Source organism: Polyangium jinanense (assembly GCF_028435265.1).
In the GTDB taxonomy this organism is placed as follows: domain Bacteria; phylum Myxococcota_A; class Polyangia; order Polyangiales; family Polyangiaceae; genus Polyangium; species Polyangium jinanense.
The window spans coordinates 57672-115342 of record NZ_JAGTJK010000025.1 but is presented as its reverse complement, the minus strand read 5'-3'; the positions used below and the strand labels follow the sequence as shown (position 1 = coordinate 115342).

Annotated in this window: 42 protein-coding genes and 1 riboswitch (2 of these 43 cut by a window edge); of the genes, 23 read left to right on the top strand and 19 right to left on the bottom strand. The window is 68.6% G+C overall.

Annotated features, from left to right (window positions below; genetic code table 11):
- A protein-coding gene (locus tag KEG38_RS34010) for a TetR/AcrR family transcriptional regulator (RefSeq protein WP_272424352.1) crosses the window boundary here: on the bottom strand, window positions 1-243 show its start. Its footprint begins 429 nt before the window's first position; only the first 243 of its 672 coding nucleotides appear in the window; the start codon lies at window positions 241-243; its stop codon lies beyond the left edge, outside the window.
- A gap of 109 nt (window positions 244-352) precedes the next feature.
- Between KEG38_RS34010 and KEG38_RS34005 the strand changes: the two genes are divergently transcribed.
- On the top strand, window positions 353-1516 hold the full coding sequence (locus KEG38_RS34005; RefSeq protein ID WP_272424350.1) for an FAD-dependent oxidoreductase: 1164 nt from the start codon (window positions 353-355) through the stop codon (window positions 1514-1516).
- Window positions 1517-1856: 340 nt separating this feature from the next.
- Here the strand turns inward: KEG38_RS34005 and tnpB are convergent, their stop codons facing one another.
- Both tnpB and KEG38_RS55740 read right to left on the bottom strand, forming a co-directional pair.
- On the bottom strand, window positions 1857-2234 hold the full coding sequence (tnpB, locus tag KEG38_RS34000; RefSeq protein WP_272424348.1) for an IS66 family insertion sequence element accessory protein TnpB: 378 nt from the start codon (window positions 2232-2234) through the stop codon (window positions 1857-1859).
- Window positions 2231-2512: a helix-turn-helix domain-containing protein gene (locus KEG38_RS55740; protein ID WP_272424346.1), complete on the bottom strand. Its 282-nt coding sequence runs from the start codon at window positions 2510-2512 to the stop codon at window positions 2231-2233. The genes tnpB and KEG38_RS55740 overlap by 4 nt, the downstream gene beginning before the upstream one ends.
- A gap of 276 nt (window positions 2513-2788) precedes the next feature.
- On the opposite strand from KEG38_RS55740, the gene KEG38_RS33990 reads away from it, so the two are divergent.
- Window positions 2789-4675 carry a hypothetical protein gene (locus tag KEG38_RS33990; RefSeq protein ID WP_272424344.1) on the top strand — a complete coding sequence of 629 codons (1887 nt, stop codon included), beginning with the start codon at window positions 2789-2791 and terminating at the stop codon, window positions 4673-4675.
- Between the two features lie 6 nt (window positions 4676-4681).
- On the opposite strand, the gene KEG38_RS33985 is transcribed toward KEG38_RS33990, so the two are convergent.
- The 3 genes from KEG38_RS33985 to KEG38_RS33975 all read right to left on the bottom strand — a co-directional run bounded on the left by KEG38_RS33985 (window position 4682) and on the right by KEG38_RS33975 (window position 8197).
- Complete coding sequence (locus KEG38_RS33985) at window positions 4682-6289, bottom strand: carboxylesterase/lipase family protein (RefSeq protein WP_272424342.1); 1608 nt, start codon at window positions 6287-6289, stop codon at window positions 4682-4684.
- 110 nt (window positions 6290-6399) lie between these two features.
- Window positions 6400-7515 carry a WD40/YVTN/BNR-like repeat-containing protein gene (locus KEG38_RS33980; RefSeq protein WP_272424341.1) on the bottom strand — a complete coding sequence of 372 codons (1116 nt, stop codon included), beginning with the start codon at window positions 7513-7515 and terminating at the stop codon, window positions 6400-6402.
- 52 nt (window positions 7516-7567) lie between these two features.
- Window positions 7568-8197: a hypothetical protein gene (locus tag KEG38_RS33975; protein ID WP_272424339.1), complete on the bottom strand. Its 630-nt coding sequence runs from the start codon at window positions 8195-8197 to the stop codon at window positions 7568-7570.
- A gap of 63 nt (window positions 8198-8260) precedes the next feature.
- Between KEG38_RS33975 and KEG38_RS33970 the strand changes: the two genes are divergently transcribed.
- On the top strand, window positions 8261-8776 hold the full coding sequence (locus KEG38_RS33970; RefSeq protein ID WP_272424338.1) for a GNAT family N-acetyltransferase: 516 nt from the start codon (window positions 8261-8263) through the stop codon (window positions 8774-8776).
- Here the strand turns inward: KEG38_RS33970 and KEG38_RS33965 are convergent.
- Window positions 8752-9627, bottom strand: coding sequence for an AAC(3) family N-acetyltransferase (locus KEG38_RS33965; RefSeq protein ID WP_272424337.1), 876 nt, complete (start codon window positions 9625-9627; stop codon window positions 8752-8754). The two genes, KEG38_RS33970 and KEG38_RS33965, sit on opposite strands and share 25 nt — an antisense overlap.
- A gap of 75 nt (window positions 9628-9702) precedes the next feature.
- On the opposite strand from KEG38_RS33965, the gene KEG38_RS33960 reads away from it, so the two are divergent.
- Both KEG38_RS33960 and KEG38_RS33955 read left to right on the top strand, forming a co-directional pair.
- Window positions 9703-11034 carry a cytochrome P450 gene (locus KEG38_RS33960; RefSeq protein ID WP_272424336.1) on the top strand — a complete coding sequence of 444 codons (1332 nt, stop codon included), beginning with the start codon at window positions 9703-9705 and terminating at the stop codon, window positions 11032-11034.
- Window positions 11031-11633 (top strand): TetR/AcrR family transcriptional regulator, encoded by a 603-nt coding sequence (locus tag KEG38_RS33955; protein ID WP_272424334.1) that lies wholly within the window; start codon window positions 11031-11033, stop codon window positions 11631-11633. Before KEG38_RS33960 ends, KEG38_RS33955 begins: the two co-directional genes overlap by 4 nt.
- On the opposite strand, the gene KEG38_RS33950 is transcribed toward KEG38_RS33955, so the two are convergent.
- Window positions 11612-13183 carry a benzoate-CoA ligase family protein gene (locus KEG38_RS33950; protein ID WP_272424333.1) on the bottom strand — a complete coding sequence of 524 codons (1572 nt, stop codon included), beginning with the start codon at window positions 13181-13183 and terminating at the stop codon, window positions 11612-11614. The genes KEG38_RS33955 and KEG38_RS33950 overlap by 22 nt on opposite strands.
- Before the next feature lie 175 nt (window positions 13184-13358).
- Here KEG38_RS33950 and KEG38_RS33945 point away from each other — a divergent pair, with 175 nt between their 5' ends.
- The gene (locus tag KEG38_RS33945) at window positions 13359-14867 is read left to right on the top strand and encodes a S28 family serine protease (RefSeq protein WP_272424332.1); all 1509 of its coding nucleotides are present in this window, start codon (window positions 13359-13361) and stop codon (window positions 14865-14867) included.
- A gap of 81 nt (window positions 14868-14948) precedes the next feature.
- Window positions 14949-16298 carry a nucleobase:cation symporter-2 family protein gene (locus KEG38_RS33940; protein ID WP_272424331.1) on the top strand — a complete coding sequence of 450 codons (1350 nt, stop codon included), beginning with the start codon at window positions 14949-14951 and terminating at the stop codon, window positions 16296-16298.
- 17 nt (window positions 16299-16315) lie between these two features.
- Here KEG38_RS33940 and KEG38_RS33935 read toward each other — a convergent pair whose 3' ends face one another.
- Window positions 16316-17203, bottom strand: coding sequence for a LysR family transcriptional regulator (locus KEG38_RS33935; RefSeq protein WP_272424329.1), 888 nt, complete (start codon window positions 17201-17203; stop codon window positions 16316-16318).
- A gap of 225 nt (window positions 17204-17428) precedes the next feature.
- On the opposite strand from KEG38_RS33935, the gene KEG38_RS33930 reads away from it, so the two are divergent.
- Window positions 17429-19852 carry a hypothetical protein gene (locus KEG38_RS33930; protein ID WP_272424328.1) on the top strand — a complete coding sequence of 808 codons (2424 nt, stop codon included), beginning with the start codon at window positions 17429-17431 and terminating at the stop codon, window positions 19850-19852.
- A 3-nt stretch (window positions 19853-19855) separates the two neighbouring features.
- Here KEG38_RS33930 and KEG38_RS33925 read toward each other — a convergent pair whose 3' ends face one another.
- The gene (locus tag KEG38_RS33925; protein WP_272424326.1) at window positions 19856-20875 is read right to left on the bottom strand and encodes a site-2 protease family protein; all 1020 of its coding nucleotides are present in this window, start codon (window positions 20873-20875) and stop codon (window positions 19856-19858) included.
- On the bottom strand, window positions 20872-21615 hold the full coding sequence (locus KEG38_RS33920; protein WP_272424325.1) for a hypothetical protein: 744 nt from the start codon (window positions 21613-21615) through the stop codon (window positions 20872-20874). The genes KEG38_RS33925 and KEG38_RS33920 overlap by 4 nt, the downstream gene beginning before the upstream one ends.
- A gap of 104 nt (window positions 21616-21719) precedes the next feature.
- On the opposite strand from KEG38_RS33920, the gene KEG38_RS33915 reads away from it, so the two are divergent.
- Window positions 21720-25163 carry a WD40 repeat domain-containing protein gene (locus KEG38_RS33915; protein WP_272424324.1) on the top strand — a complete coding sequence of 1148 codons (3444 nt, stop codon included), beginning with the start codon at window positions 21720-21722 and terminating at the stop codon, window positions 25161-25163.
- 24 nt (window positions 25164-25187) lie between these two features.
- On the opposite strand, the gene KEG38_RS33910 is transcribed toward KEG38_RS33915, so the two are convergent.
- Window positions 25188-25775: a DUF4274 domain-containing protein gene (locus KEG38_RS33910; RefSeq protein ID WP_272424321.1), complete on the bottom strand. Its 588-nt coding sequence runs from the start codon at window positions 25773-25775 to the stop codon at window positions 25188-25190.
- Window positions 25776-25994: 219 nt separating this feature from the next.
- On the opposite strand from KEG38_RS33910, the gene KEG38_RS33905 reads away from it, so the two are divergent.
- On the top strand, window positions 25995-28211 hold the full coding sequence (locus tag KEG38_RS33905) for a sensor histidine kinase (RefSeq protein ID WP_272424319.1): 2217 nt from the start codon (window positions 25995-25997) through the stop codon (window positions 28209-28211).
- Window positions 28212-28226: 15 nt separating this feature from the next.
- Here KEG38_RS33905 and KEG38_RS33900 read toward each other — a convergent pair whose 3' ends face one another.
- Window positions 28227-29303: an STAS domain-containing protein gene (locus KEG38_RS33900; RefSeq protein WP_272424318.1), complete on the bottom strand. Its 1077-nt coding sequence runs from the start codon at window positions 29301-29303 to the stop codon at window positions 28227-28229.
- Between the two features lie 312 nt (window positions 29304-29615).
- On the opposite strand from KEG38_RS33900, the gene KEG38_RS55735 reads away from it, so the two are divergent.
- From KEG38_RS55735 to KEG38_RS33860, 8 genes are read left to right on the top strand one after another with little or no spacing between them, the layout of a single operon-like run.
- Window positions 29616-32069 carry a type VI secretion system Vgr family protein gene (locus KEG38_RS55735; protein ID WP_272424317.1) on the top strand — a complete coding sequence of 818 codons (2454 nt, stop codon included), beginning with the start codon at window positions 29616-29618 and terminating at the stop codon, window positions 32067-32069.
- A 14-nt stretch (window positions 32070-32083) separates the two neighbouring features.
- Window positions 32084-34534: a type VI secretion system Vgr family protein gene (locus KEG38_RS33890; RefSeq protein ID WP_272424316.1), complete on the top strand. Its 2451-nt coding sequence runs from the start codon at window positions 32084-32086 to the stop codon at window positions 34532-34534.
- Between the two features lie 28 nt (window positions 34535-34562).
- Window positions 34563-37001, top strand: a complete 2439-nt coding sequence (locus tag KEG38_RS33885; protein ID WP_272424315.1) for a type VI secretion system Vgr family protein — start codon at window positions 34563-34565, stop codon at window positions 36999-37001.
- Window positions 37002-37026: 25 nt separating this feature from the next.
- Entirely contained in the window at window positions 37027-39732 is a 2706-nt protein-coding gene (locus KEG38_RS33880) for a DUF2169 family type VI secretion system accessory protein (protein ID WP_272424314.1), read from the top strand.
- Window positions 39725-40774, top strand: a complete 1050-nt coding sequence (locus KEG38_RS33875; RefSeq protein WP_272424312.1) for a pentapeptide repeat-containing protein — start codon at window positions 39725-39727, stop codon at window positions 40772-40774. Before KEG38_RS33880 ends, KEG38_RS33875 begins: the two co-directional genes overlap by 8 nt.
- 22 nt (window positions 40775-40796) lie before the next feature.
- Entirely contained in the window at window positions 40797-41456 is a 660-nt protein-coding gene (locus KEG38_RS33870; protein ID WP_272424311.1) for a DUF3540 domain-containing protein, read from the top strand.
- A 12-nt stretch (window positions 41457-41468) separates the two neighbouring features.
- On the top strand, window positions 41469-41870 hold the full coding sequence (locus KEG38_RS33865; protein WP_272424309.1) for a DUF4150 domain-containing protein: 402 nt from the start codon (window positions 41469-41471) through the stop codon (window positions 41868-41870).
- A 19-nt stretch (window positions 41871-41889) separates the two neighbouring features.
- Window positions 41890-43782, top strand: coding sequence for a DUF2169 family type VI secretion system accessory protein (locus KEG38_RS33860; RefSeq protein ID WP_272424307.1), 1893 nt, complete (start codon window positions 41890-41892; stop codon window positions 43780-43782).
- 6 nt (window positions 43783-43788) lie between these two features.
- Here KEG38_RS33860 and KEG38_RS33855 read toward each other — a convergent pair whose 3' ends face one another.
- Window positions 43789-44763 (bottom strand): NAD(P)-dependent alcohol dehydrogenase, encoded by a 975-nt coding sequence (locus tag KEG38_RS33855; protein WP_272424306.1) that lies wholly within the window; start codon window positions 44761-44763, stop codon window positions 43789-43791.
- A gap of 97 nt (window positions 44764-44860) precedes the next feature.
- On the opposite strand from KEG38_RS33855, the gene KEG38_RS33850 reads away from it, so the two are divergent.
- Window positions 44861-45547, top strand: coding sequence for a TetR/AcrR family transcriptional regulator (locus KEG38_RS33850; protein WP_272424305.1), 687 nt, complete (start codon window positions 44861-44863; stop codon window positions 45545-45547).
- A gap of 22 nt (window positions 45548-45569) precedes the next feature.
- On the opposite strand, the gene sugE is transcribed toward KEG38_RS33850, so the two are convergent.
- From sugE to udk, 3 genes are all read right to left on the bottom strand, one after another.
- The gene (gene sugE, locus KEG38_RS33845; RefSeq protein ID WP_272424304.1) at window positions 45570-45884 is read right to left on the bottom strand and encodes a quaternary ammonium compound efflux SMR transporter SugE; all 315 of its coding nucleotides are present in this window, start codon (window positions 45882-45884) and stop codon (window positions 45570-45572) included.
- Between the two features lie 21 nt (window positions 45885-45905).
- Window positions 45906-45970: riboswitch (guanidine-III (ykkC-III) riboswitch) on the bottom strand.
- Between the two features lie 34 nt (window positions 45971-46004).
- A complete protein-coding gene (locus tag KEG38_RS33840; RefSeq protein WP_272424303.1) occupies window positions 46005-47249 on the bottom strand; it encodes an ATP-grasp domain-containing protein in 1245 nt (414 codons plus the stop codon).
- A 55-nt stretch (window positions 47250-47304) separates the two neighbouring features.
- Complete coding sequence (gene udk / locus KEG38_RS33835; RefSeq protein WP_272424301.1) at window positions 47305-47922, bottom strand: uridine kinase; 618 nt, start codon at window positions 47920-47922, stop codon at window positions 47305-47307.
- 212 nt (window positions 47923-48134) lie between these two features.
- On the opposite strand from udk, the gene KEG38_RS33830 reads away from it, so the two are divergent.
- Entirely contained in the window at window positions 48135-48719 is a 585-nt protein-coding gene (locus KEG38_RS33830; RefSeq protein ID WP_272424300.1) for an HPF/RaiA family ribosome-associated protein, read from the top strand.
- Window positions 48720-48806: 87 nt separating this feature from the next.
- Window positions 48807-53018, top strand: a complete 4212-nt coding sequence (locus tag KEG38_RS33825) for a serine/threonine-protein kinase (RefSeq protein WP_272424298.1) — start codon at window positions 48807-48809, stop codon at window positions 53016-53018.
- Window positions 53019-53022: 4 nt separating this feature from the next.
- Here KEG38_RS33825 and KEG38_RS33820 read toward each other — a convergent pair whose 3' ends face one another.
- Window positions 53023-54399, bottom strand: a complete 1377-nt coding sequence (locus tag KEG38_RS33820) for a cytochrome-c peroxidase (protein ID WP_272424297.1) — start codon at window positions 54397-54399, stop codon at window positions 53023-53025.
- Between the two features lie 256 nt (window positions 54400-54655).
- Here KEG38_RS33820 and KEG38_RS33815 point away from each other — a divergent pair, with 256 nt between their 5' ends.
- Window positions 54656-56221, top strand: a complete 1566-nt coding sequence (locus tag KEG38_RS33815; protein WP_272424295.1) for a sigma 54-interacting transcriptional regulator — start codon at window positions 54656-54658, stop codon at window positions 56219-56221.
- Between the two features lie 55 nt (window positions 56222-56276).
- A complete protein-coding gene (locus KEG38_RS33810) occupies window positions 56277-56909 on the top strand; it encodes a hypothetical protein (protein ID WP_272424294.1) in 633 nt (210 codons plus the stop codon).
- A gap of 18 nt (window positions 56910-56927) precedes the next feature.
- On the opposite strand, the gene KEG38_RS33805 is transcribed toward KEG38_RS33810, so the two are convergent.
- Window positions 56928-57671: the 3' portion of a hypothetical protein gene (locus tag KEG38_RS33805; protein WP_272424292.1), read on the bottom strand. It continues 258 nt past the right edge of the window; 744 of the gene's 1002 nt are visible here — the last part of the coding sequence; the start codon falls outside the window, past its right edge; it ends in the stop codon at window positions 56928-56930.

The following is a 57671-nucleotide window of genomic DNA, read 5'->3' as shown; positions in this document are numbered from 1 at the left end:
GGAGGCGAGGACTTCGCCCATCGCGCGGGCGACGACGGCGTCGCTGGCGGCGAGGAGCAGCTCGCTCTTGTTCGCGATGTGCCAGTAGATCGCGCCGGGTCCCGTCGAAAGCCGCGTGGCGAGCGCGCGGAAGGTCAACCCGTTCTCGCCCTCGTCATCGAGCAGCTCGATGGCCGCGTCGACGATCCGCTCGCGTGAGAGCGCATCCTCACGTCGTTCCGACCCGCGCGTTGCCTTTGCCATGGCCCCATCTTGACAGGTCTGGAACGGCGTTCCACGTTGGGTTCTGGAACGGCGTTCCAGAGGCCGATGGCGGCGTCGCCGAGAGGTCTCCAGGTCGAAAGGAAGCACGATGACTCCCATCACCATCATTGGCGCCGGCCCCGGCGGGCTGACGCTCGCTCGCGTGCTGCACGTCCACGGCATCGCCGCTACCGTCTACGAGGCCGATGCGTCTGCGGATGCGCGCACGCAGGGCGGAATGCTCGACATCCATGACTACAACGGACAACTCGCGCTGAAGGCGGCCGGACTGTTCGACGAATTCCGCCGAATCATCCATGAAGGCGGCGAGGCCACGCGGGTGCTCGACCCGCACGGCACGGTCCTTTTCGACCAGCCCGACGACGGCAGCGGCGGTCGCCCCGAGGTGCATCGTGGCGATCTCCGGCGCATCCTGCTCGACTCGCTCCCTCACGGCACCGTCCAGTGGGGCCGCAAGCTCACGGCCATTCACCCGCTCGGCGACGAGCAGCACGCGCTGACGTTCGCGGACGGGTCGACCGTGACCACGAGCCTTGTGGTCGGTGCGGACGGCGCCTGGTCGAGGATCCGGCCGCTGCTGTCCGACGTGAAGCCCGCCTACGTCGGCACCTCGTTCATCGAGACGTACCTGCTCGACGCCGACGCGCGCCACCCGGCCAGCGCCAAGGTTGTCGGAGGCGGGTCCCTGCTCGCGCTCGCGCCCGGCAAGGGCATCGTCGCCCACCGCGAGACCAACGGCGTCCTGCACATCTACGTCGCGCTCACCAAGCCGCAGGAGTGGATCGCGGGCATCGACTTCGCCGACCCGAAGGCGGCGAAGGCTCGCGTCGCGGCGGAGTTCGACGGCTGGGCGCCGGAGCTCACCGCGCTGATCAGCGACGGCGAGACAGACCCCGTCCCCCGGAGGATCCATGCGCTCCCGGCCGGACATCGGTGGGCGCGCGTGCCCGGCGTGACGCTTCTCGGCGATGCCGCGCATCTGATGCCGCCCGACGGTGAGGGCGCCAATCTCGCGATGTACGACGGCGCCGAGCTCGGCAAGGCCATTGCCGCGCACCGAGGCGACCTCGAAGCCGCGCTCGTCGAGTACGAGGAAACCATGTTCGTCCGGAGCGCGAAGGCCGCCGCCGAGGCCGCGCGGACCTTCGAGCTCTGCTTCGACGACGACAACGCCCCGCACGGGCTGATCGACTTCTTGACCGGCGGCTCGGCACCGACCTCGTCTGCGCTGTCTCGAGCGGAGCAGTCCTGATTCACGAGTGGAGTTGCACCCGGGAATCGAGACGCACCGACCCGCGCACGACCCTTCTAGCTGTGCTCGTGCAAGGCGAAGTCACAGCGGCAGCAGTATTGATCGCTTGCGACGAACCGCAAACACGAAGGGTTCGCCGTCGATGCACTCGAGCGGAGTGCGTGGCGTCTCGTCGGTTGCATCCATCGGTCCTCTCGTCGGCTCGCTCATCTCCGGGATGGGGAGGCCAGGACGACCGTAACGCCTCGCCCTGCCGCGTCTTGACCGGTACCCGCGGACGTGCGGGACTGTATATGTCGTCAGCCCCCTCGAATGTACCGACGGTCCGCGTAAAAAACGCTCATCCCCAGCGCAAGACCCGATTGGCCGGTGTGTACGGCGGCGGCGAGAGCGGCATTCGTCCGATGAGCTCGCTCCCTTCGAGCAGGAGCGCGAGCTCGCTCGTCGTGAGCACGAGCGGACCATCCCCAGGCCGCGCCCACGGCGCTGCGAATCGGCCCTTTGCCAGCCGCTTCGAGAAGAGGCAAAGCCCCGTGCCGTCCCAGAACAACACCTTGCACCGCTGGCGGCTGCGACTCACGAAGAGGAATATCTCACCCGACATCACGTCGCGGCGAAGGCCCTGCGCGACGAGCGCCGTGAGCGTATCGAATGATTTCCGCATGTCGACGGGCTCTCGATACGCGTAGACCCTGACCTGCCGCGTCGAGCCGATCACGAAAGCCTCCGCAACAGTTCGGCGAGCGCGTCGAGGTCGAGTCCCTCGACGCGCAGGCCGGAGCGGTGCTGCACGACGATAGGCCCGCGAACCTCGGCGGCCAGGGCCTCGATGATTTCTACGGGCGAGAAACCAGCCATGGGCAGCTGCGGCGACACGCCGCCCTTGGCCCAGCCGTACAAGGTCCGCCAGTGCAGGCCGATCTCGGGTCCGATCTCCGCAATCGTCGCCCCCTCATCACGCCGCGGCCAGAAGTATTCGATCGCTTGCCGACGCACGCGCTCGGGATACGCCTTCCCCCGTCCTCGCCCCTCGTTCCGCTCGATCTCTGCACGAATCGCCGCCGCTCGCTGATGGTTCCGCATCGGATGCTCCCTTCGGGGCACCAGCGTCGAAGGAGCGAGCCGTCGGTGTCAGGACGGGGGTGGGCGAGGTGGTACGGGACGGCTCGAGGATACCATTGGCAAGGCGCGCGCGGGAGCGCGCCCGACCCGGAAAGGCCACAGGATGCTTGACGCCGCTTTCGTTTTGCAGTCCCGTTTTGGGGTCTGGCCATGCCCCACAGCCCGGGATTCGGTCGCGTCGCGCTCGGTTGCCTGCTCCTCGTCGCCGGCTGCAGCGGCGGCTTGCAGGAGATGCTGCGGGAGCTCGACGGGGAGCCCGCGCCGCGGCCGCGCCCGGCGCTGTCCACGGCCGGCCCCGAGGCGGCCGCATCGAAGCTCCCCGCCTCCCCGGCGACGGAAAAGCCCCCGGCGCCCCCGCCCCTCGAGCCCATCCCCGAGCGGCTCGGCACGCCCGCATCCAGCCGTGCCAAGAAGCCCATCTGGAGCATGGCCAGCGAGAGCTACGCGCCCCAGCCGACGGATCGCCACGCCCTTTTCGTCGCCTCGAGCGGGCCGCTCCAGGGCGAGCAGGTCGGCCTCATCTGCAGGCTTGGCATCAATACGAAGAACCATGGGGATTTCGACGGGGAGGCAGATCTCTCGGTCGACGTCTCGATCACGCAGGGCAAGGAGGTCGTGCGATGCCGCGCCGGCGGCCCCGAGGACACCATGGAGATGTGGTTCTCCGTGCCGCTCGTGACGCTGGAGAAGGGCGCCAAGGTGCGCGTGACCTCGATCGACCGGGATCTGGTGTTCGACGACGGCATCGAGAGAGTCGCGGCCACGTTCAATGGCAGCTATCCCCTCACCGCAAAAGGGCGCGTCAGCCAGCTCGAGTGCCGCCCGCTCGGGCGGGAGCTCGTCGAGCGGCACCTCGAGCAGCCACGCAATGTCGCGGACAAGGCCCTCGCGACCATGGAAGCCGTCCGGCCGGACCTCTCCGAGCGCTATTTCGGCCTCGGTATGGGGGGGGACAGCGGCGCGTGGAGCGCTCGCTCGGCCATCGAGAACCTGGCGGGCCTCGTGGGATGGGACGATCCGCGGGTCGAGCGCCGGGTCGAGCGCCTCGCGGCGCAGGAAAAGCGCATCAAAGACGAGCTCGGCGCGGCGGTGGAAGCGATGCGCGGAAAGCTGGAAGCCCCCGCGGACGGTCCCACGCCAATGGCGGACGGCGGCATCGCCGTGCGCGTGACCTCGTATGCGTGCGGGCCCGACGTGGCCAAGAAGTACCGAAAGCACGTCGCGTTCAAGACGCGCGACGAGTTCAAGGAGCGGCCCTGCGTGCTCGGCTTCGACGTCGTCAATCACACCGGCGCGCCCCTTGAGGTGGACGAGTTCCAGGGCCGAATCGGCCCGCTGAAAAACCTGAAGATGATCTCGTCGGCGGGGGCCCAGTTCGATGTCCAGCTCTTCGGCGAGGTCCGCGAAGGCAAGATCCGCCCCGTCGGCTTCGATCATCGCCCCGTCGTGCCGAATGGAGCGACCATCCGCCTCCTCGCCCAGCCCGTCGGCAAGGCGGATCCCGCGGCCTTCGCGTCCCCTCTCCTGCTGCGAGGATTGCACGGTGGGCGCCGGACGGGCAAACCGCGCGAATGGACGAGCCTCTCTGGGGGCGCGATCGCGCTGCGGGTGACGGATCTGACCTGCACCGAGAAGGGCTGCGTGCTTCGGGCGGCGCTCCGCCGGTCCGGCAGCGCGCGCCTCGCAATCAACTCGTTTTTCCGCCGGATCGAGCCGCCCCTGTGGCTCCGGCTGCTCGACCCTTCGGCCTTCCCGGCGCCGAAGCCCGGAAAGGACAAGGGCGGCTACGTGCGGCCCCTCGAGGACCGCGTCAAAGGGCCGTACTTCGAGCCCTTCGCGACGTTCGAGCGAAACGTCGTTCGACCGTTCGAGAAGGACATCGAGCTCGCCCCCGGACAGACCGTGGAGCTCGCGTTTGCCATGAAAGGCGAGCCGCTGCCCGGCGGCATGGACCTCGACAAGCTGGTCCTCGACACCTCGTTCGACGAGGTGCCCTCGTTCCTCCGCGTCGAGCCCGCCCCGGCGCCCCAGCCTTGAGGCGCCTCAGCGCCGGTCCGGCGCCGTGGGGCTCCGAGGACTCGTCACGGCCGCAGGCGCGCCCTCGAACACCGCCTTCCAGAGATCGAGGCGGTCCTTCAGCGGATCGGGCCCGAAGACCACGCCGTCGTTCGTGAAATTCAGCACGTCGCGTCGTTCGGGGTCGTACGTTCGCCACGCGGGGCACCCTGGGCTGTTCGGATTGCCGGTCTTCGCGAAAGCGACCCAGTAGCTGCTCATCGTCCGCGCCATCGCCCAATCCGCGTAGGTCGTCTGGTCCCCCGTGGCCGCGGAGGGCGCATCGAGCGCAAAGGCAACGTCGGTGGTATGGGTGGCGCCTGGGGCCTGACCCCGGTGCGATTCCGCTACGTAGGAAAACCGGTAGAAATAGGCAGGTTGCCCGGCCCGGACCATCGCTTCCGCCAGGTGACGCGAAGGCTCGACCATCACCCGGTCGGCATGGACGTTTGGGACGAGCGCGGAGAGCTCGGCGTTCCCGTCGGGATCGTACAATGTCCGCGCCCGCGCGGAGAGCGGACCGAAGATGCTGAACAGCTCCTTTTTGGTCCGCGCCGATCCGGTGGCAAGGTCGTGAGCGGTGGCGCCCGAAATCACCGGGATCTTCGCTTGCCGACCGGCGCGTATCGCCGCCTCGGGGGATTCGACGACGAGGCGACCGTCGCGTATCGCGCCCGCGACGCCGGGCACCTGGGGACCTCCCGACAATTCCCAGAGGACCGCATTGCTATCGCTGGCCGCGACCAGCTTTTCGGCAGGGAGCGAGCGGAGCGCCGCGAGCGCCGCCGCATCCGCGCCGACGATGCCCAAGGCCTTTGCGTAATCGACGGCGATCTTTTCCGCCGCCGGGATCTCCCGGAGGGGCATCGCCGCGGCGCGCGCGGTCGGGAGGCCGGCCGAGTGCAGGATGGCCCGGTGGAAAAGGCCACGCGACATCGGCGAGGTCATCTGGACGAGGACGGAGCCGCCGCCGGCGGACTGGCCGAAAATCGTCACCTTGTTCGGATCTCCGCCGAATGCAGCGATGTTCCGCTGCACCCACCGGAGCGCCGCGATCTGATCCATGTAGCCATAGTTGCCACGCGGCTCGTTCGGCGCCTCGCGCGCGAGCGCCGGGTGCGCGAAGAACCCGAGCCGGCCGAGGCGATAATTGAGGGTCACGAGCACGACGCCCTGCCGCGCGAGGCCCGCGCCTGGATAAAGCGAAGCGCCTCCCCGGACGAGGGCGCCGCCGTGAATCCAGACCATGACGGGCAAGGCTTTTTCCGTGCGCGCCGTCGGACGGAAGACATTCAGATAAAGGCAATCCTCCGAGATGTTCGCCACATCGTCGGTCTGCATGCAGTTCGGCCGGAACGCCGAGGCTTCGAGGATGCCTTTCCAGGGTTTCACCGGCTCTGGCGCCCGCCAGCGGAGCGCGCCGACTGGCGGCGCGGCGAAAGGAATGCCTTTCCAGACCTGGACCTCGCCCTCCGTCTTGCCGTGGACGGCTCCACCGTCGATCCGGATCACCATCGGGTCGGCCGCCGCCGTCCGTGGGGCGTGGAAGCCGCAAAAGAGACCGATTGCCGCGATGATGGAAGAAACCCGCCGCATACCAGATCCCCCCGCGCAAGGCCGCCGGAGACGTGTTGCCGAGCGGATTCATGTTTCCGCGGCCTTGCCCCCGCAAGCCCTCGTCCCACGGCCGGCTTTCGCCCCTGGGGTCAGCGTGCCCCGTAATGATACACGCCGCTCGGCGTCGCGAGGTTCGTCGCGGCGACCCACGCATCCTTCGTCGAGAAATCGACCACCAGGGATTGCACCTCGAGCCCCTCGAGCTCGAGATCCTGGAAGGTTCGCCCTGCGTCCTCGGAGCGCCAGATCCCTTCGCCCCAGGTCCCGACCCATACACGCCGGCCATCGTGCGGATCCACTGCGATTACACGAATGTCGCGCATCGGCGGCTTTCGCTCTTCGAGGCGCCCGTCCGCCTCGCTCACGAAGAGCCGCGAGGACATGATCCCGCCTTGCACGAGGTAATAGGAGCCTCCGCCCGCGTACACCGAGGGAGCCTGGAGCCCGGTGGGCCCGCGATCCTTGAAATGCCGTCCGCCGTCCTCGCTCACGAAGACGTTCGAGCCCACCGCGACGACGCGTGATCCATCGGTGGCGACGCCGGTGATCGATGTGCCGTCGAGCACCTTGCTCTGATGGCCGTCACGCGCCACGCGCACGAGCCCGCGGGAGCCAACGACGAAAAACGCGTCGTCGAGCGCGGCGCCCTCGGGCATCCGCGCGGAGGCGTCCCACCCGAGCGGGACTTTTTCGAGGGACGCTCCATCGTAGCCCCACGCGAATTGGCCCTCGACGTCGACGAACCACGCGCGATGCGCCCCCGCGCCGATCACGTGCACGGGGCCCGCGATGTCGGGCACCGGGACGAACCTGCCCTCTTTGCCGAGCGAAAGGACGTCTCTGTGGCCCACGGCGAGCAGCGGCCCGTGCTCGGGACGTACCAGCGCGGCATTGTTCCATTCGTCGGTCCCGGCGATACGTTGCCACGCGCCATAACGCGGAGACACGAGGCGGACGACGGACAGGGCGAGGAGCGAAATGTGCAGGAGCGCCATGGTCGCGACGACGCCGCGCCGCACCTTCGGCTGTGTGGATGAGGGCAGGAGCTCTCCGAGCGCCGTCACGTCGAGGAGGAGGCCCAGCACCGCAAGGAGGACGGTCGCCGCGTACATCCCGTTCGCAAAGGCGATGGGCGGGAAGACGAGGAGGAACACCGCCCACGCGGCGACCTTCACCAGGCGAACGAAATTCACGACCGAGAGCACGAACGACTTCTAGCAGTTCGCGCGTGCGCAGCGGACGAGAAAGTAGGTCTTTTTACGGGCCCTCGACCGGCGCGGGCGAGGGCGCCTCTTTGCGGCGGTCCACGAGGAGCGGATAGATGATTTTCGAGGTCTGCTCGCCACGCGCGGGGCAATTCGCCAGGCGCGGGGGGCGGAAGAACGGGGGGCCTTTGCTGGGCGGCGGCGGTGGCTCTTCAGGGCAGACGACGTCGCTGCCGACCTCGAACGGCTCGAAGGTCGTCGTCCCGAGCACGGTGGCGAAGCAGGCGTCGATGCTCGGATCGGCGTGTGTCGGGAGGTCTTCGCGATTGCCGGTCACAGCCTCGATCGTCCCGCGCTCAGGGACGATGCGGGCGAGCATGTGCACGGCTTCCCCCGGGCGCACGCAGGCGCAGGCCGCGTCGTAGAGCGGGTTCATGAATCGACCGCCGTATTCGGCTGGCAGTCGGAGCACGCTCGCGCCGATCTCGTGAGGCGTCCAGTGGAAGGGGCAGTCGGCGGTCGAGACCGGCGCGCGGGGCGTTACGGGCGGAGGCGGATCTTCGGTCGGGGCGGGCGCCGAGGAGGGCGCGGGCGGCGGCTCGACGGGCGGGCGCGTCGGGCTGCAGGCGAGCCCGAGCGCCGGGAGCACCATCGAAACGGCGCAGGCGAGAACACGAACCATGGGAGAGGGAGTCCACGGGGCGCGCGGAGTTCCCGAGCCAGGGAGGTGTGGTAAAGCTCGGGCGTGACCTCGTTCATTCTGCGGCCGGCGCGCGCCGAAGACATCCCCGTGCTCGGGGCCATCGAGCGCGCCGCGGACGAGCGTTTTCGGGAGACGGCTCATGCGTCGTTCCTCGACGGGGAGACCATTCCGCTCGACGTGGCCAAGCGGGCCGTGGAGGCCGGGCGAATCACCGTCGCCGAGGTGGACGGCGAGGTCGTTGGTTGGCTCCTCGTCACCCGGCTCGGCGCGGAGCTCTGCCTCGGTCAGGTGAGCGTGCTCCCGTCGCATGGGCGTCTCGGCATTGGGACGGCGCTCTTGCGCGATTCGATCGCCCGGGCGCGCGCGGCGGGCGAGCGGACCCTCGTGCTGAACACGCAATCGGATGTCGCCTGGAACATGCCCTGGTATGCGCGTCACGGGTTCGTCGTGGTCCCGCCGGAAGAATGGTCCCCGGAGATGCGTGTGGTGACCGAGGCGCAACGTGAACACGGCATCGACTGGCATTCCCGCGTTCACATGCGTCTCGTACTCGCTTGAGGCGCGAAGTGGTTGTTCATCCAGGCGACGCCGAAGCTCACGAGGTCCGCGGCTTCGAGGAGCTCGCTCCGCGCCCGGCCCACGGTCCCTTGGCGCGCGCGGCCCGTGTCCAGATACTCTCGCAAGATGAGCGCGAAATAATCCTCGCCGGGCCATACGACGATCCCATCGCTGTCGTCCAGGCAATCGACATGGCGGATCTCGGGCGCCGAGATCCCGACGATGCGACGGTGTCGACGTACCCGGCGTTTGTCCGGCAGATCGACGAGATACTCGGCCCAGTGCAGCACGGTCGTCGTATTGAAATCGGCGCCGAGGCGGAGCACGCGCCCGCCGAGCTCACATAGTTTTTCGAGCGGCGAGCCGGGACCGAAGTAATCGTGCCACGGCGGATCACGGAGGAGCTCGGCGGCCCGCGCGCCACGAGCGCCGAATCGCCCCTCGGGATGGTCCGTCACGATCGTACCGGGGCGCTGGCGGAGCGCTTCGGCGAGGTAACCGACGTCCGGATCCGCGGGCGTACGCAGGCTGTCGAAGGGCTCGGCGTTTTCCAGATGCGCGGCGCGTTCGTGCTCGGGGAGCTCGTTCACCCAGGCCCAGTCGTCGCGCGCGCCGAGGACCATCATCAAGGTTCCGGTCTTGCCGACGGCCTCGTCGAGGGCGTCGAGGACGCCACGCGCGCCGCCTTCGACAGCGCCGATGATGCGAAGCGAAGCGTGGATCATCAATGTGTTGCCCGCGCGGACGCCGAGCTGTCTCAGGTCGCGCACGAGGTCGGTGGGGCTCTTGGGCGGGGTCGTCGGGTACATGGGCAGCGTCGTGGTGGGAGCGTAGAGGACGGGCCTGCGCAACCGAGAGCACATTCTTGACGCTTGCCGGAAACCGTAGAAACCGACACAGTTTCCTTGGTTCCCACGGAGGCCTCGATGCACACCTTGCCTGCCGGTCCTCGTTTCCCCGCGCTCCAGGCGTTCAAGTTCGCCCGCGACACGAAGCGATTTTTCCTCGATGCCGTCGGCCGTTACGGTGACCCGTTCACGCTCCGGCTGCCCATGGGGCACGTCGTCGCCACGGGGGATCCCGAGGGGATCCGCGAGATCTTCACCGCGGATCCGTCCCTTTTCACCCCGTACGCGAATCTCCCGCTCGAACCCGTGGTCGGCCGGCATTCGGTGCTCCTGCTCGACGGCGCGCGCCATCGCCGCGAGCGCAAGCTCCTCACCCCGCCTTTCCACGGCGATCGCATGCGCGCGTATGGCGACCTCATCGCGGACATCACATTGCGCAAGGCGTCCGAGCTCTCCGCGGGCGCGAAGTTCAAGGCGCAGGATCTCACCCAGGAGATCTCGCTCGAGGTCATCATCGAGGCCGTCTTCGGGGTGCGGGATCCGGCGCGCGTGGCGCTCTTCCGCGAGGCGATCGTCGGCTACATCGAGGCGTACACGCCGCCGCTCATGATGATCGAGCCCTTGCGCCGCTCCTTCGGCGGCCTCGGCCCCTGGGCGCGTTTCCAGCAGTATGTCGCGCGTTTCCACGCCCTCATCGCCGAGGAGATCGAGGCGCGGCGCAAGAGCGGCGAGGTCCGCGACGACATCCTGAGCCTCCTGCTCTCGGTGCGCGACGAGGACGGCCGGCCCATGTCCGACGAGGAAATCGACGACGAGCTGCGCACCATGCTCATCGCCGGCCACGAGACGACGGCCATTGGCATGGCGTGGGCGCTCGACGGCATTCATCGGAACTCGCGCATTCGTGATCGACTCCTCGCCGAGATTCGCGAGCTCGGCCCGACCCCGGCGCCCGAGGCGCTCGTCAAATTGCCTTATCTCTCGGCCGTATGCGACGAGGCCTTGCGGCAACATCCGATCCTCCCGATGGTCTCGCGTAAGCTCCTCGCGCCGTTCACCTTCCGCGGTCGGGAGCTCCCGCCCGGGGTCGCCGTGATGGCGGCGATCGTGCTCGTGCACAATCACCCGGAGGTGTACCCCGACGCCGAGGTGTTCCGGCCCGAGCGATTCCTGGAGCGCAAATTCACGCCGTTCGAGTATCTGCCGTTCGGCGGCGGCGCGCGGCGTTGCCTCGGGGCGGCGTTCGCGCTCTACGAAATGAAGATCGTGCTCGGCACGCTGCTTTCGGCGCACCGCTTCCAGGTGCTCTCGGCCGAGCCGCCGCACGTCGTGCGCCGCAACGTGACCCTGGGTCCGTCCGAGGGCGCGCCGCTCCGGTACCTCGGGCCCGTGCAGCGGGCCGTCGCGTGACGGCCGAGGCGGAGGCGCGCGGCCGCATCCTCGCCGCCGCGCGCCGTCTCTTTTTCGCGCACGGGTTCGGCCGCGTCACGATGGACGAGATCGCGAGCGAGCTCGCCATGAGCAAAAAGACGCTCTACCGCCATTTCGCGAGCAAGGAGGAGCTCTGCGAAGCGGTCATCGACGCCACGTTCATTGCGATCGACGCCGAGCTCGCGGCCGTGCTCGACGATACGAGCTTGGGCTTCGAGGACAAACTCGAGCGCTTCATGCGTATCGTCGCCGCCGGCTACGAAGAGGCGCGCGGGCCGCTGCTCACCGATCTGCAGCGCGACGCGCCTTCGCTCTGGACGCGCGTTGATCAATGGCGGAGCAAGGTCGTCCACACGCGCTCGCGGGCGCTCTTCTCCGCGGGCAAACGCGCGGGCGTCTTCCGGCCCGACGTGCCCGAGGATTTCGTCGTCCGTATCGTCATCAACAACGTGCAGAACATCCTCCGCCCGGACGTCCTCGCCGCGCTCGGGATGAGTTTTCCCGAGGCCTTCGCCCACTGCAAGGCGCTCTTGCTCGACGGGATCCGCGCGAGACCTCATCCCTCCCGCAGCTTGTAACGCTGGATCTTCCCCGTCGCCGTCTTCGGCAGCTCGCGCACGAACTCGATCCAGCGCGGGTATTTGTAGGGCGCGAGCCGCCCCTTCACGAAATCCTTCAGCGCGTCCGCGAGCGCCGGCGACGCTTCGTCCGGCCGCTTCAGCACCACGAAGGCCTTGGGCTTGACGAGCTTCGCCTCGTCGGCGTGGCCCACGACCGCGGCTTCGAGCACGGCCTCGTGCGCGGTGAGGGCGCTCTCGACCTCGAACGGCGAGACCCAGATCCCCGACACCTTGAGCATGTCGTCACTTCGCCCTGCATACGTAAAATAACCCTCGGCGTCGCGCACGTATCGGTCGCCCGTGCGGGTCCAGGCGCCGTGGAACGTGTCGAGGCTTTTTTGCCGCTGGTTCCAGTAGGCCACGCAGCTCGACGGCCCGCGTACCCAGAGCGAGCCGTCCTCGCCGTCGGGCACGGGCTCGCCCGCATCGTCGACGAGCTTCACGTCGTAGCCGGGGACGGGGCGGCCCGAGGTCCCGTATCGCACGTCGCCAAGCCGATTGCTCATGAAGATGTGGAGCATCTCGGTGGAGCCGATCCCGTCGAGGATGTGCGCGCCGAAGCGCAGAAGCCATTTTTCGCCTATCTCCTTGGGCAAGGCCTCACCCGCGGAGACGCAGACGCGGAGGCGATCGGAGCCGGTCTCGCGGTTGTTTTTGGGATCGGCGAGGATCGAGGCGTAGAGCGTGGGGACGCCGTAAAAAATAGTGGGGCGTTTTTCGCGGAGCACGCGCATCACGGTGTCGGGCGTCGCGCGGTCGGGCTGGTAGACGGCGGTCGCGCCGACGTGGAAGGGGAAGGTGATCCCATTGCCGAGGCCGTACGCGAAAAACGATTTCGCCGCCGAGAAGACCACGTCGTCGGGGGTGATCCCGAGCACGCGCTCTCCATAAAGAACGGCGGTCTGCTGGAGATGGGAATGCAGGTGCACCGCGCCTTTCGGTCGGCCGGTCGAGCCGGACGAGTAGAGCCAGAAGGCCACGTCATCCGGCGTCGTCGGCGCGGCCGCGAGCGTGGGTTCGGCGGCGCGGAGGAGCGCGCCGAGGTGCGCGTGTTTTCCGGAGGTCTCGTCTTCCTCGCCCACGAGCACCACGTGCTGGAGGAATTGCGCCTTCCCGAGGAGCTGCTCGAATTTCGGATAAAGTGAGGACGAGAGGACGAGCACGCGGGCGCGGCTGTCATCGAGCAAGTACGCGTAATCGTCGGGCTGTAGGAGTGTGTTCACGGGCACCGGGACGGCGCCGATCTTCATCGTCCCGAAAAAGACGGCGGGGAAATCACGGCCGTCGAGCAGGCACAAGAGCACCCGCTCCTCCATCCGGACGCCGAGCCCGCGGAGCGCGTTTCCCGCGCGGTTCACGCGTTCGGCGAGCTCCGCGTAGGTGACGGCGCCTTGAGGGTCGATGACCGCGGTCTTGTCGCCGCGCCCCTCGGCGAGGTGCCGATCGATGAAATGCTCGGCTGCGTTGTACACGCGGGGGAACGTGAGGGCAGGGGAGGGCGCGGACATCGTGACGGGAGCGTACCACAGGTCGCGCCCCGCTTGTTCGGCGATTCATGCGCCGCGTCAGAGCCGGCACGCGCGTCCTCGACTGCACGAATCGCGCGATGTCGACGTCCGGTTTGCGCGATTCGCGCAAGCCGGTTGCTCGACATGTGCACGGGGACCGGAGGGGCGCGCGGGCATGGCGTTGCTGCGAGGCGTGACGCCCGGCACGCCGATTGCCAAAATGAAAGGCATGGACATGCGGCAAAATCGTACCTTTCCCGTGATATCGATCCTCCTCGCTTTCGGCGTCGCCGCGTGCGGCACCGGAGAGGGCCCTTCGCTGGACGAATCCGTCGCCGCTGCGCAGGCGGCCGTGACCGACGAGGTCCTCGCCGAGCTCGCGTCGATCCCCGGGCTCACGGTGGTCAGCGAGAACCCCTCGAACATCCCGGGCACGCGTTTCTTCGTGCTCAAGTTCGAGCAGCCCGTGGATCACCACGACCCGGACGGACCGCGCTTCACCCAGAAAATCGCCCTTCTGCATCGCTCCTTCGACGCGCCCACGTCGTTCCTCACCAGCGGGTATGCCGTGAACACGCGGAGGGTGATCGAGGGCGAGGTCGCGGCCATGCTCCAGGGCAATCAGATCTACGTCGAGCACCGCTACTATGGCGAATCCGTGCCTCCGGGCCCGACGTACGAGCACCTCGATATCGAGCAGGCCGCTGGCGATCATCACCGGATCGCGCAGGCGTTCAGGCCCGTCTATTCAGGTCGCTGGATTTCCGGCGCCTCCAGCAAGGGCGGCATGACCTCGATCTATCATCGCTACTACCACCCGGACGACGTGGACGGCACGGTCGCCTACGTGTCGCCGTCCACCTATTCGCCGAGCGATCCGCGGTACGTCACCTTCATCCGTCAGGTGGGGGACCCGGTGATGCGGGCGAGGTTGATCGCATACCAGCGCGCCCTTTTGGCCCGGCGTGAGCAGATCGTGCCGATGATGGTGGCGGAGATGGCCGAGTGGGGCCTCACGTACGATATCGTGGGGGCCGACCGGGCCTTCGAGTTCGGCGTCGTCGAGGCCTCGTTTTTCTACTGGCAGTTCTGCCCCGTGGATTTCTGCGAACCTCATCTCCCAGCGCCGGACGCGAGCGACGAGGAGCTGCTTCACTTCTTCGTCGACTACCTCGGCGCCCCGTTCAACTACGACGACGAGACCATCAACGTGTACTACGGGCCCTATTTCTACCAGTCGGCCACCCAGCTCGGCCATCCGCGTTTCGACGAGGCCCCCTTGATGGACCTCTTGCGGTATCCGGGGGAGGATCAAGCGAAAAACCTGACGCCCGTGCCGGTGACGATCCCGTTCGACTACGGCCTCATGGCGCACATCGAAGCGCGGACGTGGGTGCGTGGCGAGCGGATGCTCTTCATCTATGGTGAAAACGATCCTTGGAGCACCAACCCGTTCGAGGCCCGGGCGAAGAACGACGCATTCCGGTACATCGTGCCCGACGGGCACCACGGCGTGGACATCGCAGACCTGCCCGAGGACGAGCGATTGCACGCGATGAGCCGCATCTTCGATTGGGCCGACGTGCCGTTCGATCCTTCGGCCGCCCGGATGGCCGCGCCGCTCGCGCCGGAAGTCGAGGAAGACGAGGGCCCGGGGGCGCGCTTCCGCTTGCCGCTGCGCTGAGGACGATTGTCGAGCCCATCACGGCCGCGGGCGCGCTTGCCCGGGTCTTGCGTTCGCGGCCGCGCGGGGCGATCCTCGGCCATGGCCTCGCAAAGTGCCCCCGATCCCGTCGACGCGTGGCTGCCGCTGCCGCGCCTTCTCGCGTATGGCCTCCAGCACGTGCTCGCCATGTACGCCGGCGCCGTCGCGGTGCCGCTCATCGTCGCCGGCGCCCTCGGCCTCTCGCGGGAAGAGCTCGTCTATCTGATCGGCGCCGACCTCTTCACCTGCGGCCTCGCGACGCTCGTGCAGACCGTGGGCTTTCCGGGCTTCGGCGTGCGATTGCCGGTCATCCAGGGGTGTACGTTCGCCGCCGTCGGCCCGATGATCCTCATTGGCAAGACGGGCGGCCTCCCTTCCGTGTACGGCGCCGTCATCGCGGCCGGCGCGCTGACCTTGCTCGTCGCGCCGTTTTTCGCGCGATTGCTCCGGTTTTTCCCGCCGGTCGTGACGGGCAGCATCATCACGCTCATCGGGATTTCCTTGCTCCCCGTCGCCGTGCGCTGGGCGGGCGGCGGGGATCCGTCGTCCCCCGATTTCGGCGCGCCGGCGGCGCTCGGGCTCGCGTTCACCACGTTCGCGCTGGTTCTTCTCTACAAACGCGTGCTCACGGGATTCTGGCAAGGCGTGGCCGTGCTGCTCGGGCTCGTGTCGGGGACGCTCATCGCGGCGGCGCTCGGCAAGCTCGATCTCGCGGGCGTGCGCGAGGCGCAATGGATCGCCGTGACCAAGCCCTTCGCATTCGGGCTTCCGCATTTTGATCCGGGGGCGGTGGCCTCGATGGCCCTCGTCATGCTGGTCGTCATGGTGGAATCGACAGGGGATTTCGTGGCGCTCGGCGAGCTCACGGGAAGGCCCTTGACGCCCGAGGCGCTCGCGCGCGGCCTGCGCGCCGATGGTTTGTCCACGATGCTCGGCGGCGTGCTGAATGCATTTCCGTACACCGCGTATGCGCAGAACGTGGGCCTCGTGGCGCTCTCGCGCGTGCGGAGCCGCTGGGTCGTCGCGGCGGCGGGCCTGATCCTCGTCGTGCTCGGCCTCTTGCCGAAACTCTCGGCGCTCGTCGCGGCGATTCCGGCGCCCGTGCTCGGCGGGGCGGGGCTGCTCATGTTCGGGCAGGTGGCCGCGAGCGGGTTGCGCACGCTGTCGCGGGTCGATTTCGACAGCGAGCAGGGGCGCATGAATGGATTGATCGTCGCCGCGACCCTGGCCGTGGGCCTCATCCCGCTCAGCGCTCCGGGGTTCTGGCGAAGTTTGCCCCCGTGGCTTCAGGTGATCCTGCAAAGCGGCATCACGGCCGGCAGCGTGACCGGCATCCTGCTCCACGCGGTGTTCGCCCGCGGGAGAGAATCCTCAAAAGACGCCGCTCACGCCGATCCCCGGAGCCCGTGAAACGCCGTCGCTGACCATCACAGCCCGAGTTTCCCGAGAAATGGCTCCAGCAGATCGAGCATCGCCTTGATGCGCGGGATCTCGGAGAGCACGGCCGGCACGACAACACGGAATCCGATTTCCCGGCCCACGACGTCCGGCAGGACCGAGACGATCGTGCCCGCGGGGACCCCGTCGTCGGGGATCCCGGGGTCGGGGACGAGCGCGATTCCGCGTCCCGCGACCGCCATCTGCCGAATCACGTGAATGTCTTGCGCTGTGACGATCGGCGCGACCGGGAACGTGCCGCCGCGGAGCAGCGGCCACGATCGTCCATCCTCGCCCGGTGCCTCCCAGGCGAGCAAATCGTGATTCGCGAGCTCCTCGATGAATCGCGGTGTTCCGCGCCGTGCGAGGTATTCACGCGACGCGACCAGCCACATGCGGACGCGCATGAGCTCGCGTGAGACCCACGGCCCCGCGGGGCTCGTGTCGCCGAAATGGAGGGCGAGGTCCACGTTCTCCATGAGACCCCCGACGGGATTGTCGCTGAAATGCAGCCGGAAGGCGAGGCGCGGGTACTTGCGCGCGATGCCGTGCACGTGGAGAAGGAGCTGCGGGGGCAAACCCACGGGCAAGAGGACACGAAGCACGCCGGCCGGCTCGGATCCGGCCTCGCGGACCGATTGCAGGAGCGCGTTCGACTCCTGCACCATCAGCCGCCCGCGCGCCGCCAGGAGTTTGCCCGCCTCGGTGAGGGAGACCCCGTCCCGCGTCCGATCGACGAGGGGCACACCGGCGCGCGCTTCGAGTTGATCGATCCTCCGGCGCAAGGTCGCGCGCGGCATGTGGAGGGACGTCGCCGCGGCCAGGAACGAGCCGGCCTCGGCCACCGCGAGAAAGGCTCGGAGCTCTTCGAGGTCCATGAGATGTTCGTTTCCGGAGCACCGGGTGGCCGAGATTGGCCATGCCATGCCCCCATCGTCAGGCCGAGCCTACCATCGAACGACGCGGCTCGGCCATCTCCACTTCGAGGGTGTCCACGCGTGGACATCCCGTGGCGAACCCTGGCCATTGTGGAGATTTGGCGTCGAGCTAGGTTCGATTCGTGAGGCGCCGATGAGCCCGCCTCGACGACCTTCGGAGGCACCGTGAACCACTGCCACGACCACTTCAGGACCTTCCTCTTGCGATGGATCGCATTTGCGCTCGCGTTCGTCGGGAACGCGGCGATCGCCCGCGCCACCGTCGTCACGCCGACCGACGACACCCACGTGGACCTCGAGAGCGCGGGCCCTTACGGCGGCTCGACCGAGCTCGTCGTCAAGATGAAGCGCAACACCAGCACGGACCAATCGTACAACGCGGTGTCGGCCGTCATGCGGTTCCAGATCAACCCAACCGACAAGGCCACGGACGCGGCGCTTTACCTCGACCTCTCCAGGTTCGACGAGGCGCTCTCCTGCGACTTCCGGATCTGGGGCCTCGCCGAGGCTTCGGGATCCATGGAAGACGTCGAGGAGGAATCGGCCAAGTGGTCGAATTTCTTCGGCGTCATCACCAATACCGCCGTGGGCATGAACACGTCCGCGGCCGGCGTCTTCGACGGTAACCCCGCCACGACCGCGAAAGACCCGCTCGGGACGATCACGCTCACGCAGGCCGACCTCAACAAGACCGTGCGATTCTCGAGCGCGGCCCTGGTCGACTTCATCAACGCCGATAGCGACGGCGTGATCACGCTCATCATCACGCGTGTCCTCCGGAGCAACAGCTTCGACACTGCGTTCGCCTCGAAGGAGCACACGACCCTGAGTGGGCCGCGCCTCTTCATTCAGGCCGAAGAGACGCTCGGCGCAGGCGCGGACACCTATGCTCGCTACGGGGATGCGACGGTCCACGGGGCCGAGAGCAACATCCTCGTGAAGAACAACGGCGGCACGCACGCCAATACACGCAAGGGCGTGGTTCGTTTCGAGATGACGCCTGGCACCAAGGTCGAGAAGGCCACCGTGCGCCTCGACGTCGCGAATTACTTCCAGGACGTCGGCACGGTCCCGGAGAGCTTGAACTTTGCCGTCTTCGGGATCCGTGACGGCGCGGCGTCCGAGAGCTTCAACGAGGCGACGGCGAACGACGCGACGTTCTCGAACGAGATCGACAGCTCGTCCGACGGCGTGCGGAACTCGGAGGTCGATTCGCTCGGGCAATTCACGGTGAAGCGCACCGACGTGGGCAAGACCGTCTCGTTCACCAGCGACGCGCTCGTCGATTTCATCAACGCGGACACGAACGGCAAGATCACGCTCGTTCTCATCCGCGCCAAATACACGCCGTACCTGAACTTCGCGTTCGCCGCGAAAGAGAGCACGACGCTCGAAGGCCCGCGCCTCGCCCTCACGCACGCCCTCGACGACGTCCCGGCGCCGACCATGAAGTTCGTCTATCAGGACGTCGACGCCGACAGCGTCCCGGATCTCCTGCTCGTCGTCGAGCTGCCGGGCGGCAATGGGTTCGTCGTGGCCGATCCCTTCGTGATCGCCGAGGCGTTGCGCACGGCCGGATACAACTTCGGCGTCGGCACGGACTTCTGGGAGACGCTCAGCGTCACGCAGCAGGCGGGTTTGCTCGCGACGGTCTCCGATCTCGTGGCGAACGTGGGCACGACGGTCGAGGCGGCCGAGCTCGACGCGGCCCGCCAAGGCCTGCCCGAGGGGCGCACGTATGCGGTGGGCACGTTTTCGGGTGATTTCGAGTCGTCGCGCTACGGCATGACCTATTCGGGCTCGCTCCTCTCGAGCTCCTCGCAGAACGCGCTCGGGTATAGCTCGGTGGAGATCGGCTCCGGCCAGGCCGGCGCGATGTTCACGGACGACGGCGTCTCGCTGGGCTTCGAATCGAACCTCGTCGTCCTCACGACGGGCGTGGGTGATCCCTCCGGCACGACCGCGTCGCTCAACCTGTCGGCCGGCGTGGGCCTGTACGGCGAGCTCAAGTATGGCAAGGATGGGCAATACGGGTTCAGCGTCCCGCTCGTGGTCGTCCCGGTCGGCGTCTCCGTCTACGTGAAGGGCAGCGACGCCGTCGCCTCGTTCAATTCGCTGAAGAACTGGGTTGTCGGCTGGAACCAGTCGCTCCTGACCATGGCCTATAACCTCCACGCGTGGCAAATCGACTGGACCGCGGACGTCCGCGTCGGCCTCGTCGACGCGGTGAACGACGGCCGTATCGTGATCAGCCATCACGCGGGCGTCGCGGTGGTGTGGACGCGGGAGGCCGCGCGGGAGTCGACGGTTTGGCTGCATGGAACCACCCAGGAGGTCGGCTCGAAGCTCAACAGTGCCGCCGCGACGGCCAGCACCGCGCTCATGTCCACGGCCGAGAATGCAGCCGCCGAGCTCACGAACTGGACCTCGACGGCCGGGTCGGTCGTGAATTCGACGCTCGATTCGACCCTGGGCTGGTTCGAGGGCGGCGTGTCGGACCTCGAGGACCTCGCGGACGACGTGGCCGGCGGGGTCACCGACGTCGCGGACGACGTGGGCGAGGTCCTCTGCAAGGTGTTCTGCTTCTGATCATCAGCCCGGCGGGGCGGCCTTCCCGGCCGCCCACGCAATCGCCGACAAGGCGACGAGAAGCCCGGCGAACGTGCGAAATGCGCGCGGATCTCCCTCCGCCGGCAAATCTCGTTTGAGCCGCAAGCTTCCCGCCGCGCACACGACCCAGCCCATCACGTCGCCCGAGAGCAGCGCAGCGAGCGCGGCGATCGTCAGCACGATCCCCCGTTGCCGCGTATCGAGCGCCCGAAAGCCGCGTGCGCCGTCGAGTTGCCAGACCGGGACCAGGTTGAAGACGTTGATCGTCGCGCCGACGCTCGCCACCGCGAGCATCGTGGGCTCCTTCAGGACGAGCCCCGCCGCGAGCGCGACCGCCGCCGCGGCGCATCCCCACACGGGCCCTGCGAGCCCGACCCGCGCGTCCTCGCGGGCGTCGATCGGATACTGCCGCATTCGCACGAGGGCCCCGAGGCCGGGCACGAACATCGGCGCGGTCGCCTGGATTCCATAGAGTCGAAGCGCCGCGACGTGTCCCATCTCGTGCACGTAGATCGAGGCCACGAGCCCGAGCGCGAACGAGAGCCCGCGGGATCGATCGAGCGCGATCCACGCGAACATCGAGAGCAGCGTCGGCAACGACGCGAGCCCCGAGAGGAGCAGCTTCGCCTTTCCGAGCAGCGAGAGCAGGAAGTATTTGAGGTTCCACGCGACGAGCGCGACCGCGCCGAGGCCCGCCACCGCCTTCGCGCGGCCGCCCTGCGACTTTGGCGTGTTGCCAGCCTTTTCAAGGGCCAGGCTGAGCCGTTGGATCGTCTCGCCGACCACGCGGTGTTGCGTGCTGCCCGGGGGCAAGAGGCCGAGCGCCTCGCGCCAGTGCGTGAGGGCGTCGGTGAAGCGGCCGTCGCGCTCGGCGGCCGCGCCGTCCGCGGCCAGGGCCGCGAGGCGCGCGCTGTGCACGAGCTTGCGACAGGCGGGGCAAGCGAGCATGCCCGGGGCGAGCTCCACTCCGCAGGCCGCGCAGCGCGAGACGGCGTCGTTCACGGGGTCGGGCTCGGGTTCACCTGGTACGGGCCGCTGATGGCGACGGGACCGCCGATCCCTCGCGACGCCTGCCACGCGGTGCGCAGGCCGAAGAAGATGATGAGCGCGCCGAGCACGCCGCTGAAGCCGCTCGTGATGTCGAGGAACGGCGCGGCGAGCGTCAAGCCCGCGGTGAGGACGAAGTAGATGACGCCGCCCACGAGGCCGAGGCTCTGCTCCCCGGAGTCGCCTTGTTGGAACGCGCCGAGGATCACCGGGAGGTAGCCCATCGCGGACGCAAGGTACGTGAGCACGACCGCGAGCACCTGATGTTTCGTGCTGCCGAAGCCACGCGTGACGCGCTGGACGGCGCGCCCGACGAGCAAGCCGATGCCGATGGTCGCGAGCGCGAGCTGGATCTGGGTGAAGTGGACGAAGAGCGCGTACACGAGGCCGAGGCCGAAGGCGACGGCGCCGGCCTGGAGAAAAGCCTTTCCGAAGGCCGCGCCGCTGCGGGCATCTTCGACGGAGCGATGCACGCCGTCACGACACGAGCTGCACAGGACCTTGTCGAGGAGCTGATAGTACGCGGTCGTGATGGCCGACGCGCAGATGCCGCACTGCACGTGCTTGGCCGCGGGCTCGCCGAACTCGGCGCGCTCGAAATCAAGCAAGGCCTGCGCTTCGGGCGCGGCCGGCGCTTCGGGCGCGGTGGGCGCTTCAGGTTCCGCAGGCTTCGTATCGAGTGTGGCTTCGCTCATCCCCCGATCTCCATCGGCAGAGTTGAGCGTTACAGGCGAGCGAAGTCAATCGAGCGCGCACTGGCGATGGATCGTGCGCGGGAAAACGTGTAGATCCGTGAGCCATGGCCCTGGATGTTCGCGGGAAAACCGTCGTCCTCACCGGTACCTTTTCGAAGCTGAAGCGCGCCGAGGCGGAGAAGCAACTCGCGGCGCTCGGGGCCAAGATCGGCAGCAGCGTCGGCAAGTCGACGCACGTCCTGTTCGCGGGCGAGAAGGCCGGCAGCAAGATCGACGCGGCGGGGCGCCTCGGAATCACGGTGCTCGGCGAGGACGAACTGATGGCTCTGCTCGCCGGTCCGAAGAAGAAGAAGGCGCCGGCGCGTTCGAGCCGCGCGTCGTCGTCGTTCGCATCGCTCGACCCGAAGGTGCCCGGGCCTGCGCTCACGGCCGCGATCGAGGCGCTGCCGTGGGACGACTTCGAGGCCGATCGCGATCTTTCGGACCTGCGCGAGGTGCTCTACGCCCACGAAGCGGCGCACGGGATCACGGCGGCCCACCGCGCCGCGACGGCGCGACTGCGACCCCGCGCGACGCTGCAGCACGCGCACGGGCACGACGTCGAGGTCAGTGAGAGCGAGCTCTCGCCCGACGGGCGTTTCCTCGCCACCGGGTCGTGGGTCGGCGACGACTACGATCACGGCGGCGTGCTGCAAATCTGGGACGTGCGGGCCGGGCGCTGCGTGAACATGCTGCGCGTGCGCGGCGGGGTCGGCTGGCCCGATCATGGCGGCTGCATTCAATGGCGACCCGACGGCAAGCGCGTCGGCCTCGCGTTCGATACCAACGGGGTCGGCAGCTTCGACCCGTTCGGCGCGTCCGGCGAGCCCGATTCGTGCGCCTACGTGACCGACGGATGGAACCGGCCGCCGTCGTGGGCGTGGTCGTCGAACAGCCGCGACGTCTATATCGCCTGCTGGGGCCCGAACCTCGCGCTCGGGGCGATCGTACCGCTCGTCGGTCGGCGGCCCGCGCCGCGCTGGTGTCAATCGACCGACCGTTCGGACCCAAACGATCCGCACTCCGAGCCGCGCCTGCACCCGATGGGTGGCATCGATTGGTCGCACCCCGATCGCATCGTCGGTACCAGCGGTTTGTCGCACGTCTTCGCGCTCGACGCGAAGACTGGAAAGATCTTGTGGGAGCAAAAGGCGCATCCGCCGGTCTCGTTCTCCCCCGACGGAAACGAATTCGTGATGCACCCGGCCGGCATCGTTTATTACGACGCGAGCACCGGTCTGCCCAATGGCAAGCTGCCCATGCACGTCGGCGCCGCGTCGCTCCTCTATTCGCGTGACGGCGCGCGGCTCGCGGCGATCGTGCAACCCGAGAACGAGTGGCGGGCGGAACCGGGGATCTTCATCTACGACCGCGGCACGTACCGCTACAGCCTCGACGTGCCAGCGCCGCGGACCGACGAGGACGAGACGTACGAATTCTCGTGGCGCCCCGACGGTCGCGCGGCGGCGATTTTGGTGGGCGGGCGGCTGCAAGTCTGGGAGCTCGGCGACGCGCCGGCAAAACGGCTCGACATTGCCGCGCCGAGCGGCGGCGTGGCGTATGGCGACGGCGTGCTCGTCAGCAATACGGCGAAAGGGCTTGTGTTTTTCCGGGATCACGACGGGGCGGAGCTCGGTCGGTTTCGCCCGGCGATCGAGGCGAGCGGCGACAGCCCCCTCGCGCTCGGCGGCGACGATTTTGGATCGACCTGGGACTGGAATCCGGCATTCCCGCTCGACGGCGAGCGGGTGGCCGCGGCATTGCCCGAGGGCGTGGTGATCGGGCCGCCCGACGCGAGCGCCAGCGTGGCCGAGATCGACGCCAAGATCGCGTGGGTCATCGATCGCAAATGGGCGTGGCCGTGGCGCTGGGGCGAGGCGAAGGTGTGGCCGGACGCGGCGGCGGCGGCGGCCGATCCCGCGGCGTCGGCGTCGTTCAAGCGCAAGTTCGGCAAGAAGGGCAAGGCGCCGGCGAGGCCGCAGAAAGTGAAGTGGCCGCCGCCGGGAGGCTCGATCGACGACGTCGCGGCGCTGGTCGAGGAGGGCATCAAGTCGCTTCGCGTCAGATATCACGGCGACAATTACCGGCGGGAATTCGCGGAGCGAGTGATGGCGCTCGGCCTTTTTGATCGGGCCGCGGCAGCGCTCGACGGCACCGGCGGCTGGCCCAAATGGGACGATCCGTGGTTTTCGGCCCGGGCACGCGGAGAGACGGTCGTGGCCGCGCTCGCGTGGCGCAAAGGCGAGGCGCTGACAGACGCGCAGACGAAGACCCTGCGCCGGTGGCTCGAGGAGGCCGAGAAGCTGCTCACGAAGAAAGAAGCCAAGCAGCACAGCGCGTCGCGGCCGCAGGCGATGATCGGCGCGGGCTGGGTGCTGCTCGGCGAAAAGGCCCGCGGCGACAAACTGCTTTCGTCGGCCATTGCCACGGTCGACCCCGAGACCAATGCGAGCGAGAATCGCGGCGTGGTCGCCGAGGCCCTGGCCGCGGTCGGGCGGATCCACGAGGCGATAGACATGATCGCCAGCGGAGATGAGAAGCCGTCGTGGACCGAGACGCGGGCCGTGTTCTCGGCGATCTGTCCGCGCGCGTCGGCGGCGGAGCTGAAATCCCTCGTTTCGCAGATGAAGGAGCGCGACGCGCACAACGAATTCGAGCTGCTCGACCGCGGGCTCTCCCGGCTCATCGCGCTGAAGGAATGGGATGCCGCGGTCTCGTGGCTCTCCGAATTCGACGGACTGTCGACCACCGTAGCGCGCCTCCGACTCGCGGCCGCGATGGCGGCCGCCGGCGAGCCGGCCCGCGCCGAGGCCGCCATGGCCGAGGAGCTCGTGCCGAAGTACGAGAGCTCGGCTAAGTACTTGCTAGGCCTCGCGCGTGTGGCCCCAGAGCGCGCCGGCAAGCATTTCGAGACGATCCTCAAGGCGGCGCCGAAGCTACGCAAGCAGAGCCTCGACTTCCCGTGCCACCTCGCCGGCGCAGCGGCGGCGCTCGGGCGGCTCGACATCGCGGCGAAGCTCGAAAAGGGCGCGCCGAACAAGCTGGACGTGTTCGAGGTGCGCGTCGGCGTGCTCGGCTCGCTGGATCCTTCGCATCCGGAATGGATGGCGTGGTTCACGCGCGCCCGCGAGCAATTGGAGCAGCAGCGCAAGCCGCTCCAGCGCATGGCGGCGCTCGCCTCCCGCGGCGGGCTCGCGGACGAATGCACCGCGCTGCTGGATCAAGCGATCGAGATGGCCCGAGGCGAGGGGTATCCGGACATCGTACTCCAAGAGGTCTCGGCGGTGATGGCCGCGGCCGGCGACCTCGCCGGGGCGCACCGGGCGTTCATGGCGATCAGCAAGGGGATGCGCTCGTACCGCAACGGGCCGCTGCTGTCCGCCGCGGCGGAGCGCGGCCTGTGGGCGGCGACGGTCGACATCCTGCGGCAAATGCCGCAGGACCTCAATGGCGCGCCGCAGCGCGGGCTTTCGATTTTGCTGAAGGCGACCGATCGCGACGGGTTCTGAGCCCGCGGCGTGGGCGCGACGGCGTCAGGGCTTTTGGGGTTGCCAGACCGGGCGCCCCGACGGGCGCCCCGCGGCTTCCCACGCGGGGTCGGGCACGCTCGGCTCCATGAGCGCCGCGGGCGGGGGCGGGCGCAAGAGCGGCGGATGGTTCGGATTGGGCGTCACCCAGTCGAGCGGATCGATGGAGCAGTGCATGTCGCGGCGCGGGTTGAAGGCAACCACCGCGGTGGCGAAGTCGCGCGCGAGGAGGCGCTGCTCGAGCTCGCGCATCAGGGCGATATCTGCCCGCGCAAACTCGGGGATCTCCCGATCGGTGGCGTATTGCCGCTCGAAGTACGGCGCGCCCAGCCAGTAGAGCATCAGCGCGGTGCCATAGTCGCAATGGGGATTCTTGAGCAGCGCCCGCCCGCCGCGCGAGCCATTTCGCCAGTTGCGGCGGTACGCGACCGCGTCGAAGGCGTGCGCCGCCTGCTCGGGGCTCGGGGGTGCTTTTTCCACGGCGGGCGCGCGCTTCGGCGCCGGCTTCGCGGATGCCGTGCGCGCGGGTTTTTTCTTCGTCGCGGCGGGTGTGCGCTTGGAGGTTTTCTTCGCTGGAACCGTGCGGGTGGCCATGGGGCGGGCACCATGGATCACGCGAGCCGTCGACGCGAGCGGAATTCTTTGATTTCTGGGTCCTGCGGTTTTCGGGAGCGCGACGCTCGGACGAGCCACACCGAACGCGTACGCCGGAGCAGCCGCGCAGGCGAGAGCGGAGCGGCGGCGGAAGTGGAAGTGACGCGTGGTCGCGCGGCCCTACGATCGTAGTATGGGCCAGAAGGTTTTTTGGTCCGCATGGGGACGTTTTCCGCCGATTACGAAAGCGGCGTGCTCGCGGGCGGGCTGCGCCGCTGGCTCATGAGCGTCCAGCCGGCGCGGACGGTCCTCGCCTGCGTCGTGCTCTTTTTGGCCCACCTCGGTCTCTCGGAAGCGAGCTACCTTTTCGTCTTCCCGCCCGCCAACAATGCCGTGTTCTGGCTGCCCAGCGGGCTGACCATGGCCTGGTTTCTCCGCACGACGCCGGCCCAATGGTCCGCGTGGCTCTTCGTTATTTTTCTGGCAGAGGTGCTGGTCGTCTTGCTGCACGGGCAACCGCCCGGTCTGGCCATCGCCTGGGGCGCCGCGGCCGGTCTCCTGCCATTCACGGGCGCCTCGTTCTTGCGCCGACAGGCGCACCCGGTTTTCGTGTTCCGGCGCCCCTGGGACGTCGTGCGTCTGGTTTTCCTCGGAGCCGTGGTCGGGGCGCTTCCCGGCACCCTCGTCGCGGCGGCTGCGAGCGTCGCGTGGCTGGGCGAACACTCGTTTTGGAAGGTAGCGGTCGCCTGGTGGAGCAGCGATGCCCTCGGGGTCATCCTGCTGTGTCCGCTGTTTCTGACGTGGACCGAGCCGGAGCCGTCGCGCTCCGGCCGCGCTGCCGAAGCATTGAGCCTGCTCGTGATACTGACGGTCGGGGCGTACTGGGTGTTCGCCAGCGTGCGGCCGCGTGAGATCGAATCGGCGCTTCCCGCCCTCCTGTTCCCCCTGACGGCATGGGCGGCCATTCGATTCGGACCCCGAGGCGCAACGGCGGCCACGGTCATCGTCGATTTCATGGCGACCTTGCACACGAGTCAAGGACGCGGCCCCTTCGCCATGAGCAGCGCGTCCGTGGCTGCGCGCGTCCTGACCGTACAAACGTATGTCGCGGTCCTCAATCTGCTCATCCTGCTCCTCGCGATGGTCGTCGTCGAAGAACAGAAGGCGCGAGCCGCCGCCGAGCGGGCGCAGCAGCGCATGAAGTTTCTCGCCACGGCCTCCGAGATCCTTTCGGAGTCGCTGGATTTTTCGACCAGGTTCGCCGCGCTGGCGCGGCTCTGCGTGCAGTCGATGGCCGACTGGTGCGTGATCGACGTCGGCGAGGGGGGCGTGATCCGGCGCCTCGGCGGCGCGCACCGTGATCCCTCCAATGAGGCGCTTCTCCGCGAGCTCGAGGAGCACTACGCGGCCGACGCGAGCTCGCCCCAGCCGGCGGGTCGTGTCCTCCGCACGGGCAAGCCCGTGCTGCTGCCTCTCGTCACGGACGAGGTCCTCAAGGCGCACGCCATTGATGACGAGCATGCGCGCCTGATCCGGGCGCTCGGCACGCGTTCGGCGATGGCCGTGCCGCTCTCCGTTCGCGGACAGACGATCGGGGTGCTCTCCCTCGGCTGTGCGACGCTCGGTCGGCAATACAGCCCCGCCGACCTCGAGCTCGCGACCGAGCTCGCCCGCCGCGCGGCCATCTCCATCGACAACGCGCGCCTCTACCGTGACGCGCAGGCTGCCGTTCGCCTGCGTGATGAAATCTTGTCGATTGCGTCGCACGAGTTGAACACGCCGATTGCGAGCCTCCAGCTCGACGTGCAGACGTTGAAGAGAGGCTCAGCGCAATCGGGCGATCCATTGCCGCCGTCCCTGACGCGGGTCGAGCGACAAGTAAAAAAGCTCGCGCGCCTGATCCAGGAGTTGCTCGACGTCACGCGAATCACGACCGGGCGCCTCCATTTGCAAATCGAGGACGTCGATCTCCCAGCCGTCGTCCGTGACGTCACCGAGCGCTTCACGGAGGACTTGTCCCGGGCCGCCTGTCCACTGACGCTGCACGCCGAGCCAGCCATGGTCGGACGCTGGGATCACATCCGCCTGGAGCAGGTCGTCACCAACCTGGTCTCGAATGCGATCAAGTTCGGCTCCGGTCGTCCGATCGAGATCTGGGTCGGCGAGGCGGATGGAATGGCGCGGCTCACGGTGCGCGATCATGGCATCGGCATCCCTCCCGATCGCCTGCCGTACATCTTCGAACGGTTCGAACGGGCGGTTTCGTCGCGCGCGTATGCCGGCCTCGGCCTCGGGCTCTATATCGTGCGTTCCATCGTCGAGGCCCTCGGCGGCTCGATTCGTGTCGAGAGCACATTGGGCAGCGGAACGATGTTCACGGTGGAGCTGCCTCGCGCGGGGCCGCCGCGGTCTGCTGGAAAGGAAGGCGAAAACTGAAGATACGTGGATGTTCTACCGAGCACTCGCTCGACGGGCCGTGCGCGCTCCGCCCATGCAGAGCAAGAGGCCGTCGCGCAGGCTGGCGAGCGTCACGAGCTTCGACAGATCGATGCCAATCGACACCATCGTCTGGGCGACGGCGGGGCGGATGCCGGTGATCACGCAGCGCGCGCCGAGCAGCTCGGCGGCGCGGACGAGCCGCAGGATGTGGTCGGCGGTGGACGTGTCGATCACGTCCACACCGGTCAAATCGATGATTGCGTTGCGCGCGTTCTTCTGCACGATTGCCTCGAGCAACCGCTCCATGGTCTCGGCGGCGCGCTGGCTATCGACGACGCCCATCAGCGGCAGGGTGATCACGCCGTCCCAGACCTCGATGATCGGGGTGGACAGGGCGCGAATGGCCTCCTCCTGACGCGCGATGAGGTCGAGTTTTTCCCGCAGCTCTTTTTCGGTCTCGGCGCGCTCCTCGACCTCCTTGCGCACCCGTTCGAGGGCCACCGCCAGGTCGGCCTTGGTCGCCTCGTCGGTGCCGAGCAGGCGCTCGACACGGTCCTCCAGGCTCGTTTCCGAGGGCCGGATGACGAATTCGTCGTAGTCCTCCCCCTTCGTCGCGAATGCGACCTGCTCGGCCCAGCATTGCGAGACCCCGAAGAACCGCTGGAAGATCCCCGCGAACTTGCCGCCGAGGTAACTCGAGCCCCAGCTCACCCCGAGCGCCTTCTGGCAGTCGGCCTCCCAGTGGTTTCGGGCACGGACGCGGGCCTCCTTGGCCTTTGAATCGAGCGAGACGAGCTCCCAGACGCCCCAGCCAGCGGACGCGGCCACCTGGGTGAGCTGGGCGAAGCCCTGTTCGAAGGTGGGAGACTGGCAGATGTACGCCCAATCCTCATCGACGCCGTCGCGCCCGCCGCCGTGGAGCGAGAGCCGGATCCGCTCGGTGCCCACCATACGCTGCAGCCCTGAGAGCAGCCCGGCCAGGGTACTCTCGACCCAGATGAAAATGCCGGGGTTGCCCCCCATGCGTAACGTCTTCCGCTCGGTATCGTATTCGAATTCCACACCACCCAGGGTCGCGCGCTCGATCATCAGCTCGTTCTCCAGCGCGCATCCTACATCGTCTGGAACGGAAGTGTGGAGAAACGTATGCGAAACCTCGATGACCTGCCGACCGGCCGGCAAGGCAAGGCTTTGGGCCTCCGATTTCGCGAGGGGTGCGGATCGGGAGTGTCCTCCGTCGCGTTTCGTAATGAATTGATTGCGGCGACGCCCGCCAAAACGAGCAATCTTGCATACGATTACCGCGCGCGTCAACGTTTACGTTCGCGTCACCGCCACCAGCCCCCTTGAAACCCCGCTCGCGCCAGGTGAACATCCCCATCGAGGAAAGGGAACCCGCGCGTGCCCAATGACGATTTCGCCTTCGCGTGCGAAGCCATACCCGGCGAGGGGCCTTTCGGGGCGTGGGGGGCGCTCCGGGTCGTGCGTTTCCGCGGTCGGGAAGCGCTCTCCGAGCCGTACCGCTACGAAATCACCCTGCTCGCGAAGGCCGGCGCGTCCGACGTCGATCCGCGCGACCTCGTGGGCAAACGCGCGACGTTGCGTATCGTTACGCTGTCGAACCCGCCTTTCAAAGTCGTTCACGGCATCGTCCGCGAGGCCTCGGAGCTCGCCGATGTCCCCGAGGGCACGCTCCTCCGCGTGATCCTCGACCCGCCCTGGGCGCGGGCGCAGCACCGCACGCGGTGCCGCATCTTCCTCGACAAACCGCTCCGTCGGATCCTCGAGACCGTCCTCGCCGGCGATCCGCTCATGGAGCACCGGAGCGCCGCCGAAGTCGAAGACGACGACGATACGGAAACCTTTTCCCCCGCCCGCGAGCTCTTCACGTTCCGCGTGACGGACACCTCGCGGCTCGACGATCCACGCGCGCGAGCGTTCGTCGTGCAGTACGAGGAGAGCGATTTCGCGTTCGTCTCGCGCCTGCTCGAGGAAGAGGGCATCAGCTACCACTTCGAGAACGGCCGGGAGACGTGCTTGCTCGTCCTGACCGATCACGACGCCGGCCGGCCGCGCCTCGCGCCCGCGCAGCTCGGCGCGGCGATCCCCGGCCGGAGCGTGAGTCACGTGGCGCTCGGCGCGCGCCTGCGCCCGACGCGTGTCGTGCTCGACGATCACGACTGGAGGAAGCCGACGCTCGACATCATGGCCAAGGCCGGCAGCGGCGATCTCGCCGAGTACCATTATCCCGGCGCGTACGCGGATGCGCCTGGCAAAGGCGAGCCGCTCGCGTCCGCGCGGCTCGATCGGTATCACGTGGAGGCGAGGTACGCGGCCGGCGCGGGCTCGGTTCGGGTGCTCTCGGCCGGATCGATCTTCGAGCTCGAGGCCCAGGAGCCGGACCACGAGGGCGAGTACGTCGTGACGCGTCTCGACGTGCGCGGGGCGCAAGCGGGCGTCCTGTCACAGCCGGCGGCCGAGGACGTGGTGCCGTGGGAGGCGCGCTTCGAGCTCGCGCGGCGCGGCGCGGGGAGCGCCGTCGAGCCGTCGCGGTTCCGCCCTGCGCTTCGCACGTCAAAGCCGCGCATCCGTGGCGTGCAGACCGCCGTGGTGACGGCCGATCCCGGCACCGGGGCCGAGGTGAACGTCGGCGGGCCGGACGGGCTCAGCGTGGGTTGCGTGCGGCTCAGGTTTGCCTGGGACACGGAGAAGGCGCGCCTCGCGAAGGAGCCCTCGAGCCTGTGGGTGCGCGTCAGCCAGATTTTCGCCGGCGCCGGCGAGGGGGCCGTGTTCCATCCGCGCGTCGGCGACGAGGTGATCGTCGATTTCGACGAGGGCGACCCGGACAGACCCGTCGTCGTCGGCCGCGTCTACAACGGCGCGAACCTGCCCGCGCGCGGCGCGGGGCACGAGAGCTCGATGAAGTCGCTCTCGACGCCCGGCGGCGGCACGTACAACGAGATCATGTTCGGCGACGCGGCGGGCGGCGAGGTGCTGCACTCCTTCGCCGGCAAAGACCAGACGACCGACGTCGCGAATTTCCGGCGCGAGAGCGTGGTGTCGAACGCGAAGATGACCGTCGGCGGCGACAACACCGAGACCATCGCCGCAAATCGCACGGAGAGCGTCGGCGCGAACGACACGCTCACGATCGGCGGGAACCAGACGATCACCATCGGCGGCAACGCGGTGACCATCATCGGCGGCAACCTCGCGCATTCGGTCGGCGCGAACGAACTGAACATGGTCGGCGGCTCCCAGACGATCGGCGTCGGCGGGAGCGTCACGGAGAGCGTCGGCGCGGATGTGAACGAGTCATATGGGGCTTCGCGCGAGACGACCGTGGGCGGCGCGGTGACCGAGAGCTTTGGCGCGATGATGAAGGTTTCGGTGAGCGGGAACGTGACCGAGAGCGCGGCTTCGCACGCGCTCGACGTGAGCGCCGCGCGGCTGATGATGATCGGTGGCAACTACAGCACCGTGGTGACGGGCAGCGTCACGACGAAGGTGGGCGCGGTCGAGATCGAGGCGAGCGGGGGACCGCAGACGCTCGAGGTCGGCGGCTCGATCACGCGGTCGGGCCCGCTGCACCTCACGTTCTCGGGATTCGAGGACGACATCAAGAGCGCGAAGCTCGACGCGCAGGGCTCCTCCATGTCGATCAACGTGATCACGCTGGAGGCGATCGGCATGACCCGTGACATCACGGGGATCGCCAAGTCGAAGAGCGGCGCGAGCCCGAGCGCGTACGGTTACGAGAAGAGGATGTGCGGCGGGATCCTCAAGATCGCGGCCGTGGGGCTCGTCGCGTCGGGCGTGGACAACCAGGGCGGCGGGCCAAACGTCGAGGCTTGAGACCAAGAGGACGTATGCCGAACTTCGACTACACGTTCGCTTGTGAAGAGGCCGCTGGGGCCTCCCCTTGGGCCTCCCTGCGGATCGCGCGGTTTCGCGGGATCGAGGCGATCTCGTCGCTCTACCGCTACGAGATCCTCCTGCTCGATCCGGTCGGGACCACCGCGGTTCCGGCGCTCGTGGGCAAACGAGCGACACTGCGGATCGCGACGCTCTCGGCGCCTGCATTCAAGGCCGTGCACGGCATCGTCGTGGAGGCCGAGGAGATTTCCCGACTGCCGGAGGGACGCACGCTACGTGTCGTGCTCGCGCCGCCGTTCGCGCGCGCGATGCATCGACGGCGGTGCAGGATCTTCCTCGACAAGACGCTCCGCGAGATCGTCTCGGCCGTGCTCCTCGGCGATCCGCTCGTCCACGAGGCGGGCGCCGAGGCGCTGGCGCCCGATCTCGGCGACGCCGGGTTTTCGCCCGCGAAGGAGGCGTTCGCGTGGCGCGTCGAGGACACCTCGCGGCTCGACAGCCGTCGCGTTCGACCGTTCGTCGTGCAGTACAACGAGAGCGATTTCGCGTTCGTCTCGCGCCTGCTCGAAGAGGAAGGGATCACCTACCACGTCGAGAATGGCGCGGAGACGAGCCTGCTCGTGTTTTCGGACGGCGACGCGGGCCGCCCGCGCCTCTTGCCGGACCTCGTCGGCATCGGCATCGACGGGCGCGAGATCCGCGGGTTTTACACGGGCGGCAGGATGCGGCCCGAGGCGGTTTCGCTCGGCGAGTACAACTGGAAGCAGCCGGGTCTCGAGATGGCCGCGCGGGCCGGCGGCAAGGACGCGGATCTCTTCGAGGTGGTGTATCCGGGCGGTTATCCCGACGAAGCGAGCCAGGGAAGGCCACTCGCGAAGGCGCGGCTCGAACGGCACAGGACCGAGGCACGGTTCGCGCGGGGCGAGGGGCACCTGCGGGTCCTCGGCGCCGGGACGCTCTTCAAGCTCGAACACAAGAAAACGCGCCTCGAAGGCGAGTACCTCGTGACCTCGCTCGAGGTCGTGGCCGAGCAAGCGGGCGTGCTCCCGAGCGGCGCGGACGGCGGCGCGAGCGAGCCTTTCCTTGCGCGATTCGAATGCGCGCGGCGAGGGCAGGGGACCTCGATCGAGGAAAGCGGGTTCCGCCCGCCGCGTGTCACGCCGAGGCCGCGGATCGTTGGTACACAAACGGCCATCGTGACGGCGGATCCTTCCTCGTCGGGCGCGGAGATCCACGTCGGCGGGCCGGTGGGCGCGCAGATCGGCTGCGTGCGCCTCCGGTTCCACTGGGACACGGACGAGGCGCGGCTCGCGAAGGAGCCGTCGAGTGCCTGGGTGCGGGTGAGCGAGCCCTTCGCGGGCAGCGGCATGGGCGGCGTGTGGCACCCGCGCGTGGGCACGGAGGTCATCGTCGACTTCGAGGAGGGAGATCCCGATCGCCCCCTCGTCGTCGGCCGCGTCTACAACGGCAAGAACCGGCCCTACCACGGGGGCGCCCCCACGATCAGCACGCTGAAGTCGAACGCGAGCCCCGGCGGCGCCGTGCACAACGAGATCACGTTCGACGACACCTCGGGCGCCGAGCGCATCTACACGAACGCCGGCAAGGACATGGAGACCGACGTCGGGAACGAGCGCACCGAAACCGTGGGCGCGAACAGCGCGATGAAGGTCGGTGCGAACGACACGGAGACCATCGGCGCGAACTGCTCCGTGACGATCGGCGGCGACGAGACGGTCACGGTGGCCGGCAACGATACGGCGCTCATCGGGGGGAACGTGTCGACGACGATCGGCGCGAACGCGACGACGGTGATCGGCGGCAACGAGGGGCATTTTGTTGGTGCGGATCAGTCGATCTCGATTGCCGCCGCGCACAGCGAGCTCGTCGGCGGCGGCGTGATCGAAGAGATCGGCGGCACGCTGACGACGAGCGTCGCCGCGTCGGAGACCGAGACCGTGGGCGGCAACCGGACCACGACGATCACGGGCGCGCACACGCAGTCGTTTGGCGCGGCGCACCTCAAGATGGTCGGGGGCAACCGTGATCTCTCGTGTGCGAGCCTCGACACGACGGTCTCCGCCGCCTCGATCCGCATCGTGGCGGGCTCGGTGACGACGAAGGTCGCCGCCGATCACACGCTCACCACGGGTGGCGGCGCGATTTACCTCGCGCCTCGGTACAAGGCGCTCGACGCGAACCGGAGCGACGTCGACGTCGCCAAGTACACGATCACGGGCCTCGACGTGACCATCGGCGGGATCGCGCTCGGCGCCACGGGGTACTCGTCGTCGACGATGGGCGTGAGCGCCGCGGCCGCCGGGCTCAACCTGGAGTTCGTCGGCGCGGACGTGGACTTCTTCGGCCTGCTCACGCGCGTCGACGGGGGACACATGCAGAACAACGGGGTCAAGACGAGGGTCGGGCTCATCATCAAGCTTTGAGGGCGCTCGCGTTGGCACGAGGAAACCGATGAACACCGACGATTTCGTGTTTGCGTGGGAGGACGAGGCCGAGGCCCCGGAGCCCTTGCGTGTCGCGCGCTTCGAGGGCGAGGAGGGGATGAGCCGCCTCTTCCGCTACGAGCTCCATCTCCTCGCGAAGGAGGCCGATCTCGATCCCGAAGCCATGATCGGCAAGCGCGCGAGCCTCTGGATCGCGACGGCCTCGGCGCCCGCGTGGAAGGTCGTGCACGGCGTCGTCACCGAGGCCGAGGACCTCACCACCGTCCCCGAGGGCTCGGTCTACCGCGTGGTCCTCGAGCCGCCGCTCGCGCGCGCGCGGTACCGCACGCGGAGCCGCATCTTCCTCGACAAGACCTTGCGGCAGATCCTCGAGAGCGTGCTCCGCACCGACGCGGGAATGACGCTCGCCTCGGGCGCTTCGCTCGATCCTCCGGTCGGCCCGCCCGCGTTCACGGCCGCGGCCGAGCGCTTCACGTTTCGCATCAAGGGCAGCCGGCTCGACGATCCGAAGGCGCGGCCGTACGTGGTCCAGTACAACGAGAGCGACCTCGATTTCGTGGCGCGGCTGCTCGAAGAAGAGGGGATCAGCTACCACTTCGAGCACACCGACGACGCGAGCCTGCTCGTGCTCTCGGACAAGGACTTCGGCCGATCGCGCGTCCCGGGCGACGACGTGTTCGGTCCGGGCAAACCCGGCCGCGCGATCGGCACGTTCCGCCTCGGCGCACGGCTGCGCGAGACCAAGGTCCACCTCGGCGCGTATAGCTGGGAGAAGCCTGCGCTCGACGTGGACGCGCTCTCGGGCGCATCGCAGGACTTGTCCGTGTACGCCTTCCACGGCGGCTCGTTCGAGAGCGCCGAGCTCGGAGGGCCCCTCGCGGAGGCGAGGCTCGACGAGCTCCACACCGAGGCATCCTTCGCCGTCGGCGAGGGGGTCACGCGCGTGCTCTCGGCCGGATCGATCTTCACGCTGGAGCACCCCAAGGCCCGGTACGAGGGCGAGTACCTCGTCACGCGCCTCTGGGCCGTCGGCCATCAGCAAGGCGTGCTCTCGGTCGATGCGGGCGGCGCCCCGGCGGAGCCGTTCCGCGTCGAGATCGAGTGCGCCTGCCGCGGGCGCGGGAGCGACGTCTCCGAGAGCCGCTTCCGCCCCGCGCGAAGGACACGCAAGCCTCGGATCCTCGGATCCCAGACCGCGTTCGTGACGGCGGAGCCGAGCGCGCGCGGGGCCGAGGTGAACCTCGGGGGCCCGCGCTCGATCGGGTGCGTGCGCCTCCGATTTCATTGGGACACGGAGGAAAAACGGCTCGCCAAGGAGGCCTCCAGCAAGTGGGTCCGCGTGAGCGAGCCGTTCGCGCGCGGCGGCCAGGGCGGCCTCTGGCACCCGCGCGTCGGGAGCGAGGTCATCGTCGAGTTCGAGGACGGCGATCCCGATCGCCCCTTCGTCACGGGCCGCGTTTACAACGGGAAAAACCGTCCCGCGCAGACGAATCCGACGCACAGCACGATGTGGTCGCTCTCGACGCCCGGCGGCGGCGTGCGCAACGAGATCTCGTTCGAGGACACGGCCGGCAGCGAGCGCATCTACATGAACGCCGGCAAGGACATGGTCACGAGCGTCGGCAACGAGCGCGTGGAGAACGTCGGCGCCGACGCGCTCATGACCGTGGGGGCAAGCAACACCGAGGAGATCGGGGGCAACCAGACCATCCAGATCGGCGCGAACGACACGCTCTCCGTCGGCGGAAACCAGACCGAGACCATCGGGGCGAACCAGATCCGCATGATCGGCGGCAGCCGGCTCGTGATCATCGGCGGCAACGAGGCGCGGCAGACGGGCGCGAGCCACGCGAACATCGTCGGCGGCGCCCTGAAAGAGAGCGTCTCCGGCGATGTGGGCGAGACGTACGGCGCGGCGCGGACGACGAGCATCGCGGCGGACTGGACCGAGACCTACGGCGCGACGCGGGATCAGACCGTCGGGGCGATCGTTCTTCAGGACTACGGCGGCAACCAGACGACGGACATCGCCGGCGCGCGGACCATCCACGCGGGGGCCGTGCTCGGCGAGCTCATCGGCGGGAACTACGACACGGAGATCGGAGGCTCGGAGACCGTGGACGTCGGCGCGGCGACCATCCACGTCGCGGCGGGCCCGATCACGCATCAAGCGTCGAGCCTCGACATCAACATGCTGATCAAGCTGCACCTTGTCGGGGTGAAGCTGAACATGTTCGTGTTCAAAGCAGCGGCGACGGGCAAGTCCACGAGCTACGGCGCGCTCACGGCCTCCGCGAAGGGCACGGCCATGTCGTTCACGGGTCTGAACCTCCGCACGACGGGCCTCAAGTCCACGGCCGCGGGCGCGAAGCTCGACGAGGACGGGGTGAAGCTCGTGGCCATCGGCGTCCTCATCCACCCCTCGGGCGTGCATACGTTCACGTGACGGCACCTTGAAGACGATCAAGCCCATGAAGCTCGGCGTCCTGACGCGGACGTTCGAGCTCGATCGCAAGCACTACTTCGTCCCGACGATCTTCGTGTTCTGCGATCTCGGCCCCGCTCGAAACCTCCTTTCCGAGGTCGAGCTCTGGCGCCTCGCGGCCGCGGAGCTCGGCAAGGAGGCGGTGATCGACGAGTGCATGCCCAAGCAGCGTGGCGAAGTGCTCGTCCACGGCCGCTGCTACACGGCGAATCGCGTGCCGCGGCCCGCCGCCTCGGTGCGCGTGAAGGTCGGCCCGATCGACAAGACGCTCTACGTCATCGGCGATCGGGTCTTCCGGCGCGACGGCACGCCGAGTGATCCCGAGCTCTTCACCGAGATGCCCATCCGCTACGACCGGGCCTTCGGCGGCGAGGGGTTTCCACAGAACCCGATCGGCGTGGGGTTCGCGAAGGTCCTGGAGGACGGGCGCGCGGTGCACCGGCTGCCGAACATCGAGCTGCCGGACAAGCTCATCAAGAGCACGTCCGATCGCCCGCAGCCGGCGGGCTTCGGGCCTTACGATCTGCTCTGGGCCCAGCGGTGGCCGAAGATCGGCACCTACGACACGAAGTGGATGCGCGAGGAGCTGCCGGGCCTGGCGAAGGACATGGACCTCTCCATGTGGAACGCCGCGCCGAACGACCAGAAGCTCGCGGCCGGCTACTTCGAGGGCGTCGAGGAGATCGTCGTCGAGAACATGCACCCCGACAAACCTCGGATCGAGGGGCGATTGCCGGGCGTCGTCGGTCGATGCTTTGTGACCCAACGGACGGCCGAGGGAGACGTGTTCCGCGAGATCCCGCTGCACCTCGACACGGTGCAGCTCTTCCCGCACCACGAGCGTGTGGCGCTCTCCTTCCGCGGGCTCTGGGCCATCGCCGAGGATGACGCCGACGACATCCTCCACCTGCTCGTCGCCGCGGACGATCGCGCGGCGCCCCGGCCGATCGAGCACTACCGCGCCGTGCTCGCGCGCAGGCTCGATCCGAAACGCGAGGCCTCCGAGGTGTTCCGCGACGGCGATCTCTTGCCGCCGGACGCGGGCGGCAAGGCCTCGGGAGGCGGGGAGATCGACGCGATGTTCGATCTCACGCGCTCGGAAAACCTGCTCCAGAAAAACCTCGCGGAGCGCGCGCGGCGCGAGGCCGACAAAACACGCGCGGCCATCCTGGCGGCCGGCGGAGATCCGGATCTCGTGCCGGTCGTCGAGGGGCCGAAGCCCGTGGACGGGCCCTCGTTCGGGGACCTTCCGGACTTCGTGGAGCGCTCGGAGCGGGATCTCGCGGAGGCGCAACGCAAGATGGACGCGGCGCACGAGAAGGCGCTCGCGGACGCGCGCAAGCGCTACGCCACGGCGGGCCTCGACTACGACGCCGAGGTCCAGCGGATGAAGAAGGAAGCCGCCGGGCCGCCGAAGTTTTCCGCGGACAAGGAGCTCGAGCGCCTGCGCGACATCCAGACGCTTTGCCACAACGCGAACGTCGCGACGCCCGATCTCGACGCGGCGCTCGCGGATCCAGCCACGGAGCAGAAGCTCCGGAAGGCCGAGGAGGAGGCGCGGAACGCGTATCGCGACGGAGCCCATCTCGCCGAGCACCGTCCCGGTCGCCTCGAAGAACCCGCGCGCAGCGAGCTGCGGAGGCGCGTCGCGGCTGCGCACGCGGAGGGCCGGAGCCTCGCGCGGATCGACCTCTCGGGGGCCGATCTCTCCGAGATGGACCTCCGCGGCGTGGATCTCACGGAGGCGTTCCTGGAGAACGCCGATCTTTCGGGGTCAAACCTTTCAGGTGCGAAGCTCTCGCGCGTGGTGCTCGCGGGGGCCGCGTTCGTGGGCGCCGATCTCACGGGCGCCGATCTCACGGAGGCGAACCTCGGCGCTTCGAACGGCAGGAACGCGAAGCTCGACGGAGTCACGCTGCACAGCGCGATCCTCAGCAAAGCCGACCTCACGGGCGCGTCGTTCCGCGACGTCGTGTTCGAGCTCGCCGATCTCTCCGACGTTCTGCTCGACGGCGCGGCTCTCGCGGGGGCGCGCTTCGATAAGTGCATCATGAAGGGCAACCTTCTGCGCGGCTGTGATCTGCGGGCGTCGACGTTCGTCCACGCGATGCTCGTCGAGGTCGACCTCAGGAACGCGAACTTCGCGAACGCGACGCTCGAGCACGCCTCGCTCGTGCGGTGCACGCTCGACGGCGCGTCGTTCCTGCAGGCGAACCTCTGCGGGATGCGGCTCGCCGAGCCCTGCTCCTTCGTCGGCGCGGATTTCACGGGGGCGACGATCGCCGCGGCGACGCTGCGCGAGGCCGACTTCAGCCACGCGGATTTCAGCGGCGCGACGCTCTCCTCGTCGGACCTCTCGAAGTGCGTCTTGCGGGAAGCAAAGCTCTACCGCGCCGTTGCCAAGAACGCGCTGTTCATGCGCGCGGATCTGACGGGCGCGAGCCTCGTCGCGGCGAACCTCGAGGGCGCGATCTTCCTCAAGGCCAAGCTCGGCCGCGCCGATTTCAAGGGCGCGAACCTCTTCCGCGCCGACCTCTTGCGCGCCGTCGGTGACGACAAAACGAGCTTTTTGGATGCCCTCGTCACGCAGGTTCGTGTCTCGCCGAAGGGCAGCGCGGGCGCCGCGACCACGGTGGATCCGACCACGCCGCGCGCCGTGGTCAAGCCAGGCAGCAAGGAGAGCCGTGGATAAAAGCGAGCTCGTGCAGATGGTCAAGGGCGGGGAGATCCTCTCCGGGGTCGACCTCTCCGGTCTGGATCTCGCCGGCGCCGATCTCTCCGGCGGCATCTTCGAGAACGTCTCGTTCCGCGGGGCGAATCTCAGCGGATGCCTGTTCAAGGAGAGCGTGCTCAGCGAGTGCGACTTCGAAGGCGCCCGCATGGACAAGGCGAACCTGCGCCACGCCGTGTTCAATCGCTCGAGCCTGCGCGGCGCCGATCTGCGCGGCGGGAACATGCCCGTCGTGAAGTTTTACCAGTGTGATCTCACGGAGGCGCGGTTCGCCGGATCCGACCTCGTGATCTCGGGATTCGCGCAGAGCGATCTCACGCGCGCCGATCTCTCGGGCTCGAACCTCGATCGCGCCGGGTTCGTCGAGTCGACGGTGACAGGTATGATCCTCGCCCGGGCGTGCCTCAAACAGACGACGCTCTACAAGGCCGATCTCGAGAAGACCGATTTCGCCGAGGCGCGCTTCGACAACACGCTCTTCATCGGCGCCAAGCTCCGCGGCGTGAGCTTCGCGGCGATGGATCTGACGCTGTCGCAGTTCATCGACGGAGACCTCGAGGGCGCCTCCTTCGAGCGGGCGATCGTGCGTCAGTGCAACTTCATGCGCGCGAACCTCGCGGGCGCGTGCTTCGACGGCGCGGAGGCGCAGCAGGCCATCTTCGTCGAGGCGAAGCTTGCGCGCGCGACCTTCACGAAGGCGTGCCTCACGCGAGCGCTCTTCGCCGACGCCAAGATGCCACTCGCCGATCTTTCGGGCGCGCGCGTGGACGAGGCCATCTTCCACCGCGCCGCGTGCGAGGGGGCGCGGCTTTCAGGCTGCGATCTGACCTACGCCGACTTCACGCACGCCGATGTCTCGGCGGCCGACTTCACCGGGGCGAAGGTCTTCCGGACGCGTTTCCACCGCGTCAAAGACAAGGATACGATCTGGTGCAGCCGCGCCGCCGCCCTCGGAGACGAGGCCGAGGTCGTCACGTCCGAGGACTGGAACCCGCCGTATTGACCGTTCGATCAGGAGAGACGCCATGCACAGCGCCGCACGGAAGTTGAATCGCGAGCTCACGACGATCGACGAGGGGACGGTCGTCGACGTGAAAGACGGGGTCGTCACGGTCCGCGTGGGCGATTTCGATTGCGCGGCCCGGCGCGCGAAGAGCTGTCTCGTCGCGCCCGCTCCGGGCGACGTGGTGCTCTGCTCCTTCGGCCCCGGAGGGCGGTGCTTCGTGCTCGCCGTGCTCGAAGGACCCGAGGGCGAGACGAAGGCGGCAACGAAAATCGAGGTCGAAGGGGATCTCGACCTCGTCACAGGCTCCGGCAAACTCGGCCTGCGTGCAGCCAAGGGCGTGAGCGTCGCGTCGGGCGACGAGATCAGCCTCGTCGGCCGGGCGCTTTCGGTGAGCGCGCTCGAGGGCAAGCTCTTCGTGCAGAAGCTCGCCTACCTCGGCGATCGCCTCAAGGCCGAGATCGAGGCGATCAAGACCGTGGGCACCACGCGGGAGTCGATCTTCGAGCGCGTCTCCGAGCGCGTAAAACGCTCGTTCCGCACCGTCGAGGACATCGACCAGCTCAAGGCGAACAAGGTCGACTACGCCGCCGAGACGACGCTCGCCATGCGCGCCGAGCACGCGGTCGTGCACGCCGAGGAGCTCATCAAGGTCGACGGCAAGCAGATCCAGCTCGGTTAGGAGGCTCGGACCATGTTCGCAAATTCGCAGATGGGCGGGCTGAACCTGGGCTTCCCCGACGTGTGCCTGACCCCCGTGCCGCCCGCGCCCGCGCCGATCCCGATCCCGTATCCGAACCTCTCCATCGGCCCGCTCGGGATCCCGTTTGTCCCGGTCGTGCTTTATGGCGGCACGCCCGCGCACAACCTGGCGACGATGATCCCGATCAGCCTGGGAGACAATCCGGGCATCGCGACGGGCGTGGCGTCCGGGACCGTGATGGGCCCGACGCGCAGCCTCACGGCCGCGTTTTCCGTGCTCGTGGGCGGCCTGCCGGGCACGCGCCTGACGAGCGTGAACATCCACAACAGCACGAACGCGCCTGGGATGCGCATCGTCCCGAGCCAGGTGCGCGTCCTGCTCCTGGCGCCCTGAGGCGCGCGGCGTTTCCGTCATGGCCTCGATGGAAGTCGTCTCGGCGTGTCCCCTTCGTGTCGGCTCCATCGTCTGGCAGCCGCGGGAGGGCGCGTATGCGCTCACGGTCGTCTGCAAGGCGACCTTCGCCCTCGCGCCCGAGCTGTCGGTCCTCGCCGAGGAGCAGGACGATCCGAACGAGCGCGACGAGTACTGGGACGACGACGAGCGACGAAGCCTGAGCGGGGCGAGCGACCTCGTCCCATTCAAGCGGGGCGTGGACATCCTGCTCGTCGGCCACGCCTACGCGCATCACACCGCGCAAAGTGGGCCTTTTTTCGCGCGGCTCGTGGTCTCCGACGTGCTCGACAAGACGATCGAGGTGCATGGCGAGCGCGCGTGGACCACAGACGGGCGGCTGCTCGAGGAGCCTCCGGCGGGCCGGATCGCGCTTCGATGGGAGCGGGCCGCGGGCGGGCCGGGGACGACGAACCCGGTCGGCGTGCAGGCGAATGCGCCGCCCGACCCGAGGCACCAGAGGCGCGTGCCGAACCTCGTGCCGCCGGGATTCCGCCTGACGAGGCCTTCGGACGTGATTCCGCCGGTCGGCTTCGGGCCGATCGCGCCGACGTGGCCGGAGCGCAGCGACAAACTCCCGCGGCATGCGGGGGGCTGGGATCCGCACCGCCTGGGGGAGGGACCGTTGCCGGCCGGGATCGACGCGTCGTTCTTCAATGCGGCGCCGCTCGATCAGCGGGTCGCGGAGCTCCGGGGGGACGAGCGGATCACGCTGACGAACCTCCACCCGCATACGCCGCAGCTCTCGACGCGCCTGCGGCTCATCACGCCGCGCGCGCTCGTGCAGAAGAGCGGGGCGCTCGCGGATCTGCGTTTCCGGTGCGATACACTCTTCATCGACACGAACCGGGGCATCTGCTCGCTCACCTGGCGGGGCACGGTGCCGCTGTCGTCGTCGAATGAAGACGGGTGTGTCGTGGTGACGACCGAGGAGAGCGATCGGCAGCTCTCGGGCCACGGCGCGCCCGGGACCGTGCAGCTCGACTGGCGCTCGAGCCAGCAGGCGGCGGTGTCCCCCGCGTTGCCATTCGCGCCGGGTGATTTCGCGGATGCCCTCTCGGTCGAGGAAACCACGAGCCTGTCGGGCGAGCCTCCGCGGGTCGATCCGGGGGCGGCGTTGCCCTTCGTAAAAGCCCCGCTCGCCGTCCTGGGGGGCGTATTGCCCGCGCCGCCGCCGGCGCCGCCGCCCTCGCGGCCCCCGTCGTCCGTGCCGCCGGCGCCGGCGCTGCATTTTGATCCGCCGCCCGCTTCGCGCCCCTCGCCGCCGGACATGGTCTCGCCGGGCCTGCCGGCGGCTCCGCCGATGATCGGGCCCCTCGCGACGGTCCGCGCCGCCGCGCCGCCCGAAATCGCCGCGCCACCCGAAATCGCCGCGCCGCCCGCGCCCGTCGAGGTCGCGCCCGAGCCTCTGCCCGAGCTCGATCCGGCGACCTTCACGATCGAGCATTTTGCCGCGCTCTCGGCTGAAATCGCGGAGCAACGCGATTCGCGTGCCGATATTTTGCGGCGAAATGAACTTTCGGAGCGGACGTACGCGGCGATCGAGCGACGTTTTTCGCGCGAGCTCGCGGATGAAGCGTCCCGCGGGGTGCATGAAGAGCGAACCAAATACGACCGCGCGTACGTCGCCGCGGTAGAGGGGTTTCGGGGGCCCATCACGGCCGAGGAGGTTGCGCGGATCATGGCCTCCCTCGTGCGAGGACAAGCGAACGCCGTGCTGGACGAGCTTCGGATTCAGCGGCCGGCGCTGATGCCCATTCTGCGTTCATGGGCGAAGAACGCCGCCGGAGGCACACACGCGGCCGGCGGGGCCGTCCAAGCGCTCGAGGCATTTCGCGCGAAGAAGCAAGCCTGACCTCCTTCACTGTCGGACGACGATCACGGTTTTTCCCTGCGCATGCCCCTCGGCCACGTGACGCACCGCCTCGGCGGCCTCGCGGAACGTGTACGCCCGCTCGATCACCGGCAAAAGCGCTCCGGCTTCCACCAGATCGTTCAATGCAATCAGATCCTCACGCCGCGGCTTGGTGAGGAACGGCGCCATCTTCTGGCTCGCGAACATGCCCGTGAGCATCACCTTCATGATCCAGACGACCGGCCCGATCCACTGCCCGCCCGGCGAACCCGCGCACGACACGTACGTGCCCGTCGGCTTCAGCACCCGCTTGCACGCTGAAGGCGAGCGGTTTCCCACGAGGTCGAGCATCACGTCGAAGCGCCCGGTTTGTTTCGTAAAATCCTCTTTCGTGTAATCGACGACCTCGTCGGCGCCGATCGACCGCACCTTGTCGACGTGCCGCGTGCTGCACACGGCCGTCACCTCGGCTCCCATGGCCTTGGCGATCGGAACCGCGAACGATCCGACGCCGCCCGACGCACCATTGATGAGGACCCGCTGTCCCGCCTGCAGCCGCCCCGCGTCGCGTAGCGCCTGCAATGCCGTCATGCCCGAGTCGGGCATCGCGGCCGCCTGCTCGAACGTGAGCCTCGTCGACTTCGGCGCGAGCTCGCTTTCGCGCGCGCGGACGTATTCGGCGAACCCGCTGGTCACTTGGCCGTAGACTTCGTCGCCCGGCTTCGTCGTGGTGACGTTGCGTCCGACGGCCTCGACCGTGCCGGCCACGTTTTGCCCTGCAATGCGGCGATTGGGCCGCCGCAGGCCGAAGCCCAGGCGCACGAGGTAGGGTTTGCCCGTGAGCAGGTGCACGTCGCCCTTGCACACCGATGCGGCATGCACGCGGACGAGGACGTCGTCGTCGCCGATGGTCGGCGTCTCGACCTCCTCGAGCCGCAAGACATCGGGCGAGCCGTATTCGGGTTGAACGAGCGCGTGCATGGTCCGTCTCCTGGTCGGGAGTGGCGTGTCGAACTTACGGTGTAAGTACAGCTTGTACTTACACCGTAAGTATGTCAAGGTGGCAGCGCGAAACGAGATGGCCAAAGCCAAAAATCCCGAACGGCGCGCGCCCCGACGCGACCCCCTGACGCGGGAGCGCATCCTGCGCACCGCGATCCGTGTCGCTGACGAGGAGGGCCTCGCGTCACTCTCCATGCGCAGGCTCGCGCAGGAGCTCGGGGTCGAGGCGATGTCGCTCTACAACCACGTCGCGAGCAAGGACGACCTGCTCGACGGCATCGTGGACCTCGTCGTGGCCGAGATCGAAGTGCCCGCGATCGGCGGCGCCGACTGGAAGACGGCCATGCGCAAGCGCGCGACCTCGGCCCACGAGGTGTTCTTGCGCCACCCGTGGGCTCCGATGCTGGTCGGATCACGCGTCAACGTGGGGCCGGCGATGCTCCGCTACATCAATGCGACGCTCGGCTGCCTGCGGGAAGCGGGTTTTTCCTACGAGATGGCCGATCGCGCGTGGAACGCGATCGACAGCCACATCTACGGGTTCACGATGCAGGAGCTCAACTTCCCGCTCGACCCCTCGGAGTATGCGAGCGCGGCGAAGATGTTCCTCCCGCGGCTCCCCGCCGACGAATACCCCTACATGCGCGCGCTGACGGAGCTCGTCATCGACGGCGCCCACCGCGGCGTGCACGACTTCCAGTTCGGGCTCGAGCTGCTCCTCGACGGTCTGGAGCGGCTCCGGCAACGATGCAGTTCGTCGTGACACACCCGGCGGCGGTCCACGCTCACGCGTTCGCCTTCAAGCCGACGATCGAGGCGAGCAAAAGCGCGAGAAAGACGACCCGCGCCGGCGCCGCCGACTCCCCGAACAGCACGATGCCAGCGATGGCCGTGCCCAGCGCGCCGACGCCCACCCACACCGCGTAGGCCGTCCCGATCGGCAGAGACTTCGTCGCGAACGCGAGCAAATACATGCTCGCCACGATCGCCGCGATCGTCAGCACGCTCGGGAGCGGGCGGGTGAACCCGTTCGTGTACTTCAATCCGATGGCCCAGCAGACCTCGAGCAGCCCTGCGACGATGAGGGATACCCACGCCATGACACGCACTCCTTCCTTCGGGGTGCGTCGTCTTTGCCTGACCGGGTACGGCGCGTCTCGTCCGGGCCGGCTGTCAGCCGGCGGGAGAGAACCTAGGGGCGGGGAGGGGAAAAGGCAAGGTCAAGCCGTCGCCTGGGTCGGCGGCGGCAGGACGGCCGTGAAATCACCGACGAACCGCACGGCATAATCCTCGACGAGCTCGCGCACGCGGGCCGGGTTGTCAGCGCGAACGATGAGACCCGCGTGGTGCGGCTTCTCCGGCGTGCGCCAGACGATCTCCGGATCCGTGTACGCCGACATGTCCGGATGCTCCTGCCGCGACAGCGAGAGCACGAGGCCGCCGTAGTCGTACCGCCGCGGCGGGAGAACGTACGGGCGTTCGCCTTGCGCGATTTCGACCTTCGCCCATTCGCGCCACAGGTTGATCCCCGTCGCCGCCTCCACCACGTCCGCCGTGTGGCTGCCGCCGACGCGCGCCGCCGCCTCGATGAAGTAGATCCGGCCGTCCTCGGCCGAGCGCACGTACTCGATGTGCGTCACGCCCCGCACGAGGCCCATGTGCTCGATCACCCGCTCGTTCATATCGATGATCTCGCGCCAGAGGTCGCTCGACCGATCGATCGTCTGCGTCGCCGAGGGGCCGCCCTGGTTCACGACCTCGAAGAGCGACGTCCGGTACTGGTGCGCCTCGGCGAACACGATGCGCTTCTCGGAGACAATCGAGTCGACGTGGAAGAACTCGCCCGGGATCATCCGCTCGAGCAAGTAACGCGAACGATCGTCGCCGAGCTCTTCGATGACGCGCAGAGCGTCCTCCTCGCGGTCGAGCTTCTTGATGCCGAGCGACGCGGCCTCGGAGCGGGGCTTGAGCAGCCACGGCGCCGGCACCGTGCGCAAGAAGCGACGCACGCGCTCGTCGTTCAGCACGTGAACGAAGTCCGGCACCGGGATGCTGCGATCCTTGGCGCGGGCGCGCATCGCGAGCTTGTCGCGGAAATACCGCGCCGTCGTCTCGCCCATGCCGGGGATGCGCAGGTGCTCGCGCAGGTGCGCGGCGAGCTCCACGTCGTAGTCGTCGAGCGGCGCGACGCGCTCGATCTCGCGCGTACGGGCGAGGTAACTGACGGCGTTCACCACGGCGCGCCGATCGTTCAAGGTCGGCATGCCGAAGATCTCGTCGATGTCCTCGCGCGCCCAGGGTTTGCCGAGCAAGGACTCGAGCGTGAGCAGGATGACCCGACAACCCTCGCGCCGCGCCTGCTTCAGGAAGTCGTTGCCCTTGAAGTAGCTCGACACGCAGAGGATCGTGGTCGGCGGCGGGGGCAGGGAGGCGGGCCTCGTCGGATCGTGGTCGGTGTTGATCACGGCGCGTCCATTACCCCAACTCGGGGCAGGATGTCACCCGGCCGTCGCGCCAAACTCAGCCGGCCATCTCGGCTCCGCGCATCTGGCGGATGAGTGCGATCACGAGATCGATGCCAATCTTGTTGTCACCCCCCTCGGGGATGATCACGTCGGCCCAGCGTTTCGAGGGTTCGACGAACATGAGGTGCATCGGCCGCACGGTCCGGTAGTACTGCTCCCGGATCGACTCGAACGTCCGGCCGCGGTGCTCGATGTCGCGGCGGATCCGGCGGAAGGCGCGGATGTCGGCGTCGGTGTCGACGTAGATCTTGATGTCGAGCTGCTCGCGGAGCTTCGCCTCGACGAACACCAGGATGCCCTCGACGATCACCACGGGCGTCGGCGCGACCCGGCGCGAATCGGGCGCGCGGCGGTGCGTCTTGAAGTCGTACCGGGGAACGTCGATGGCCTCGCCTCGTCGGAGGGCGGCGAGGTGCTCGACCAAAAGCTCGGTCTCCAGAGACTCCGGGTGATCGAAGTTCAGCCCGCAGCGCTCCTCGTAGGAGATGTCGTCACGGTCGCGGTAATACGCGTCGTGCTCGAGGATGGTCACGCCGGCGGGAGGCAGCGCCTCGGCGATACGGCGGGCCACGGTCGTCTTGCCGGAGCCGCTGCCGCCGGCAACTCCTATCATGAGCGGTCGCATCAGAGCTCGTTCGTCCCGGCGGCACCATACTTCGATTCGGCGGTCCGGTCGACCATGGAGCGAAGAAGCAAGCCGTGCCACACCCTGACGGGCGCGCCGGGTCTTGCCGCAGCGCGGACGGAGCCGAATGTGAGGGGGAGAAGGGTCGATGGCCGGCGGGCGCCCGAGGCGGCCCGACGGACTGGCGCCATGGAGGTTCCATGAAGTTACCGCTCCAGATCACGTTCCGCGACATGCCATCGTCGGAGTCCGTGGCGCGCGAGGTGCGCGAGAAGGCCGAGAAGCTCGACGAAGTTTACGGTGGGATCATGGGGTGCCGCGTGGCGATCGAGCCAGAGTCCCGCCGGCGTCACCAGGGCAACGTCTACCGGGTGCGCATCGACATGACCGTGCCCGGCGAGGAGCTCGTGGTCGGCGGCGAGTCTGCCGAGGAGCCGCACCAGCGCGCGTACGAGGACGTGTACGTCGCGGTGCACGAGGCGTTCGACGGCGCGCGCCGGCTCCTCCAGGAGTACGTGAAGAAGCAGCGGGGTGAGGTGAAGACGCGCGTCGGGCCACCGCACGGAAGGGTGGCGCGGATCTTCCCGGACAGCGGCTACGGCTTCCTGGAGGCCGAGGACGGGTACGACGTGTACTTCCACAAGAACAGCGTGCTCAACAACGGCTTCTCGCGGCTCGCCGTGGGCACCGAGGTCCGCTACGAGGAGGAGCTCGGCGAGAAGGGCCCGCAGGCGAGCACCGTCGCGATCGTCGGCAAGGGCGGACACGGACACCGCGCCGCCTAGGACATCGAACCCGCCGCCCCTTGCGGAGCCCCGGCAAACTAGGTACGAACGCCCGCTGCGGACGCGCGGCCCGGGCAGTCGCCCGGCGTGGCGATCCTGGTCTTGGCGGAGGACGGCGTGGCGGACCCTTCGGGGCGCTTCCCCATACGTGATCACGACACGCTGGCCGGCGGCTTTTCAGGAGGGCCGCGCGCGGGCTCGACGCTGCCCGGTCCCCTGCCTGACGGGGTCGGGCCCGCGCTGCGCGCCTTCGAGAAGGGCGTGCGCATCGGCAAGTTCCCCATCGTCCGCGTGATGAGCACGGGCGGGATGGGCATCATCTACGAGGCCGCGCACCCCGTGCTCGGCTCGCGCGTCGTCATCAAGACCGTCCGCCCCGAGATGGCCGGCAAGGCCGCGATGGCCGAGCGCTTCCGCAACGAGGCGCTCGCCGCGAGCCGCATCCGCGACGATCGCCTGCCGCAGATCTTCGACATCGACCGGCTCGACGACAACACGCAGTACATGGTGATGGAGTACCTCGAAGGCGAGGATCTCCAGCAGCGGCTCACGGATGGGCCGCTCGCGCCGGCGTACGCGACGCGCATCGTCTTCGAGGTCCTCGACGTCCTGCACAAGGTCCACAAGCTCGGCGTCATCCACCGCGACATCACGCCGCGCAACATCTTCCTGGCGCGGAGCGAGGTGCTCGGCGAGATCCCGAAGCTGCTCGATTTCGGCGTCGCCCACTTCGTCGACGATCCGAACACGCGGCCCGGCGAGCTCGTGGGGTCGCCGTTTTACATGGCGATCGAGCAGGTCCGCGATCACGGCGCGATCGGGCCGTGGACCGACGTCTTCGCCGCGGGTGTCGTGCTCTACGAGCTCGTCGCCGGCGTGCGCCCGTGGCCCGGCGCGAGCCTCATCGGCTACCTCACGGCGCTCGCCGAGAGGCAGCCCCCGCGCCCCCTCGCCGCCGCCGCGCCGAACGTCCCGCCCGGCCTCGCCGACGCCGTCATGCGCGCCATCCGCATCGAGCCGATCGAACGGTTCCCCGACGCGGCGGCCTTCGCCCGCGCCCTCGAGCCCTTCGCCGCGGATCGCGCCGTGCTCTACGACCTGCGCCGCGCCGCGCAACGATCGAGCGTGCCCACGCGCCGCGCGAGCCTCGAGAACGAGGCCACGGTCGCGATCACCCGCGGCAAGACGGTCTCGATCCCGCCGCCGCCGCCCGTGCCCAAGCTCGCGGGCATCCAGTCGAAGCTCGCCGGGCTCGGCCGCGCGCGCGCCGGGGCCGACGTCCCGCGGCCGAGCCTGCGCAAGGGCGAACGCAGGCACCTCACGATCGCCATGGTCGGCCTCGCGCTCGACGAGCCATGCGAGAGCACGCTCGGCGCCGAGGACATCGAGCAGATCGCCACGCAGATCTCCGAGGTCATCGGCCGCGCCTTCGAGACGGCCGGCGCGCGTGTCGACAGGCCGCCGGGCGAGTCCTTGATGGCCGTTTTCGGGTATCACGCGTCGAACGAGGACGACGCCGAGCGCGCCGTCGCCGCCGCGTTCGCCGCGCTCGATCACCGCCACGAGATCAACGCGACCCTCGCCGAGATCGGCTGCGCGCTCTCCATGCGCATCGGCGTCCACACGGGGTTCGTCACGCGCGGCGGCGACGCCATGCTCACGGGCGAGAGCATCAACCTCGCCGAGATGCTCCAGCGCTCGGCGCCGCTCAACGCCGTCGTGGTCAGCCGCGAGACGCTCGACCTGCTCGGCGGCAGGTTCACGGAGCGGCACTTCGGGCCCATCTCGATGAAGGGCCGCGCGCGCCCGAGCGAGGCCTACGAGATCCTTGGACCCTCCGAGGCCGAGGGCCCGCGCAAGAGCCGCGCCGGTGCCCCCGAGGATCGCTCCTTCGTCGGCCGCGACGCCGAGCTCTCCACGCTCGAAGGCCTGCTCGCCGAGGCGCGCGCGCGCGGCGGCTTGCACCTCGGGCTCGTCACGGGCGGGCCCGGCGTCGGCAAGTCGCGCCTCGTGCACGAGCTCTTGCGGCGCGTCGAGGTCGACGACGCGCGCTGTACCCTGGTCGTCCGGGCGCACCCGGCCTCCGCCGCGCCGTACGGCGCCTGGGTCGCCTTCCTCCGCCGCGTCTTTTTCCCGCCCGGCGCGACCATGATCGACGCGCTGCAGACGACGACCGAGATCGGCGCCCTCGCCGCCGCGCTCGAGGATGCCCGCCGCAGCGAGCTCATCGCCAAGGCGCCCGTCGTCGACTTCCTCCTCGGCCTCGGCGGGCACGACCTCGTCGACCAGTACGGGCCCGACGGCTTCCAGAGCCGCGTGCAGCAGACGCTCACCCTTCTGCTCGAAGCCCTCGCGCGGAGGGCGAGCGCGCTTCGGCCCGGAAGGCCCGTCCTCTGCGTCCTCGACGACATGCACCGCGCCGACGCGACGAGCCTCGACCTCCTCGGCCGCGTCCTCGGCGGCTACCGCTCCACGCTCCCCGTCGTCTTCCTCGTCACGAGCCGCGACGGCGAGATCGCCACGCTTCCCGAGCACGTCGCGGTCACGCGTGTCCCGCTCGCGCCCCTCACGGACGACGAGATCCGCGAGATCTCCGTCCACCTCGCGGGGGAGGAGCCCTCGGCGGATGTCGTGCGCCTGCTCGTCGAGCGGGCCGCGGGCAACCCTCTCTTCGCCGAGGAGCTCTCGCTGTCCTTGCGCGAGCAGGGCATGGTCACGGCCGACGCCGCGTCCCTCCGGCGCTTCACGGTGCCCTCTTCGCTCGTCGGCATGCTCCTCGTGCGCCTCGATCGGCTGGAGCCGGAGCTCCGCACCACGCTGCAATACGCGAGCATCCTCGGCGTGGAGTTCAGCGCGGATCTTTTTGACGCCGTTGCATCTGCGCTCGGCGACGAGCGGACCTCGCAACGGCATCTTCACGAGCTCGTCCGCCGGGGTATCCTCTCGCACCGCAAGGAGCGCGGCGAGGAGACGTTCGCCTTCCGGCAGGTGCTCGCGCGGGACGCCATCTACGGCACGGTGCTCATGGACAACAAGCGCGTACTGCACCATCTCGCCGCCGCGTCCATCGAGCGCCTGCACGCCGGCAAGCTCGCGCCGCACCTGCCCGCGCTCTTCCATCACTACAGCCAGACCGACGAGATCGAGCGCATCGTGCAGTATGCGCGCCTCACGGGCCGCCGCGCCGTCGCCCTCGGCGCGTTCGTCGACGCGGTCGAGGCGCTCATGACCGCGGAGACCTTGCGCAGCCGATTGCGGGACGACGACCCGCTCGCGGCGGCCCGCGCGCTCTTCGACCTCGGCATCGCGCTCTTCTGGCTCGGCCGCTTCGACGAGGCGAGCGAGCGCGTCGAGCAAAGCCTCGCGCTTCTCAGCGACGACACGCGCGAGGAGGCGCTCACGGTGCGCGCGCGCTGTCACCTTCTCTGCGCCGAGACCGCGCACCAGCGCGCGCGCTGGCCCGAGGCGGTCTCGCAGCTCGAACGAGCCGAGGAGCTCTTCCGGCGCGCGGGGAGGCCCTTCGACGCGGCGCAGGCGCTCTGCACGCGTGGCTTTCAGCTCCGCAGCCAGGGCAAAATCGAGGAGGGCCTCGCGCTCGCCGAGAAGGGCTGGGAGACGCTCCGCGGCTCGGACAACCTGCCCGCGGTCGTGCGGGCTGGCCACGACCTCGGCAATTTGCTGCGCGACGTGCGGCGGTACGACGCGGCGATCGAGGTGTTCGAGGCGGCGATCCGCGCCGGCGAAGAGCTCGCCTTGGAGGGCGATCCGCTCGCGGCCGTGTGGGGCCAGGTCGCGGCGCGCAGCGGTCGGGCGATGACGTTTGCCGCGATGGGTCGGCTCGACGAGGCGATCGAGGATCAGAAGGCGGTGCACGCGCTCGCGGTGCGCGAGGGCAACGTGCTGGCGCAGGCGCACTCGGGGTTTCACCTGGCGCATCACCTGCGCGAAAAAGGCGAGCTCCTGGAGGCCGAGGTGCAAGCGCTCCGCGCGCTCACGTTGTGCACCGAGCTTGGTTTGTCGGGGCGCGCCGTGAAGTGTCGGCTCCTCCTCGCGGACCTCGCGGAGAAAACAGGCCGCGGGCCCGAGGCGCTGGAGCACGCGGAGGAGGCCGAGCGGTTGGCGCGGCCGATGGGCGGGGATCCGTGGATCGACGTGGTGGAGCGGCTCGCGGGGCTGCTCCGGGCGCGGGGACGGTCGGATCGGATCGCGGCGCTCGCGGCCGACACCACGTCGTATCTCGGGCCGTCGGCGGATGCGTCGCTCAGGCAGCGGGTGGCGGCGCTCGTGGAGAGGGGCTAAGGCGTCAATCGTCCACGGGCAGCCCGCTCGGGACGCTGTCCGGGATCAGGTAAAGCTGATTCAACGACGCGGGATCGGTCAGCGCCGACAGGAAGGCCATCAGATCGGCGACCTCGGCGTCCGTGAGCGGCGCGCCTTCCACCTTCAGCATTGGATCCAGTGACGCGAGCAGCGTCTTGCGCGTCTCCTCGCTGTTTTGGTACGTGCCCCAGAGCTCGGGCTCGACCTGCTTGTCGTTGTACGCCTTCAAGAACGCCTCGGGATCGAGGTGATGCCGGACCGCGTCCTCCAGGTGGGCGTAGGCGCCATTGTGCATCCACGGCCCTTCGAGCTCCGTGTTTCGCAGCGACGGCGTCCGGAACTTGAACCGATCCTCCTCTTTGAGCGTGATGCGCCCGCGCCCATAGTCGAGCGGCGCCTCCTCGCCCTTGCCCGTGCCCACCTGCGGCGCCGCGATGTTGTGGAAGCCGAAATCGGTCTGCAGCGAGCCGCTATGGCACGACCCGCAGTTCGCGCGCCCATAAAACAGCATCGCGCCTCGCTTCTGCGCGTCCGACAGCGCCCCATGATTGCCGGCGAGGTACCGATCGAACGGCGTATCGAGCGCCGTGAACGCGTCGGTCATGAAGGCGCCCACGGCCTCGGCCAGGTGTACCACGTTGATATCGGCCTCCGTCGTCCCCGGGAAGGCCGCGAGCAGCGCGTCCCGGTATTCGGGGATGGCCATCGCGCGCGCCACGACGAGCGGCCAGATCTGGGCGAAATCCGCGTCCGTCAGGTCGCCGATTTCGTTCGGGTTCCCGTTCACGTCGAGCTCACCCTGGAACCCGCGCATCTCCTCGCCCGGCGTGATCGGGATGATGAAGAATGCTGCGAGCGCATTCGAGAATTCTTGCGGCGTCGCGTCGCCCGCGGGCGAGATGTACCCGTCCGTGGGATTGCCGGCGAGCCGTCCGTCCCAGAACATCGTGTCCCAGCCCTTCACGCCCCGGTTCCAGATCGAGAGCGTATTCCGGGCCAAGAACAGGCTCTTCGGCCCGTGCACCCGCTGCGGCCCGAGCCCCGTCGCGCCCTGGCCGCGGGATTGACTTTGCCCGTCCGCGGACCCGAGCAAAGGATGATGGCACGTGCTGCAGGCGATGTTCCGCCGGCCGCTCAGCTCTTTCTCGAAAAAGAGCAATTGCCCGAGCTTCACGAGCCCCGGATCCTGCGCCGCCGGCTTCTCCACCGGCTTCACGCCCTCGGCGGCGAGAAGCTCCGTGAGCTCCTGGTCGAGGGAGGGCGCGATCGGCGCGTTGCCGCCCGTCCCATCTTCCCCGCTGCAAGCGCCGACGAGCGCCACCGACGCCAAAACACCTGCCAGCACCCGTGACGCGCTCATGCGCCGTCGCCCGTTCTCGTTCCCCGATCGCTCCATCCTCGTCCTCCTCGCAGCCACCCCCGCAGACGGCGCGACGGGCACACCACGTACCAGCCGGCCAGAACCGGTAACTTCTTGATTTTGCTGGATGACGCTGTGCGCAATGACAACGACCGGTCGGTGCGCAGCGAAATATCGTTGCGCGACACCGAACCGTCGGTGCTCAAACAACGAGGCGTCGTTGCGCGCGTCGAGACGGGTCGGTTACTCTTGCCGTATGAATCTCGACGAGTGGGTCGCCGGGAGTACGCGCGAGCTCGCGGACCTGGCGCAGCTGGCGGACGGGACGCCGGCGGCGCTCGACGAGCTCTTGCACCGGGGCCTCGAATGGCTCGGTCGCATCGCGCCCTACGATCTCGCGGTCATCTTCGAGCTCGAAGGCGCCTTGCTCCGCGCGAGGGCCGGGCGTGGCTCGCTCTTCCGCCCCGAGGTCCGCGAATACCGGATCCACCTCGACCATTTCCCCTCCATCCGGCTCGCCATCGAGGAGCGCAGGAGCCGCGTCTTCACCGAGGACGACCACGCCCACGGCGACGGCGACCTCTTCGACGGATTGATGGATTTTCCGCACGGCCACGCGTGCATGGTCGTGCCGCTCGTGACCGGCTCCGAGGTCTTTGGGGTCATGTCGATCGACCGCGCGCGGTGCGGACCTTATCCGCGCGCCGTGGTCGACCTCGTCGAGGTCTTCGGGCGCCTGCTCGCGCTCTCGATCCATTGCATTCGCCAGAACCAGCGGCTCGCCCGCGCGGGCCTCGAAAGTGAAGAGCGGGCCGCGGCGCTCGAGCGCCGCATCGGCGAGATCACCGAGGACGCCTCCGTGCTCGGCGACAGCGACAGTTCTCAGGTGCGCGAGCTCGCGCGGCAGGCGGCCCTCGTCGCGGGAACGAGCTCGACCGTGCTGCTCATCGGGGAGACGGGCACCGGCAAGGAGCGGCTGGCGCGTTTCATCCACGAAAAGAGCCCGCGCGGCAAGCGCCCGTTCATCCCCGTCAACTGCGCGGCCTTGCCCTCGGGGACGCTCGAAAGCGAGCTCTTCGGGCACGAGCGTGGTGCTTTTTCGGGCGCGCTCCGGGCCCGCCCCGGCCTCTTTCGGGCCGCGGACGGCGGGACGTTGTTTCTCGACGAGATCGGCGAGCTGCCCCTCGATCTCCAGGGCAAGCTCCTCCGCGCATTGCAGGAAGGCGAGGTCTTGCCCGTGGGCGCGGAGCAGGCGATCAAGGTTTCCGTGCGGGTCATCGCGGCGACGCACGTCGACCTCGAGCAAGCCGTCGCCGCGGGCCGGTTCCGGGGGGATCTTTATTATCGGCTATCGGTCTACCCGCTGCGCCTCGTGCCGCTGCGCGAGCGCATGGAGGACCTCCCGGCAATTTGCCGGGTCCTCTTGCAGGAGCTCTCCGCGCGGGTGGGCAAAGCGTCGCTCCGCCTCTCCGCGGGGGCGCAGGATGCGCTGCGGCATCACGATTATCCGGGCAACATTCGCGAACTTTCGAATATCCTCGAGCGCGGGGCGATCCGGGCCGCATCGGGCACGATCGAGCGCGCGGACCTCGCCCTGTTCGTGTCGCTCGCCCGCAAACGGCCCGCCGCGGGGGAGGGCGGGTCCACGGAGGCGCTGGTCACGCTTGCCGAAAATGAGCGACGCCACATTCAGCGGGTCCTCCGCGCGACGGGCGGTCGCATCTATGGGGAAGGGGGCGCCGCCGCCATCCTCGGCCTGCCCCCCACCACGCTCCAGAGCCGGATGAAGCGGCTCGGATTACGGCGCGAGACGAACGCCTGACGAAAAGGTGCGGGCCTTCTTGTTTGGCGCGCGCCGTCGGTGGTACGGTCGCATCATGGGGAAATCGATGGGGCAACGTATGGGGGATGGCGTGGGGCTTTTTGTGGGGAGAAGGCCGTTCGGGGCGGTGAGCGTCATGGGGATGGCGCTCGCGGTGATGTCGATCGGATGTGCCAAAAACGAGACGACTCCGCTCAAGCGTCCGAGCGAGCCATTGATCACCGGGGAGCCGCAATGGCCGGAAGACGTGGCGCGTCAAGCCGAGCGCGCCGATCGTGTCTGTAGCCAGCGTCAGGCGCAGCTCCTCTACGATTACGAGGAAGCCAAGCAGGATCAGCAGAAGTTCAAGACCATCATGGGCTCGATCTCGGGCGGCGTCGGGACGGTGGGCGGCGCGATCGGCGGCATTGGGTCGTATGTGATCGACTCCCCCGAGACGATCAAGACGGTGACGGGTATCACGGGCATCGTGACGGCGGGGCTCGGCGCCGTGGGCTCGCTCGTGACGATCGTCGTCTCGCCCGGCGAGTCGAAAATGCATTCCGCGTCTGCGTCCATCGCTTCGATCGAGCAGAAACGAGCGGCGGCGCGGGCCGCGCTCACGCAGAAGGATCCGAGCGCGTGGTCGGAGGAAGAGAAGGAAGCCTGGAGCAAGGCTGCCAAGGAGCTCGAAGCGGCGTGTAAATAGACTGGGGAATCCCGGATTTCACAGCCCGATCACCGACAGGATCCCGATCCGCCCGAACATCGTGAGGTGGTGGTGCTTCTCTTGCGGGTCGCCATGATCGTACGGTTTGTCGTACGTTTCCCCCAGCACGCCGACGGCGCCGGTGAACGCCACGCCAGGCGATGACCAGAATCGTAGCCCCGGCGCAGCCTTCCAGCGGAGCGCGGGTCTCGAAGGGTAGACGGCGTATCCCCCGGAGCTCGACAGGAAGAGCTCCAGGCGCCGATCCGCGGAGCGGAAGACGGTCCCCTGCAGCTCGAGGTTCGGAATGGACGCACCAAAATCGATGAACTTGGGGACGTCGACGCCGACGAGGAGCGTGAGACGGTGCAGGGTGATCCCGAGCCCGAGGTTGGCGTCGAGGGCCGCGCGCGGCGAGGACGAGACGACAGATTGCAATGCAATGCCGAAGTCCGGCGATCCGGGGCGCGGCTCTTTTTGCGTGACGGCCGTGGTGGGCGCCCCGAGGACGCCGACGAGGCCCGCCTGGACGAACCCTTGCACGGGGGGCTCGGCGAAGGAGCCGGAGTTACTCAGGCGGTAATCGCCGAGGATCCCGCCGGCGAGGTGGATTCCGAACCCGGGGTGGGACCAGAATCGCACGCCGAGCCCGAGCTGCCACCGCAAGCGTACGCCCTGGCCTGAGGTCTCTTTGGTCACGAATTCGCCGTCGATGCCGGAGAGCGGCGAGTCCGTGCCCACGTACTCCGTCTCCGTGCTCCA

Bases quoted from the DNA above. Each gene is read 5' to 3' on its own strand.
- udk (WP_272424301.1), bottom strand. From the start codon at position 47,922: ATGATAGGAGTTGCCGGCGGCAGCGGCTCCGGCAAGACGACCGTGGCC.
- KEG38_RS33810 (WP_272424294.1), top strand. From the start codon at position 56,277: ATGGGGAAATCGATGGGGCAACGTATGGGGGATGGCGTGGGGCTTTTT.
- KEG38_RS33870 (WP_272424311.1), top strand. From the start codon at position 40,797: ATGCACAGCGCCGCACGGAAGTTGAATCGCGAGCTCACGACGATCGAC.
- KEG38_RS33820 (WP_272424297.1), bottom strand. From the start codon at position 54,399: ATGAGCGCGTCACGGGTGCTGGCAGGTGTTTTGGCGTCGGTGGCGCTC.
- KEG38_RS33855 (WP_272424306.1), bottom strand. From the start codon at position 44,763: ATGCACGCGCTCGTTCAACCCGAATACGGCTCGCCCGATGTCTTGCGG.
- KEG38_RS33975 (WP_272424339.1), bottom strand. From the start codon at position 8,197: ATGGTTCGTGTTCTCGCCTGCGCCGTTTCGATGGTGCTCCCGGCGCTC.
- KEG38_RS33880 (WP_272424314.1), top strand. From the start codon at position 37,027: ATGAAGCTCGGCGTCCTGACGCGGACGTTCGAGCTCGATCGCAAGCAC.
- KEG38_RS33945 (WP_272424332.1), top strand. From the start codon at position 13,359: ATGGCGTTGCTGCGAGGCGTGACGCCCGGCACGCCGATTGCCAAAATG.
- KEG38_RS33940 (WP_272424331.1), top strand. From the start codon at position 14,949: ATGGCCTCGCAAAGTGCCCCCGATCCCGTCGACGCGTGGCTGCCGCTG.
- KEG38_RS33950 (WP_272424333.1), bottom strand. From the start codon at position 13,183: ATGTCCGCGCCCTCCCCTGCCCTCACGTTCCCCCGCGTGTACAACGCA.
- KEG38_RS33815 (WP_272424295.1), top strand. From the start codon at position 54,656: ATGAATCTCGACGAGTGGGTCGCCGGGAGTACGCGCGAGCTCGCGGAC.
- KEG38_RS33830 (WP_272424300.1), top strand. From the start codon at position 48,135: ATGAAGTTACCGCTCCAGATCACGTTCCGCGACATGCCATCGTCGGAG.
- KEG38_RS33990 (WP_272424344.1), top strand. From the start codon at position 2,789: ATGCCCCACAGCCCGGGATTCGGTCGCGTCGCGCTCGGTTGCCTGCTC.
- KEG38_RS33860 (WP_272424307.1), top strand. From the start codon at position 41,890: ATGGCCTCGATGGAAGTCGTCTCGGCGTGTCCCCTTCGTGTCGGCTCC.
- KEG38_RS33905 (WP_272424319.1), top strand. From the start codon at position 25,995: ATGGGGACGTTTTCCGCCGATTACGAAAGCGGCGTGCTCGCGGGCGGG.
- KEG38_RS33935 (WP_272424329.1), bottom strand. From the start codon at position 17,203: ATGGACCTCGAAGAGCTCCGAGCCTTTCTCGCGGTGGCCGAGGCCGGC.
- KEG38_RS33920 (WP_272424325.1), bottom strand. From the start codon at position 21,615: ATGAGCGAAGCCACACTCGATACGAAGCCTGCGGAACCTGAAGCGCCC.
- KEG38_RS33850 (WP_272424305.1), top strand. From the start codon at position 44,861: ATGGCCAAAGCCAAAAATCCCGAACGGCGCGCGCCCCGACGCGACCCC.
- sugE (WP_272424304.1), bottom strand. From the start codon at position 45,884: ATGGCGTGGGTATCCCTCATCGTCGCAGGGCTGCTCGAGGTCTGCTGG.
- KEG38_RS33865 (WP_272424309.1), top strand. From the start codon at position 41,469: ATGTTCGCAAATTCGCAGATGGGCGGGCTGAACCTGGGCTTCCCCGAC.
- KEG38_RS33960 (WP_272424336.1), top strand. From the start codon at position 9,703: ATGCACACCTTGCCTGCCGGTCCTCGTTTCCCCGCGCTCCAGGCGTTC.
- KEG38_RS33885 (WP_272424315.1), top strand. From the start codon at position 34,563: ATGAACACCGACGATTTCGTGTTTGCGTGGGAGGACGAGGCCGAGGCC.
- KEG38_RS33985 (WP_272424342.1), bottom strand. From the start codon at position 6,289: ATGCGGCGGGTTTCTTCCATCATCGCGGCAATCGGTCTCTTTTGCGGC.
- KEG38_RS33900 (WP_272424318.1), bottom strand. From the start codon at position 29,303: ATGATCGAGCGCGCGACCCTGGGTGGTGTGGAATTCGAATACGATACC.
- KEG38_RS34005 (WP_272424350.1), top strand. From the start codon at position 353: ATGACTCCCATCACCATCATTGGCGCCGGCCCCGGCGGGCTGACGCTC.
- KEG38_RS33915 (WP_272424324.1), top strand. From the start codon at position 21,720: ATGGCCCTGGATGTTCGCGGGAAAACCGTCGTCCTCACCGGTACCTTT.
- KEG38_RS33890 (WP_272424316.1), top strand. From the start codon at position 32,084: ATGCCGAACTTCGACTACACGTTCGCTTGTGAAGAGGCCGCTGGGGCC.
- KEG38_RS33910 (WP_272424321.1), bottom strand. From the start codon at position 25,775: ATGGCCACCCGCACGGTTCCAGCGAAGAAAACCTCCAAGCGCACACCC.